Source organism: bacterium, from assembly GCA_035529855.1.
Taxonomy (GTDB): Bacteria; RBG-13-66-14; B26-G2; order WVWN01; family WVWN01; genus WVWN01.
In genome coordinates, this window is record DATKVX010000074.1 from 1 (window position 1) to 43,665 (window position 43,665).

The window sequence follows — 43,665 nt, forward strand, 5'->3', positions numbered from 1 at the left end:
AGGTAGTCCCCTTCGCCCGGGAGATAGGCATCGATTTGATAAGCCCCAACCGGCTGCGGTACGAGAAGTATTCCGGCCTGGCGCGCCTCGTGGACGAGAGCGACGATTACTACGTCGGCGAGGGCAACCGCGTATTTTCGACGTGGTACGGCCCGGACGATATTAACCGCATAGTGAAGCGGATAAGCTCCGGGTTTTTCGACCGCCGTCAGATGTGGGCCGTCGCCAGGAAGGGCCTGCGTATCGGCTTCCCGGGGTGGATATTTTACCTCCACCTTATCTTCGGCCTGCCGCGCATCATCTCGCGGGCCAAGAGGCGAAGGAAGCGCCTCCGCGCGGAGGCGCGCGCGAGTTCTGCGAGAGGTTGAGCGCCGAAGAAAGCCGCGGCGGTTCGTCAAGAATATGTGAGGAGAGGCCGATGGATAAGAGGTCGCTCAAGCGAGCTATAGGGGCGGAATTCTGGCGCGAGAGCTCGGGCCGGCTTCCGGACGAGGAGGCGGCGGAGGTCCTGCGCGAGCTCGTCGCGTACGTCGTCGACGGGTGGGCGCGGCGCGTCGACGAGGTGAAGACGGTAGGCGGCGAGGGCGTCATCTTTCTCTTGCGGGGCCGGCCGTTCCTGACGATAAACGTGGGCCGCAAGAACCTGCGCGTGTACGTGCACCCGGAGGCGGGGGCGCTCGTCGAGCCGGAGGCGACCTTCGACGTGGAGAAGTTCCGGTTCTGGGAGGGCTCGTTCCGAAAAACGTCGGGCAAGTATAACGCGATGAGCTTTTGGATTTCGAAACCCGAATTCCTTCCCGGCGCCCGGGAAATAATAGGCCTTATTCCCGAGACCTTGGGGGACGGCGTTTAAGTCCCGGCCCGGTCGGCGCCGCAAGGGCGCCGGGGGGCGGCCGCGGCCTGGTACCGGTACGTCAACGGCGTCGAGCTTCCCGGGAAGGCCGATGAGGACCTGGCCGGGATTACGTATGCCCTGCAGTTCAAGTTCGGCCATTTCTAAATCTACCGGTTAACGCGGACGAGAGTTACCGCGGCCTTCGGGCCGCGGTTTTTCGTCGGGAAAATATGTTTGGGTTGCGGCGCCGGGTTATGGTAAATTTCCCCGTGCACTTGCGGGACGTAATCGAACGCCGGGTTCCGCCGGAGCCCTGGGCCGAGGGCGAGAACATCCCCTGGAGCGACCCGGCGTTCAGCGCGCGGATGCTGGCCGAGCACTTGAGCCAGGAGCACGACGCCGCGAGCCGCCGGCTCGAGACGATCGACAAACAGGTCGAATGGGTCCACGATGAATTATTGTCGGGAAAGGCGACGACGGTCCTGGACCTCTGCTGCGGCCCGGGCCTGTACGCGAGCCGGCTCGCCCGGCTGGGCCACGAGTGCAGGGGGGTTGACTACTCCCCGGCGTCGATAGACTACGCCGAGGCCGAGGCCCGCAAAGAGGGCCCGGCCGCCACGTACCTGCGTCGGGACGTCCGCGCCGGGGATTACGGCGACGGCTTCGGCCTGGTTATGCTTATCTTCGGCGAGTTCAATACGTTCCGGCCGGCGGACGGCCGGGCCGTCCTCGAAAACGTTTACCGGGCGCTGGCGCCCGGCGGCATATTCTTCCTCGAGGCGCACCCCCGGGCGGCGATCAAGAACATCGGCGTCGGGCCCTCCACCTGGCGCACCGAGGAGGCCGGCCCGTTCTCGGACCGGCCGTACGTCCGTCTAACCGAGAACTTCTGGGACGAGGCCCGCGGGACCGCGACCACCCGGTATTACGTGATAGACGCGGCTACCGGCGACGTCAGCCGCTACGCCCAGACGTTCCAGGGATATACGGAGGAGGAGTACCGGGAGCTGTTGCGGGACGTGGGTTTCGACGACGTCGCAATACGCCCGGACTTCCCCGGGCCGCCGGTGGAGCTGATGGGCGAACTCGTCGCTTTCGCGGCCCGGAAGGCCGGGCCCTTATATTCTAACCGGGTTTAATTTCGGGTCATAACTCAAACCGGAGGCACGGGAAGTGAAAAAGGAGCTGGAAAACCTCAGGTGGACGCCGCGGTGGGTCTCGCACCTCGGCTGCGTAAAGGGTTGTCTCGATTATTTGGGTATCGACGTCTCCGACGCGTGGCTCTTCGGCGCGACGGGACACGCCTTCATAGTCAACGTCCACGACGTCGTCTGCCCCAGCGGCCCCACGGCCTGGAATACCGAGATGCTTCGTAAGCTGGGGAAGAACGTCGGCTACGAGAGCCGCGGCCTGAGCGCTACCCGGAAAGACGCCGACTTCGAACGGAAGCGCAAGCTCGTTTGGGAGAATACGAAGCTCGCGCTCGATAATGACCTTCCGACGTACGGCTGGGAGCTCGACGTCCCGGAGTACTACGTCATCTACGGCTACGACGACGTCGGCTATCACTACTCCGGGCCGGGGGCCGACGACGGCGCCGGCCCCAAGCCGTGGCGCGACCTCGGCGAGTCGGACATCGGCGTTCTGGAGATGTACTCGCTCGTAGAGGGCGAGGCCGCCGACGACCGCACGACGGTGAAGGAGGCGCTGGCCTTCGCGCTCGCGTTCGCACAGAGCCCCGCCGAATGGGTTTACGCCAAGTACAAAGCGGGCCTGGGCGGTTTCGATAACTGGGTCAAGGCCGTGGAGGAAAATATCGCCCACGGCCACGGCATGGCCTACAACGCCGCCGTCTGGCACGAGTGCCGCCACTTCGCCGTGGAATTTCTGAAAGAGGCGAAGGAGCGCCTCGGCGGCCCGGCGGCGGAGTTCGACGAGGCGATAGCTCATTACGAGGTCGTGGCCGGGAACTTGAAGAAGGTCGTCGAGCTGTTCCCGTTCCACGGCCTGAAGTCGGAACATATTCAGGACGAGGGCCGGCGGGCCGAGGCGGCCGAGGCGCTCCGCGCGGCGCGCGCCGCGGAGGAGGCCGGCCTAGCGGCGTTGGTTAAAATCCGCGACGGGTTGTAACGCTCTACGCAGGAGGACCGATGTTAGCTCGAGATTACAAAGAGGTCGTGCAAGACGACGTCGACGCGGAGGGCGCGGCCGGCGTCAAGATCCGCTGGATTATTACGAAAGAGGACGGCGCGCCCAACTTCGCGATGCGCGAGTTCGAGCTGGCGCCGGGAGGCCACACGCCCTACCACGCCCACGGCTGGGAGCACGAGGTATTCGTCCTGGCCGGCGAAGGCGTTGCGGTCGGCGACGCGGAGGAATTCCCGCTCGAGCCGGGTACCGTCGTCCTCGTCCCGCCCAATGAAAAACATAACTTCCAAAATACCGGCGCGGAGGTTTTACGGTTCCTCTGCGTCGTGCCGCACGGCGCCGCCTAGCGGCGTCTTTTGATTTACGAGCGGCGTAAGGAATTGGCGAGGATGGACGTCGGCGGGCGAGGCCGTGTTGCCGCCGGAAGTCTTGGACGTGCGGGAAGCGGAGGTTTAATTCCGTCGACCCCTTGGGAAGGGGTTGGATAGAGGCCGCCGGGCCGTTCGACTGGGCGAAAAACGGGAGGCAAGATAAGATGAAAGTCGACGTCGAGTATCTGGAGTTTATGTGGCCGATGAGGCATTTCCTGATAACGTGCGGCGATGTCCGGAAAGGGTCAAACATCATCGCCGTCAGCTTCTGCATGCCGGTATCCAAACGGCCGCCGCTGCTCGCCTGCGCCATAGGACGCGCGACCCATTCCTATGAGTTGATAACCGGTACGAAGGAGTTCGTCGTAAACGTACCGCCCGCGGCCTTGAAAGACAAGATATATTACTGCGGTTTCCATTCGGGTCGCGACGTGGATAAATTTAAGGAGACGGGCCTGACGCCGAAGCCGGCACGCGCGGTGACGGTCGCCGTTATTGACGAGTGCGTAGCTCATATGGAATGCAAAGTCGAACAGGAGATCGAGGCCGGGGATAAGAGCCTGATCGTAGGCGAGGTGGTGGAGGCGTACGCGGATGAAGCTGTTGTGAAACGTGAACGGGAGGTCGATTACGCGAAAGGCGATTTCCCGCGGAAAGTATATGGCACGAGATTTAAAACCACATAACCCATTTACGTTAAGGCCGTCTTCTAGTTTAGTTTGCGTAAATGTCCCCGGCACCGCGTAAACGGGCCGGGCGTCGCGGGCCGCGCCCGACGGCGCGAGCGGCGGCCGCGTCGGCGGTTCATAACGGATTGCGGAGAAAAATCATGGAACTTTACGACTTATTGATGAAGCGGCGGTCCGTCCGAAACTTCGAGGACCGCCCCGTTCCGGACGAAGTTATAGACAAGCTAGTCAACGCCGCCAACAACGCCCCCACCGGCTGCAACATCCAGCCGCTGTCGATCGTACTGGTTCGGGAGCCGGACCGGCGGGCAAAGCTCGCCCAAATGGTCAAACGCCAGCCTTGGGTCAAGAACGCGCCGCTTTCCATGGTCTTCTGCCTCGACTTCTGGCGGCTCAAGAAGTGGGCCGAACTATCGGGCGTGGGGTTCCGCGGCAACGAGGCGTTCAGCCATTTCCTCCTCGGCTACGCCGACGTGATGTGCGCGGCGCAGACCGTCGTGATACTTGCGGAGAGCTTCGGCTTGGGGTCGGTATACGTCGGCAGACTCCCGTACGTCGCCGACGAGGCCCGGGAGTATTTCGGGATGCCGGCGTACGTCTTTCCGCTAATGTTGTTGTGTCTAGGGTATCCCAAAACCGTCCCCCGCAACGTCCCCAAGTTGAGTCCGTCGGTGATACGTCATAAGGAACGGTACCGGCCTTTGAGCGACGACGAAATCCGAAACGCCTTCGACGAGAAATACGGCTCCTTCGACGAGAACGCCGAACGATACTTCGAACGGGTTTTAGTCGAGGCGGTAGAGGCGGACGAGCAGGGGGAGGGGGGTTGGCTCAAGAGGTCCCGCGAGCGGATAACTAAACTGGCTATTAAGAGTAACGCCGAGTTCGTATTTAAAATCCGGTATCGGGCCGATCTTATGGTCGAGCATAACGCCGAGGCGATCGATATTTTCAAAAACGCCGGCTTCGATTGCTTCGGCTCGTAGTTGCGCGGCGAAGGTTTATGTGGTATGAAGCGTAGAAGTTTACGCGGGCGAAGACGACGCAGCAAGGTCGAGTTTGGGCACGACGTAAGTTCTCTTGGCGGTGGGTGTTTTTTGGGCCGCTCCTGTTCCTGCCCTTGGCGTTTTCGGAAAAGTGGGCGCCGGCGGTGTTCGGCGAGGAGGCGTACGCGCGCTTCGTCAACGCCGGGGGCCTAACCATCGTCGGCGTCGTCACCATCAACGACCAGCCGTACCTCAACCTCACGCTGGAGGTGGACGACGGCTCCCGCGCGCCGTACGTCGTGAGCTTCGACGCCGTCATCCCGCGGGCCGCGGTACCCCAGTTTCAACCCGGCGCCCTAGTACGGCTGAAGGTGGACCCGAACGACCCGCAACAGGTCGTCATCGACTGGAGCGCGTCCAGGTTGGTGACGTAGGTTCGCGAAGCCGCCGGGCGGAGCGATTATGACGCCGCGACGTTGGATATTGCTTTCGATATCGGCCTGGGCTTTGACGGCCGCCGCTCCCGGCCCCGCCGGGGCTGTTTTTAAAAGCCTCGACGAGGAGGCCGCGGCCGGACCCGTCGCCGCCCGGGCCGAGGGCGCCTCGATCGAGATATCGGAGCTCGCGTTCGCCGTGGCGCAGCTCGAGTGTTTCAAGGAGAACGAGCTGGTCGCTCGAGCCACCGGCTTCTTCTACGCCTCGGGCGGCGCCGTATATTTGATTACCAACCGCCACGTCGTATTGGACGAGCGAGCCGGCCACGTCCCCGACAAGTTGAAGCTGTGGCTGCATACCGACGCCGCCGACATACGCAAGAACGGCGTGTACGTCGTTCTTCTTTACGACCACCGCGGCCGGCCGCGCTGGCTCGAGCACCCGGAGCGGGGAAAGGCGGTGGACGTCGTCGCGATACCGATGAACGCCTCGCGCTTGAAGCGCGAGTTCGTCGTAAAACCGTTCGGCCCGGACAATCGCCTCCCGGAAGAGGTCGCGGTCCAGGTGGGCGAAGACCTGATCGTAATCGGATACCCGCTGGGGCTGCACGACGCCGCGTACAATTTACCCATCGTGCGCCGCGGAACGTTGGCCTCGTTCTACCCCATACCCTTCGAGGGCGAACCGTATTTCCTGATAGAGTGCCGGGTCCACAGCGGCTGCAGCGGCAGCCCGGTGCTGACGCGGCCGGGCGGCATAATGCAGGCCAGGGGGGCGCGGCTCAGCCTGTATCTGAGCCGCGGAATCTACTTGCTGGGCGTCAATTCCGCCCGCGTGGGAAAAGAGCGCGCCGTAAAGGGCGAGGAACCGCTAGGCCTGAACGCTGTATGGTTCACGTACCTTATCCCCGAAATAATATCGCAGGAAGTAGGTGAGTAGGCGTCCCCCGCCGATTAGCGCGCAAAAGGCTGATATCGAAACGTTCTTCGTTTTTAAATATAGGAGTGAGTCGGGTATGTCGGCGTTAAAAAAATTACTCCGGGGCTTGTTATACGCCGTTCTTATTATAGTATGCGCAACCGGCGGCACCGTCGTCGCCTACGTGCTGGTGTTCAGGCCGTGGCAGCTGCGGTGGGGCGCGACCGACGAGGAGCTCGAGCGGGCCATGCCGGGCGACGACCTCGTCACGAACCCGGACCTCGACACCACGCGAGGCGTCACCGTCGAGGCCCGGCCGGAGGAAATTTGGCCCTGGCTCGTGCAGATAGGTTATCGCCGGGCCGGCTTCTACAGCTACGACCGGCTCGACAACGCCGGCGTCCCCAGCGCCGAGCGGATCTTACCCGAGTACCAGGATTTGAAGGTCGGGGATAAAATACCCCTCGATAGAGTCAATCGCATGGAGGTCGTGGTGCTCGAGCCTCCCCGTGTTATGTTGTGGAACCTGCCCGGCAGGGGGTTCTCGTGGGCGTGGGGATTATACCCCCTCGACGGCCGCCGCACGCGCCTCGTGACGCGGCTTCATTGGCGGTACAAGTGGAGGTGGCCCGTAATCCTCGGGTACTTCATGATCGACGTCGGCGACTTCATAATGATGCGGAAGTGCATGCTGGGGATCAAGCGGCGGGCGGAAACGGCGGCCGGTCCCGAAGCCGGCGCGGAAGAGTAAATTCGTTGTATATAAACCCGGCCGGAGCGCGAATATTTCGTCCGGTAAAGAGCCGGCGACGTTAAAAAGAATGTGGGAGTCGCATTATGCCGAAGGATAACTCGAAGGTAAACATCGACGCCGACGACCTCCACCAGCTCGCCCGCGCCTTCTTCCGCAGCCGCATCCTGTTGACGGCGTACGAGCTGGGTCTGTTCACGGCGCTCGGCGACGGCGGCAAGACCTCGGCCGAGGTGGCCTCCGCGCTGGAAACGGACCCCCGCGCCACGGACCGCCTGATGAACGCGCTCGCCGTGCTGGGCCTTCTTCACAAAGAAGAAGGCCGATTCGCGAACGCGGAGGCCGCCGCGCGATACCTGGTAAAGGGTAAGGCCGAGTACATGGCTGGGTTGATGCACACGGTCAACCTGTGGGATTCGTGGAGCACGCTCACGGGCGCCGTCCGCGCGGGGACGACGGCGTTCGAGCGGCCGGGAGGCGAGGCGGGCGAGCGCCGGACCGAGGCCTTCATCGCCGCCATGCACGCCGGCGCCTCCCTGCGGGCGGAGCGGCTCGTCGCGACGTTGGACCTCGACGGCGTCTCCCGCGTGCTGGACGTGGGCGGCGGCTCCGGCGCGTACGCCATGGCCTTCGCGCGCGCGTCGAAAAAAATAACGGCCACGGTCTTCGACCTCCCGCACGTAACGCCCCTTGCCCGGCGATACGTCGAGGCCGGGGGGCTGTCCGGTAAAGTAGACGTCGTCGAGGGGGACGCTACCGCGGACGAGCTGCCGCGCGGCTACGACCTGGTCTTCATGTCGCAGCTCCTGCACAGCAACTCGCCCGCCGAGAACGAAACCCTCATCGCGAACGGCGCCGCCTCGCTCAACCCCGGAGGCCGCCTCGTCATCCAGGACTTCGTCGTCGACGAGGGCCGCGCGGGGCCGCCGCAGGCCGTCATCTTCGCGCTCAATATGCTCGTCAACACCGAGGCCGGCGATACCTATACCGAGGCCGAGATTCGCCGCTGGTTGGAGGCCGCGGGCCTCGCCGACGTCGAGCGACGCGACACCGATTTCGAGACGACGCTGATGATAGGCCGAAAAACGTGACGGCGGCGATACAGGTTCGGGAGATACGCGCGAAGTCGATATTGACGAAGAGCAACATCCCGGGCGTGGACTTCTGCGTTAACCCGTACGTCGGCTGCGCGCACGCGTGCCGTTACTGCTACGCCCGTTTTATGAAGAGGTTCACCGGCCACGACGAACCGTGGGGCGAGTTCGTCGACGTCAAGGTGAACGCCGGGGCGCTGCTCCACAAGCGGCTAACGTCGATGCGGAGCCCGGAGGGCCACGTCCTCGTGGGCAGCGTAACGGACCCCTACCAACCGCTCGAGCGTAAATACGAGCTCACCCGGGGGCTCCTGCGCGAACTCGCGGCCTCGGCCTTCGACGTCACCGTCCTTACGAAGTCGGACCTGGTAGTGCGCGACGTCGACGTCCTCGCCGAATTCGAGCGGTGCACGGTGGAGTTTTCCGTAACCGGCGTCGACGAGGGGGTAGCGGCGGCGCTGGAGCCCGGCGCGGCCTCCCCGGCCCGGCGCCTGGCCGCGCTGAGGAAGCTGCACGAGAGCGGCGTCGCGACGCACGTCTTCGTCTCGCCGATACTGCCGGGGCTTACGGACTTGCGGGCGGTGTTCGAGGCCGTCCGCGGCTTTACCGGCGGCATAAGCGCCGAGACCTTGAACGTGCGCGCCGCGGATTGGCCGCGGCTGGCCGCGGCGTTTGAGAAGACCTTTCCGGACCGGTTCCCGGCGTTCCGCGGCAAGGCCCGTTCGCCGGAGTATTGGGACGACGTCGAGCGCGAGTTCCGGGAGCTGGCCCGCGAGTTCGGCGTACCGCTGGGCGGCTTCTACCGCCATTGAGTACGGCGCGGCCGTAACTTGTAGTGGACCGCTCATCCCGCAGATGGTTTAGATGGTTGCTAGTCGCCGCCGGGTTTTTCTTCTTCGGCCTCGGCGCCGCGGGGATCTTCATACCGCTACTGCCGACGACGCCGTTTCTTCTGCTGGCCGCGGCCTGTTTCGCGCGCAGCTCGGAACGGTTCTACCGGTGGCTGTTGGGCAACAGATGGTTCGGCGCTTACGTGCGAAACTACCGCGGGGGGAGGGGGATTCCGGCTAAGGTTAAAATATTTTCCGTCGCCCTTCTGTGGGTGGCTATATTATTATCGGCCGTTTTCGCGGTGTCGAATTTTATCGTCAGGATTATTTTGGTCGGCATCGCCGCGGCCGTTACCGTTCATATCGCTTGTATTCGGCCCAAGGGGCGGCGGTAACGCCCCGGCGGCCGCCGGCCGCAGTCGACGAGGGTGCGTCGCATTATGGGTAAAAGCGCGAACGGACGAGAGGGCACGTCGGTCGTCTTGTTGGGCACCGGCACGCCCAACGCCGAGCCGGCTCGAGCCGGGCCGGCGGCGGCGGTGGTCGTGGGCGAGCAGCCGTACGTCGTCGACTTCGGCCCGGGCGTCGTGCGGCGGGCCGTGGCCGCGGGCCTCGAGCCCAAGAGGCTCACGCGTGCGTTCCTTACGCATCTCCACTCGGACCACACGACCGGGTACCCGGATTTAATATTAACGCCCTGGACGCTCGAGCGCGAGGAGCCGCTGGAAGTGTACGGCCCGCCGGGCCTGGCGGCTATGACGGAGCGCGTCCTCGCCGCGTACGACGCGGATATCACGCAACGCCTTACAGGGCTCGAGCCGGCCAACGAAACCGGGTGGCGGGTGGAGGCGCACGACGTCGACCCGGGCGTCGTCTACGAAGACGAGAACGTCGCGGTCGAGGCGTTCGCCGTCGACCACGGCTCCTGGGACGCGTACGGCTACAAGTTCCGGACGGCGGACCGCACGGTCGTCATATCCAGCGACACCGCGCCGACGGAGATTATGGTGGAGAAGAGCCGCGGGTGTGATATCCTCGTCCACGAAGTTTACTCGGCGGCCGGGTTTGAAACGCTCCCGCCGGCGTGGCGGAAGTACCACGCCGCGGTCCACACCTCCTCCCGGGAGTTGGCCGCGCTCGCGGCTCGAGCCGAGCCGAAATTATTGGTCCTGTACCATCAACTCCTGTGGGGAGTTTCGTACGACGAGCTGGTGGCCGAGGTAAAGGAACATTACGCCGGCGAGGTCGTCTCGAGCCGGGACCTCGACGTCTTCTAATGGAAATGGAGCGGAAACCTACGAAATACGACGCCGTTATATTCGACGTATTCGGTACGCTGGTGGACATATTCTCGCTCGAGGAGTACCGCGTATTTTTAAACGATTTGTGCGCCGTCCTGGGCGTATCGCCGGCGGCCTTTATGAGCTTATGGGACGAGAAGGCCGACGACCGCGCGCTGGGCCGGGTCCCGGTGGCGGAGCAGCTGAGGGCGCTGTGCCGCGAGCTCGGCGTGGACGTTACGCCGGCGCAGCTCGAGCGGGCGGTCGAGATGCGCGTCGACTTCGTACGAGGGGTCCTCGTTCCCCGCGACGACGCCGCGTCGACGCTCGCGGCGCTGCGCGAGCGGGGGCTCAAAATAGGCGTCATCAGCGATTGCTCGGAGGAGGTCGTCGCGGCCTGGCCGGAGACGCCGCTCGCGCCGCTGGTGGACGAGGCGGTCCTGTCGGCCGCGGTGGGGATGAAGAAGCCGGACCCCCGCGTCTACGAGCTGGCGTGCCGGCGTTTGGGCGTGGAGGCGGCGGCGTGCCTCTTCGTGGGCGACGGCGGCAGCCGCGAGCTCACCGGCGCGTCGGCGGTGGGGATGGACGCGGTCCTCATCCGCGTACCGGACGACGCCGGCGACGACGCCTTCCGCCGCGACGCCGAGGAGTGGGACGGGGCCAGGGTGGCGGCGCTGCAAGAGGTCCTCGAGCTGGTTTAATAACTTCACGCCGGGAGATTCAGTATGAGATTGACCGAAGACGTACTGCACGAGCTCGCGCGCCTGGCCCGGACGGACCGAACGGTCCTGTCGGCGTACCTGGCGCTCGCCGACGGGTGGGACGCCGCGACGGATTTTATCGCCAAGGAAGCCGCCCGGCTGGCGCCGTTCCTGGACGCCGGCGAGCGGGATTATTTCGAGGGCTCGCTGTCGTTTTTATCCGATTACGTTAACGAGAAAAAGGCCAAGGGTTACGCCGGCCCGGGCCTGGCCTTCTTCGCCGACCTGGGCGCCGACTTCACCCGGGGCGTCGAGCTGGTTATGCCGCCGGCGCCGCTGCTCGCCGTCGACGACGAGGCGGTCATCGCGCCGCTGGCGCTCCAGCTGGACGAGTACCAACCGGTGGGCGTCATTACGGTGGACGCGGCCGGCGCGAAGATTTATATCGCCGCGGGCCGCGTCGCGGAGGAGGAGGACGCGCTGCGCGAAAATATCCACCACCTCTCCAAAGTGGGCGGTTGGTCGCAGATGCGGTACCAGCGGCGCCGCGACAAGGAGGTCAAACGTTTCGCCGGTGAAGTGGCGAAGCGGGCGGAGCAGGTTTTCGCGGAGGGCGACGTGAACCGCGTTTTGCTTGCAGGCCGCGACCGTATGGTCGCCGCGGTCGAAGAAGAGCTGTCGCCGGCGTGGCGGGGGAAAGTAGTAGGTACGGTCCGCTGGGACCTGGACGCGAGCGACGACGAGCTGCTCGCCAAGATAAAGCCCGTGCTCGAGGAGGCGGAGCGGAACGAGGAGGCGAGGGTGCTGGAGCGTTACGCCGGCGAGCTCCGGCGGGGCGGCCTGGCCGTTGCCGGCGCCGCGGCCGCGGAGCGCGCGCTGCAGATGGGGGCCGTCGACACGTTGCTCGTCGGCAAAGGTTTTTACGAGACGGCGACCGGCGCGCCCGAGGCCGTCGAGAAGCTGGCGGGCCTGGCCGAGGCGACGGGGGCCCACGTGAGCTTCGTCCCGGCGGAGGGCGGCGCGCTGGCCCAAGGCGGCCACGTCGGCGCGCTGCTCCGGTTTAAAGTTAGTCCCGGTGAGTGATGGCACTTAGGCCGTTTCGAGGTATTAGATAGTCGAGATTAGGATATACGAGGAAGAGGACGAGGGCGCCCCGGCGGGCGCGAAAGAGTTGTAACGGCGAAGGGGATACGGCTATGCTCAAAGGATTACATTTCCTCCTGACGTACGCGTGCAACTTCGAGTGCGACCATTGCTTCCTCTACTGCGGCCCGAAGTCGGAAGGGACGTTTACGCTCGAGCAACTTCGCGCGGTTCTCGACGAGGCCGCCGAGCTGGGCACGGTCGGGTTCATCTATTATGAGGGCGGCGAGCCGTTCCTCTACTACCCGGTGATGGTGGAGGGAATAAAGCTGGCGCGGGCGCGCGGCTTCAAGGCCGGGATCGTAACCAACTGCTACTGGGCGACGACCGCGGAAGATGCCGCGCTCTGGCTCGAGCCGCTTAAAGAAGCCGGCGCCGACGACCTCTCCCTCAGCGACGACGCCTACCATCACGGCGACGTCGAGGAGACGCCGGCCCGGGTTGCCGCGGCCGCCGCGGCGGAATTGGGAGTACCGTCCGGTTCCATCTGCATCGACGCGCCGACGCTCGAGGCGGACGTCGAAAAGGGCGAGCCGGTGATCGCCGGCGGTGCGGTGCTCCGCGGGCGTGCCGTAGAGAAGCTGGTGGAGGGGTTGCCGACGAGGCCGTGGGAGGAGTTCGACGAATGTACGCGCGAGGATTTGCGGGACCCCGGCCGCGTCCACCTCGACGCCTTCGGCCACGTCCACCTGTGCCAGGGCTTGAGTATGGGCAACATGTGGGAGACGCCGCTTTCGGAATTGGTTCGAGATTACGACGCGGCCGCGCACCCGATTTGCGGGCCGCTGTTGCGCGGCGGCCCGGGCGAGCTCGTCCGCGCGTACGACCTTGACCTCCGCGGCGAGTACGTCGACGAGTGCCACCTGTGCTTCCTTGCGCGCAAAGCCCTGACCGACAGATTTCCCGAGTACCTCGCGCCGCGGCAGGTGTACGGTTTGGAGTAGGGGCGCAAGGCCTTGCGCCCTTACCGGGGATTAACGACGACGTCGAGAGAGGAGAGGCGATGGACAAGATAATCTACCGTTCCGTAACGCTGCCGTGCGACGCCGCCCGGGCGTTCGAGATGTTTACCGTCAACGGGGAACTGGAGAAGTGGCTCGCGGTCAAGGCCGACGTCGAGGCGCGCGTGGGTGGCAAGTACGAGCTCTTCTGGAACCCCGACGAGCCGGCGTTCGACAGCACCATCGGCTGCCGGGTTACGGCGCTCGAGCCGGGCAAGCTGCTGGCCTTCGAGTGGAAGGGCCCGAAGCAATACGCCGATTTCATGAACGAGTGCGAGCCGCTGACGCACGTGACGGTGGCGTTCGTCCCGGGCGGCGACGCGTCGCAGCCGCGTACCGAGGTCCACCTCGTCCACACGGGTTGGCGCGCCACGCCGGAATGGGAGGAGGCGCGGCTTTGGCTCGAGCGCAACTGGGAGGGCGCGTTCGCGACGCTGGAGAAGCAGCTCGGCGGAGGATAATTTTAAACGAGGAATAACGGGTAAACATACCCCGAGTTTTGGAGGCCGGGGTTTGCTTCTGTTTCTATAGGAGAGATCGTTGTTATAAGTATGCAGTTATTCGATTTCTTTTTCGGTCAATAGGTTTCTGAATTTATCGTACGTAGCTATTTTCTTAAGGTTGCCGTCGACGTCGTACTCGGCGCGTATTGTTACGACGAAACCAAACGCGGGCGTCGGGTTCTCCTGTTCATCAAAGTACGAGATCTGTTCCATATTACCGCGGGCGTCGTAGTAATATCTGGTAACGGCTACCGGCGAATGCGCCGGCGTTTTATACCGGCCCTCCGGACTAAGATAAGCTTCCTCGCAAAGGTTACGGTCTTCGTCGTACTTAAAGCGTATTATTGCATATCCTCCATCCTCGATTTCTACCGGCCGGCCTTCGAGGTTAACGTAGCATTCCTCGGTTTTATAACCGTAAATATTGTATTTCTTCCGTACAGCGGCGAACCCGCGGACTTCGGTTGGTTTACCCGCAAGGTCGAAATACCTGATTTCCGTTACGTTCCCGACTTCGTCGTATTTAAGTTTTAAAACAGCTACGCCGTCAAGGTCTTCCCTACAACAACGTTCCCCTTCGCAATCGCAATAGGTTTCCTCTACGTTGTTCCCGGCTTCGTCGAAAACCCTACGTATAATCGCGGCCCCTAAACCTCTACGCTTTTTAGGTTTCCCCTTCTCGTCGTAGTAACATTGTTCGATAACGTTACAGCGCGAATCGTAAGTAGAACGTACAACAGAAATACCCAATCCTTTATTTTTAGTCGGCCTATCTTTTTTATCGAAGTACGATACTTCGACCACGTTGCCGCGGTCGTCGTAAGTAGTCCTTTTTACGGCAACCTTTTCGTCTTCTCTTTCAGCAAGGTTACCTTTTTTATCGTAATATGACACCTCGACGATATTACCGTATTCGCCGTATTTGAACCGCTCGATCGCGTACCCTAAATCCCGTTCCCTCCTTATGAAGTAATCGGCGAGGTCGGGTTCTAATTCCGTGCCCGGAAGGTGTTTTAATTCCTCGTTTTCGCCTAGATACCTTGTTTCGACTGTATTTCCGGCGGCGTCGAACTCGTATTCTCTGACCGCTATACCGCTTTTATCCTCCTTAAGGTTTCCCTCGCGGTCGTGGTTCGAAACCCGGACGACGTTATTTTGGTTGTCGTAGACTCGACGCGTTTCGAAATAGCCGGTCTTGTCGGTAACTTGTTGGCCTAACCTGTTTATTCGAATATCCGCAACGCGGCGGCCTTGGTCGTCGATAGTCCACCGGTATTCGGCGACACCGAATTTATCGTTTATCAAAGAGCCGTCGGCGCCGAGGTTTTTTAACGCTACGCGGTTGCCCTCGTCGTCAAGCTTTAACCCGAACCCGAACGCGTCGTTATAACTCGGGACGGGTTGGCCTGCCGCATTGTAGAAAGACCTCTTTTCGCTAGGTTTATAATACTCGAAAACGACGCACGCGGCGTTCGACTCTAAAAAGGAACCTTCCGCAGGTTTCCCGCCCATAAGGTAACCTACCTCGGTAACGCGTCCTTCCTCGTCATAAACGAAGCGATAGCAGTTGACCCACGTTGCTTCTTCTTCGGGCACCTCGTACTTCCCGACGATATCGTGTTTCCCGTCCAGCATTACGTGCCGGAAGTACTTGGCCTTTTCATCGTCCGCCGCCGTCTGCGCCGCTATCGTGCACGCGAGGGCCAACGCCGTTATTACCGTAACGCGGTTCATTTAGTTACCTCCCGTTTATATGGAGATTCCCTATTCCCAGTATTTTTTTATACTAAGTTTTTATCCGTAAAATCGCAATAAAAACCCCGGTCTCCCGGCCGGGTTTTTTTAGGGTTTCGTAGGGGCGCACAGCTGTGCGCCCCTACTACGTCGTGTCCCTTCTATTCGTAATCGTAGAAGCCCTTCTTCGTCTTGCGGCCCAGGTATTCGTAGGGGCGTACCTTTAGGTGCGCCCACCGCTTTTTCGTGATATGAAGAAGAGGCCGGACCTGAAGGTCCGGCCCTACGTACGTGTATAGGCCTCTGGCCGTTAGGGGCGCACAGCTGTGCGCCCCTACGCCGTATCCGTTCTACGTTCTATTCGTAATCGTAAAACCCCTTCTTCGTCTTGCGGCCCAGGTAGCCGGCCAGGACCATCTTGCGCAGCAGCGGGCAGGGCCGGTACTTCGAGTCCGCGAAGCCGTCGTGCAGGACCTCCATGATGTCGAGGCAGACGTCCAGGCCAATAAGGTCCGCCAGCTCCAGCGGCCCCATGGGGTGCGCCATGCCGAGCTTCATGACGCTGTCGATGGCCTCCTTGGTCGCGACGCCCTCGTAGAGCGCGAAGCACGCCTCGTTTATCATCGGCAGCAGCACGCGGTTGGATATGAAGCCGGGGAAGTCGTTGACCTCCACCGGCGTCTTGCCCACGGCCTTGGCCGCCTCCTCCGCCACGGCGTACGTCTCGTCCGACGTCGCGATGCCGCGGATGACCTCCACCAGTTTCATCATCGGCACCGGGTTCATGAAGTGCATGCCGATAACCTTATCCGGCCGCTTCGTGACGCCGGCGATCTCGGTTATCGGTATCGAGCTCGTGTTGGACGCCAGGATGGCTTCGGCCTTGCACTTCTCGTCCAGTTCCGTGAAAATCTTCTTCTTGAGGTCGCGGTCCTCGAAGACCGCTTCCACGACGAGGTCCGCGTCCTTGGCGTCGCCCAGGTCCGTCGATTTCTCGATGCGGGCCAACGCCGCGTCGGCGTCCTCCTGCGTTATCTTCTCCTTCTTGACCAGGCGCCCCAGGTTCTTGGTGATGACGCCGAGCGCCTTTTCGAGTAAATCCTTGGATTGGTCGATGAGCACGACGTCGAAACCGGCCTGCGCGAAGACGTGCGCGATGCCGTTGCCCATCGTCCCGCCGCCGATGACGGCGACTTTCTTTATAGTCATGGGAACCTCCCGTGCGGTATAGGGATCGTTGTTAAATCGTTATGCTCATCGCGACCGCGCCGCCGCCGCCCAGGCAAGCGGTGGCCAGGCCGCGCTTGCCGCCGCGGTCCTTGAGCGCGTATACCAGCGTCGCCAGGATGCGCGCGCCCGAGGCGCCGATGGGATGCCCCAGCGCTACCGCGCCGCCGTTCACGTTGACGCGGTCCCAGTCCCAGCCGAGCCCTTTACCGTCCGCCAGGACCTGCGCGCTGAAGGCCTCGTTTATCTCGATGAGGTCGTAGTCGCCGATGGACTCGCCCGTCTTGGCCATCAACTTCTTGACGGCGTCCACCGGCGCGTAGAACAGCATCTTAGGTTCGACGTGGGCCGAGGCGTAGCCGACGATGGTGGCGTCCGGCGTAACGCCCAATTCCTTGGCCTTGGCCGCCGTCATTACCACCATCGCCGCGGCGCCGTCGTTGAGGCCCGGTGCGTTGCCCGGCGTGATAGTGCCGTCTTTGCTGAACGCCGGTTTGAGCTTGGCGAGTTTCTCGGCCGTCGTCTCCCGCGGCCCCTCGTCGGTGTCGAAGACGATGGGGTCGCCCTTACGCTGGGGAACCTCGACCGGGACGATCTCGGCCTTGAACTTTCCTTCCTTTATCGCGGCCAGCGCCTTGGCCTGGCTGTTTGCGGCCCACTCGTCTTGCTCCTCGCGGCTGATGCCGGAGTTCTGCGCGGTAAAGTCGCCCAGGCAGCCCATGTGCTTATCCTCGAAGGCGCACCACAGGCCGTCACGGATCATGCCGTCGACGAGCTCCATGTTACCCATCTTCTGGCCGGTTCGTCCTTTGTAAAAGTAGAACGGTACGTTGGACATCGACTCCAGGCCGCCGGCGACGACTATCTCCTCGTCGGCCGCCTTGATGGCCTGCGCCGCCATCGATACGGCCTTCGCGCCCGAGCCGCACACCTTGTTAATAGTTACGCAGTTCACGGATGCGGGCAGGCCCGCGGCGATGGCCGCCTGGCGCGCCGGCGCCTGGCCCATCCCGGCCGAGACGACGTTGCCCATTATTACCTCGTCCACTTGCTCCGGTTTTATCCCGGCGCGCTCGACCGCGCCCCGAATCGCGACGCCGCCCAGCTGCCACGCCTGGAGCGGCGCGAGGGTCCCGAGGAATTTGCCGACCGCGGTACGGCAAACGCCCGCGATTACGATATCTTCCGCCATTACGACCTCCTTTAAGATTTAGAACCGTCGCGCCCGCCTACCACTTCGGCGCGCGTTTTTCCAGGAATGCCTTCATACCTTCGTTGCCCTCGCCGCCCTCGAAGCACTTGCCGAAGAGCTCCGCCTCCAGCTTGCAGCCTTCTTCGACGGTGAGGGTCAATCCGTCGTGCGCGGCCTTCTTCACCATCGCGAGCGACGTGGGGCCCTTCTTGGCGATAGCTTCGGCGAGCTCCATCACCTTCGGCAAAAGCTCCTCCGGCTCGAAGACGGCGTTGGCTAAGCCGAGCTCCAGCGCCCGGGCGCCGTCGATTTGCTCGCCCGTCGTCAGGAGGTACATCGCCTTACCCGGGCCGACGAGCTTCGGCAGCCGCTGCGTCCCGCCGAAGCCGGGCGTCACGCCCAGGCCGACCTCCGGCTGGCCCATCTTGGCCTTGGTGGAGGCGAACCGCATATCGCACGCCAGCGCGAGCTCCATGCCGCCGCCCAGCGCGAAACCGTTGACCGCGGCCACGCTTACGAAGTGGGCGCGCTCGAGCGCGCCGAAGACGCGTTGGCCGTTCTCGGCGAACGCCTTCGCCTGCGCGCCGTTCATTTCCGCCATGGCGGCGATATCCGCGCCGGCGACGAACGCCTTCCCCTCGCCGGTCACGACGACGACCAGGACCTCTTTGTCGGCGTCGAGCTCCGTGATAATTTTCTCAAGCTCGGCTAAAACTCCGTCGTTGAGAGCGTTAAGCGCGTCGGGCCGGTTGATGGTGACGGTCGCGACGGCGCCCTCTTTGGTAACGTTGACCAGTGCCATAACGTCTCCCTTTTTCGTTAGGGTTAAAGGACCGCCTTGGTTAACCTTCCTGTAGCAACTCGATAAGCGCGCCGAACGTACTCGACGGCTTCATAAAGGTGACGCGCGCGCCGGGTGCGCCCTCGTACGGCGCGTCCGTAACGAACTCGTAGCCGTCGGCGCGGAGCGAGGCCGCCGCTTCGTCCACGTCGTCGACCTTGAAGCAGAGATGATGAACGCCGGGGCCGCGGTTTTCGATGAATTTGGATATCGGGTCTCCGCCCAGGCCCTCGAGCAGTTCTATTTTTACGCCGCCGGCATCGAAGAAGGCGAGCTTAAGGCCGCGTTCCGCCAGGACCTCCTCGCCGCCGAGCGTTAGGCCGAGCGCCTCCCCGTAAAACCGCCTCGCCTCCTCTATGCTCTTGACGGCGACGCCGACGTGCTCGAGCTTCGCGCCCTTTACCGTCACGGCCGCCCCTTCGTCTTGTCGTACTCGCCCCACGCCTCGCGCAGCGCGTCGGATGTTTCGCCCACCGTCGCCGCGGCCTCGACGCAGGCGATAGTAGGTTCCATCAGCGGCGCGCCGTCGGCCGCCGCGGCTTCCCGCAGCGCCGCCAGCGCCTCCTCGCGCCGGGCGTCGTCGCGGCGTTTGCGGTAGGCGGCGAGCTCTTTCGCACGGGCGCGCTCGAGCGCCGGCTCGAGGCGAAGCGTCTCGAACGGCGGCGCGCCCCCGGTTACGTATTCGTTCACGCCGACGACGACGCGCTTTTTCTCTTCGACGTCCTTTTGGTATCGGTACGCGCTCGCGGCTATTTCGTCGGCGAAGTAGCCGCTCTCCACCGCCCGCAGCGCGCCCCCCATAGCGTCGATTTCTCGGAGATACTCTTCGACGCGCGCCTCGAGTTCGCGCGTCAGCGCCTCCACGTAGTACGAGCCGCCCAGGGGGTCCGCGGTGTCGGCGACGCCGCTCTCGTGGGCGATTATCTGCTGCGTGCGGAGGGCGATGAGCGCCGACTCCTCGGAGGGGAGCGCCAGCGCCTCGTCGCGCGAGTTGGTGTGAAGCGACTGCGTCCCGCCGAGGACCGCGGCCAGCGCCTGCAGGGCGACGCGCACGACGTTGTTCGCCGGTTCCTGGGCCGTGAGGGTGCAGCCGGCGGTCTGCGTGTGGAAGCGCAGCTTCATCGACGCCGGGTCCCGGGCGCCGAAGCGCTCCGCCATAAGCCGGCACCATATCCGCCGCGCCGCGCGGAACTTCGCGACCTCTTCCAACAGGTTGTTGTGCGCGCCGAAGAAGAAGCTGAGCCGCGGCGCGAAGTCGTCCACGGCCAGGCCCGCGGCCAGCGCCGCCTCGACGTACGCGACGGCGTCCGCGAACGTGAACGCTACCTCCTGGGCCGCGGTGGCGCCGGCCTCGCGGATGTGATACCCCGATATGGAGATGCTGTTCCAGGAGGGCATCTCGGCCGCGCAGTAGCGGATGAGGTCCGTCGCCAGCCGCAGCGACGGCGCCGGCGGGTAGATGTAGTTGCCCCGGGCGAAGAACTCCTTGAGGATGTCGTTCTGGACCGTTCCGCGCAGCTTCGCCGGGTCCGCGCCCTGCCGCTTCGCGAGGGCGACGTACATCGCCAGCAGCGCGGCCGCGGTGGCGTTTATGGTCATCGACGTCGAGACGTCGGCCAGCGGGATGCCGTCGAAGAGCGCGGCCAGGTCGTCGAGCGTGGATACGGCGACGCCCGTCCGGCCCACCTCTCCCCGGGCGAGCGCCGCGTCCGAGTCGTAGCCGCACTGCGTCGGCAGGTCGAACGCCACCGAGAGGCCGGTCTGGCCCTGCGACAACAGGTAGCGGTAGCGCTTGTTGGTCTCCGCCGCCGTGGCGTAGCCGGCGTACTGGCGCATGGTCCACAGCCGGCCGCGGTACATGTCGGCGTAGACGCCCCGGGTGAAGGGCGGCGCGCCCGGCTCGCCCAGCTCAAGGCCGTAGTCGACCGGCGCGTCCTCCGGCTTGTATACCGCCTTGACCTCTATCCCGGAAGTCGCCGCGACGTCGCGTTCGGCGCTCTCTTTATTTTTTCGCGTCATTCAATAACGACCAGCACGTCGCCCAGGGCGACGCCGCGGCCTTTTTCTATTTTAACTTCTTTCACGACGCCGCCGCGGGGTGCGCGCATCAGGTTCTCCATCTTCATGGCCTCTATGACGCACAGGCCCTGGCCCTCGGCGACCTCGTCGCCCGGCGCGACCATCACGTCCAGCACGACCGCCGGCATGGGCGCCTTCACTTCGGCCGCGGCCTGTTCGTCCGCGCCCGCCGCCCCCTTCAGCTCGCGGATGCGCCGCTGGCGCTCGTCCTCCACCGACACGGCGAGGGTGTGGCCGGCGACGAAGACGACGTAGCCGCCGCGCTCGTCGCGCCGCACCCACAGCTCCGCGGAGTTACCGTCGAGTATCAGCGAGTAGATGGCGTCGCGCGCCACTTCGTGGTAGTCGACGTCGCAACGCTTGCCGTCGACGCTTACGGCCGGCGACGCCCCTTCGCCCTCAACCGTGAGTTCGTACGTGCGGCTGCCTATGGTGGTCCGGTAGCGCATCAATCGCCCACGCCCTCGCGGCGGGCGGCCAACCGCCAGGCGTCGGTCGCGGGGCCGGCGCCGTCCGGGCTAACGGGGGCCGCCGGGCCGCGGAGGTGGTTGAGAATGGTGCACAGCACCGCCGCCGCCTTCTCCTGGCGTTCGGCGTGAGAGGCCTCGGGCCGGAAATATTTTTCCACGAAAGAGGTGTCGAATTCGCCCTTGCGGAACGCTTCGGACGCCATAACCCAGCGGTGGAACGGAATCGTCGTCGCGACGCCGTCGAGGACGAACTCGTTGAGCGCGCGGGTCATCCGCTCGATGGCGAGCGGCCGGTCCTCCGCCCACACCACGAGTTTGGCGATGAGCGGGTCGTAGTATATGGGCACCTCGTACCCCTGGGCAACGCCGCCGTCGAAGCGGACGCCCGGGCCGGCCGGGATGCGGAGCCGCGATATCGTCCCCGTCGCCGGGTAGAAGTTGTTGTCGGGGTCCTCGGCGGAGATGCGGCACTCGATGGCGGCGCCGCGGGGCCGGACGTCTTCCTGGGCGAACCGAAGCCGCTCGCCGGCGGCGACGCGTAGCTGTTCCTTTACGAGGTCTACGCCCGTCACGAGCTCCGTCACCGGGTGCTCCACCTGCAGCCGCGCGTTCACCTCCAGGAAGTAGAAGTCGCGGCCTGCGTCGAGCAGGAACTCGATCGTGCCGGCGTTGGTATAGTTTGCGGCGCGGGCCGCCTTGAGTGCGGCCTCCGCCATCCGCGCGCGCAACTCATCGTCCAGGACGGGCGACGGCGACTCCTCCACCAGCTTCTGGTGGCGGCGCTGGATGGAGCACTCGCGCTCGTGGAGGTGGACGACGTTGCCGTGGGCGTCGGCGAGGATTTGAAACTCGACGTGGCGCGGCCCCGCGAGGCACTTCTCGACGTATACCGCGTCGTCGCCGAAGGCGGAGCGCGCTTCGCTCCGGGCGTGTTTGAGGAGTTCGGCGAAGTCGTCGGCGCGGGCGCATACGCGCATGCCCTTGCCGCCGCCGCCGGCCGCGGCCTTTATCATCACCGGCCAGCCTATTTCCGCCGCCGCGTTCGCTATATCCTCGTCCCCGCGCAGCGCGGGGTCGGAGCCCGGTATCACCGGGATGCCGGCCGCGGCCATCGTCGCCCGGGCGCCCTGCTTATCGCCGGCGGCCCGCAGCGTCGCGGGCGACGGCCCCACGAATACGAGGCCCGCGTCTTCGCACGCCGCGGCGAAGGCCGCGTTCTCCGCCAGGAAGCCGTACCCGGGGTGCACCGCTTCCGCGCCGGCGCGCCGCGCGACGTCGATTATCTTATCTATATTTAAATAAGATTCGCTCGCCGGCGCCGGGCCGACGTTGTAGACCTCGTCGGCGTAGCGGACGTGCGGCGCGGGCCGGTCCGCGTCGGAATATATTCCCACGCTCCGGATGCCGAGCTCGCGGCACGCGCGCATCACGCGTACGGCTATTTCGCCGCGGTTGGCTACGAGGACTTTTTTAAACATTTGACGTCTTGGGTTTGGCGAGGCGCAGGTAGAACCAGCCGCCGCGGTCGTCCTCCACCTCGACTTGCAGGCCGGCGGCCGCGGCGAAGTCGCGGACCATCGCGAGGTCCTGCTCGCGGCCTTCGCCCCGCACGCCGTAGCCCGTCCGCACGGCCTCGCCCCCCGGCAGCGTCACCGTGACGGCGACGCCGAAGACGTCGTCGCCCGGGGGGACCGGCGTTCCCCAGAGGTGCAGACTGCCGCCGGGTTTTAATACGCGCGCGGCCTCGGCGAAGAGCGCCCGCTTGGCGTCGGCGCCCTTCACGTACATCAGGCCGAAGAAGACGGTGACGTGCTCGAAGGTGTTGTCGACGAAGTTCGTGCGCGTGGCGTCGCCCACCAGGAAGATGGTGCGGGGCGGGCACTTGCGCCGGGCCTCGGTGATCTCCGATATCTGCGAGTCGACGCCGATGACGCGGCCCGGGTACGCCCGGGCGATTATGCCCTCGCCGCCCGCGCACAGGTCGAGGATGACGGGCATGGGCTCGAGCGGCCCGAGGCTGATTTCGACGCCGTCGCTCATTCCCCGGGCGCTTCCTTCTCGGCGGGAGGCTCGCCCGCCAGCCGGCGCAGCGTTTCGGTTTGGCGCTGCAGCTCGGCGAGGACCTTCTTCATTTGCACGGCGCAGTAGAGGGCCGCGCCGGCCGCGGCGAACAGCGCCACCAGGCCGAAGAACTGGAAGACGTACGCTACCAAGGTGAAAATAAGTAAATCGTTCACAGTTTCCACCATTATTACAACGGTATATTCCCGTGCTTCTTGGGCGGGTTATGGTCGCGCTTGTTGCGGAGCATCTCGAGCGCCTGGATGATGCGAGGCCGCGTCTCCCGGGGCATGATGACCTCGTCCACGTAGCCCAGCTCCGCGGCGATGTAGGGGTTCGCGAATTTCTCGCGGAACTCGGCGACGAGCTTATCGCGCAGCTTAGCCGGGTCCTCCGCCGCCGCCAGCTCGCGCCGGTGCAAAATGTTCACCGCGCCCTCGGGGCCCATCACCGCGATTTGCGCGGTGGGCCAGGCGTAGACCGTGTCGCCGCGCATGTGCTTGGTGGAGGTGACGGCGTACGCGCCGCCGTACGACTTGCGGACGATGACGTGGACCTTGGGGGCCGTGGCCTCGCCGTACGCGTACAACAGCATCGCGCCGTGCTTGATGACGCCGCCGTACTCTTGCGCCGTCCCGGGGAGGAAGCCCGGCACGTCGGAGAAGGTGAGGATGGGGATGTTGAAGGCGTCGCAGAAGCGGATGAAGCGCGCGGACTTGCAGGCCGAGTCGATGTCCAGGCAGCCGGCCAGGACCAGCGGCTGGTGGGCGTTGATGCCGACGGTCCGGCCCGCCATACGCGCGAAACCGCATATCATGTTGGGCGCGAAGTCGCGGTGAATTTCGAAGAAGTCGCCGTTGTCGACGACGCGCCGGATGACGTCCTTCATATCGTAGGGCTTGTTGGGCGAGTCGGGGAGGAGGGCGTCGAGCTCGGCGTCGGCTCGAGCCGGGTCGTCGCCGGTCTCGACGTACGGCGGCTCGTCGAGGTTGTTCTGCGGCAGGAACGAGAGGAGGCGGCGAATTCCCTGCAGGCACGCCACCTCGTCGGCGGCGACGACGTGACAGCAGCCGGACTTGGTGGCGTGGACGCGGGCGCCGCCCAGCTCCTCGAAGGTTACCTCCTCGTTCATCACGGTCTTGATGACGTCGGGCCCGGTGAGGAACATGTACGACGTGCCTTCGACCATGAAGGTGAAGTCCATTACGGCGGGGGAATAGACGGCGCCGCCGGCGCACGGGCCCATAATGGCGGCTATTTGCGGCACGACGCCGGAGGCGAGGGTATTGCGCAAAAAGAAGTCGGAGTAGCCGGCCAGCGAGTCGACGCCGTCCTGGATGCGCGCGCCGCCGGAGTCGTTGAGGCCCACGATGGGCGCGCCGACGCGCAGGGCGTGGTCGCATACCTTGCAGATCTTCTCGCCGTGAGCTTTGGAGAGGGTGCCGCCGAAGGAGGTGAAATCCTGGGCGAAGACGAACGTGAGGCGGCCGTTGACGCGGCCGTAGCCGGTTACCACCGCGTCGCCCGGGACGCGCCGCTCCGCCATGCCGAAGTCGTGACAGCGGTGGACGACGGTGGCGTCGAGCTCGCGGAAGGTGCCCTCGTCCAGCAGGATGTCGAGGCGCTCGCGCGCGGTGAGCTTGCCGGCGTCGTGCTGCTTGGCGACGCGCTCCGGGCCGCCGCCCTCCAGGGCCAGGGCGCGTACGCGGGCTAAACGTTCGTAGAGGTCCTCGTTGGCCATCGACCCCCTTCGCCCCTGCGACTCAGTTCTCGGAGGGGACGGCTTCTTTTATGTACGCTACGATGTCGTCGGTGGTGGTGCCGGGCGTGAAGAGGCGGCCTATGCCGACCTTCTGCAGCTCGGCAATATCGTCCTCGGGGAGGATGCCGCCGCCGGTGATGAGGACGTGCTCGGCGCCCTTCTCGCGCAAAAGCTCCCGGACGCGGGGGAACATCGTCATGTGCGCGCCGGATAGGATGGACAGGCCGACGACGTCGACGTCCTCCTGCAGCGCCGCCTCGACGATGGCCTCCGGCGTCTGGTGCAGGCCCGTGTAGATGACCTCCATGCCGGCGTCCCGCAGCGCCCGCGCCACGACTTTGGCGCCGCGGTCGTGGCCGTCGAGGCCCGGCTTCGCCACCAACACGCGTATTCGTTTATGCGTCATAAGCCACCTCGCTGTGCACCGGGCCGGCTCGAGCCGGCCTAGTATATCGGCGTCTCCTTGTACTCGTCGAACTCCTCGCGCAATACGTCCAGCGTCTCGCCCAGCGTGGCGTACGCCCGGGCGCAGGCCAGGAAGTGGGGCATGAGGTTGGTCCCGTCGCGCGCGGCCTGTCGCATACCCCCGAGCGCCTTCTTCCACTCGGCCTCCGAGCGCTCCGCGCGTACCTTCGCCAGCCGCTTATTCTGGTGCTCCTCGACCGCCGGGTCGACCTTGAGGAGGTCGATCTCGATTTTTTCGTCGTCGAGTTTGAACTCGTTCACGCCCACCTGGACGCGCTTGCCCTGCTCGATCTTCTTCTGGTAATCGTACGCGGCGTCGGCTATTTCCTTCTGGAAGAAACCTTTCTCGATGGCCTTGAGCACGCCGCCCAGCGCCTCTATCTTGTCGAAGTACTCCTCGGCCTCCTCCTCCATTTTATTAGTCAGATACTCGACGTAGTAGGAACCGGCGAGGGGGTCGATGACGTTGGCGACGCCGGACTCGTAGGCGATTACCTGCTGCGTGCGGAGGGCGATGAGGACCGCCTTCTCGGAGGGCAGCGCCATCGTCTCGTCCATGGAGTTGGTGTGGAGCGACTGCGTACCGCCCAGTACGCCGGCCAGCGCCTCGATGGCGGTCCGGACGATATTGTTCTCCGGCTGCTGCGCCGTGAGGCTGCATCCCGCCGTCTGCGTGTGGAAGCGCATGAGCCAGGACCGCGGGTCGCGGGCCTTATACTTGTTCTTCATCCGCTTGGCCCAGATCCGGCGGGCGGCGCGGTACTTCGCTATCTCCTCGAAGAAGTCGAGGTGGGCGTTGAAGAAGTGGGAGAGGCGCGGCGCGAAAGTGTCCACGTCCATGCCGGCGGCGATGCCGGCCTCGACGTACGCGAAGCCGTCGGCCAGCGTGAAGGCGAGCTCCTGGGCCGCGGTCGAGCCGGCCTCGCGGATGTGGTATCCCGAGATGGAGATGGTGTTCCACTTCGGGACTTCGGCGGCGCAGTAGGCCATGATGTCGGTGATGATGCGCATCGACGGCTCGGGGGGATATATCCACGTTTTCTGGGCGATGTATTCCTTGAGGATGTCGTTCTGGATGGTACCGCGTAATATTCTCGAGTCGACGCCCTGCTTCTCGCCCACGGCGACGTAGTACGCCAGGAGGAGCGCCGCGGGGGCGTTGATCGTCATCGACGTCGAGACCTCGGCCAGCGGGATGCCGTCGAAGAGGACCTCCATATCGGCCAGCGACGATATCGCGACGCCGCACTTGCCCACCTCGCCGCGCGCGTATGGGTGGTCGGAGTCGCGGCCCATAATCGTGGGGAGGTCGAACGCGACGGAGAGGCCCGTCTGGCCGTGGCCCAGGAGGTATTTGTAGCGGCCGTTGGTATCCTCCGCCGAGCCGAAGCCGGAGAACTGGCGCATGGTCCACAGCCGGCCGCGGTACATATTGGCCTGGACGCCGCGGGTGTAGGGGTACTCGCCCGGGACGCCGAGGTCTCGCTCGTAGTCGAGGCCGGCGACGTCGGCGGGGGTATAGAGCGGCGCCACCGGCAGGCCGCTCACGGTTTCGAACAGGGCGTCCCGCTCCCGGCATTCGCCGGCCTTCTTATCCCAGGCCGCCTTGGCCCGGGCGATTTTCTCGAGTTCTTTTTTATCGAACATAGCGTCACTACCTGTAGATCGTCGCTAAACGGTTTAGTGTTTACCGGGTAACCGGGAGGAATAATTTGTGTATAAGCCCTTTCAGCGGGTGCGACCGCGGGATACCCAGGTACCGGTCTTGCTTGCGCAACGCCTCACGCCAAGTGGCGGCTTTTTTCGGGCCGCGTGTGCCGCCAGGGAAAACGTCGCCCACGAAGTAGACCAGTATCAACCTCGACGGCACGCCGTGGACGTTCAGGAAATACAGGGTCGCTAACCTGTTGGCATATTGAAAAAATTTCTCGGTCCACACGGCTTTTTCTCGCGCTCCTAGGTATTCCTTGGTGTCGTCCAGGGCCCGGTTTATTTGGCGCCGACTCGCCTCCGATTTCGCTTGGCACGTGGATTCCAACTCATTCACGTGCGCTTTCGCTTCCACCAGCAAAAGGTCCTTACCGCCGCTTCGGTATAACCACCCTACGGCATCCCAATTAGGTTTCCCCCCGGGCGGCCAGAACTCCCGCCACTTGGAGCGCACCTTTCGGTACTTCGGCCCCGCGAGGAAATCTAATCCTTTGAGTTCGGCGTCCGGTTGTTTCCGAATCCCGGTATAGTCGAAGTCCAACCATTCGACGCGGGTACCAGCGCCGGCCGCTTTGATTATTCCTCGATTCAGTTCTTCGCGGTGGCGGCCCAAATATCGCAACAGGTGCCACTCGCTGCCGTACCCGTAACCGATTTTGCCCATTTCGGCCTCCCTTGGGATTCAATCATTACCGCAGCAGATGGCCCGCTATCACTAACCGCTGCACCTCGGAGGTGCCCTCGTAAATTTCGGTGATGCGCTGGTCGCGGTAGAGCTGCTCGACGCGCGAGAAGTCGCCGACGTAGCCGTAGCCGGCGTGAATCTGCATGCAGCGGTCGACGCAGAAGTTCGCGGCCTCGGAGGCGAAGAGCTTGGCCTGTGCGGCCTCCAGGCCCATCGGCTCGCCCGCGGCTTCCTTCATAGCCGCTTTGTAGGTGAGGAGCCGCGCCGCCTCGAGGCGGACCGACATATCGGCGATCATCCACTGGATGGCCTGCAGCTTGGCGATGGGCGCGCCGAATTGCTCGCGCTCTTTGGCGTAGGCCGAGGCGAGGTCGAAGGCGCGCTGGCAGATGCCGACGGATTGGGCGGCGACGCCGATGCGGGCGCCGTCGAGCGTGTTCATCGTGACGCGGAAACCCTTACCGTGCTCACCCAGGAGGTTTTCCTTCGGGATTTTTACGTCTTTGAAATAGAGGCGCGCCGTGGTCGAGGCGCGTATCCCCATCTTGTATTTTAAAATTTCGGTGGAATAGCCCGGGTCGTCGGGGTTGTCGAAGATGAGGGCCGAGACCTTGAACTTGTCCGGTTCCTCGGCGGTGTTGGCCTTGCAGATGACGACGACGACGTCGGCCACGTTGCCGGAGGTGATGAAGATCTTCTCGCCGTTGAGGACGTAGTGGTCGCCGTCGAGGACGGCGGTGGCCTGCTGCGCCGCGGCGTCGGAGCCGGCGCCGGGCTCGGTGAGCGCGAAGGCGCCGTGGATTTCGCCCTTGTTCATCTTCGGCAGGTACTTCTTCTTCTGCTCGTCGGTGCCGAACTTCTCGAGGGGATACGAGGCCAGCACCTGCACGGCCATGACGATGCCGAGCGCCGCGTCGGCGTACGATATCTCTTCGATAAGCGTGGCGTAGAGCAGCTTGTTTTTACCCTGGCCGCCGTACGCCGGGTCCGACGGGTAGCCCAGGTAGCCGGCCTTGGCCATGGCTTTGAAAATATCCTCCGGGAACTCGGGTGGCCTCCGGTCGAGTTCCTGGCTCACGGCGTTAATGTGTTTCTCGGCGAAAGCGCGAGCCTTTTCGCGTACTTCTTCCTGCGCGGGGTCCCAGTTCCAGGCCATATTCTCTCCTCCTCGACGTTACATTGCGCGAGAGACTTCTTTAAAGAGCCGGCTCGAAGCTTCGTAGGGTGTGAGTCGCCCCTGCTGTACCTCGGCCGTTAACAGCTCGAGTAAACTTTCGTAGGCCGGCGTGGCGGCGCACACGCACTTGAATTCGTACGCGAGCAGCTCCTCGAGCTGGCGTTGCGCGCGGCCGCGGCGGCGCAACGTTAAACCGCCCGACTCCTCGAGGTGCGAGCGATGCGTCGCCACCGCCTCCAGTATATCGTCGACGCCGCGGCCCTCGGTCGCGACCGCCATGACGACCGGCGGCCGCCAGCCGTCCTCCGGCTTCAGCCCGAGCGTCACTTGCAGCTCGCGCGCCATCTGCTCGGCGCCCTCGCGGTCCGCCTTGTTGACCACCAGCACGTCGGCTATTTCCATAAGGCCGGCCTTCATCGCCTGGACCGCGTCCCCCGACTCCGGGACGACGACCACCACCGTCGTGTCGGCGGAGTTGGCGACGTCGAGCTCGCTCTGGCCCACGCCCACCGTCTCGATGAGCACGAGGTCGAGGCCGAAGGCGTCCATCGTCAGCGCGACTTCGCCGGTCGCTTTGGCCAGGCCTCCCAGGCTGCCCCGCGTCGCCATACTCCGGATAAAGACGCGCTCGTTGCCGGCGAGGTCGTGCATGCGGATGCGGTCGCCCAACAGCGCGCCGCCGGTGAAGGGGCTGGTCGGGTCCACCGCGACGATGCCCACGTCGCGCCCGGCGGCGGCGTAACGCTCCGCCAGGTGCGACACCAACGTCGACTTGCCGGCCCCCGGCGGCCCGGTGATGCCTACCAGGTACGCATTACCGGCGCGGCCGTATATTTCGCGCAGGAAGTCGCGGTAGCCGTCGGCCTCGTCCTCGACCGCGGATATCGCCCGCGCCAGCGCCAGCCGGTCGCCGGCTACGAAGCGCTCCAGGAAGTCGGCCGCCGTGACTACGCCGGCGCCCCTCAAAACTCTATCCCTTTCCGCGCCGGTACGCCGATGCGATAATGGTGCTTTATCTCCTTCACTTCGCTTACCAGGTCCGCGGCCTCGGCGAATTCGGCCGGCGCGCCCCGGCCCGTCAGGACGAGCTCCATCTCGGCCGGCCTGGCCGCGACGATGTCCAGTATCTCTTTCGCTTCTACCAGGCCGTAGTCGGCGGCGACGTTCACCTCGTCGAGGACGACGAGGTCGTACGCGTTCTCGGCGACTACCTGCCGCGCCCGGGCCAGCGCCTCCCGCGCCAGCGCGACGTCCTCCGCCGCCGGCTCGTCGCGGTCGACGAAGGTCTCGCGGCCGTACTGTTCAACGTCGAACCCCTCGAGTTTCGCCGCGGCCTCCAGCTCGCCGTAGTTTATCCGGCCCTTCATGAACTGGATGACGAGCACGCGCGCGCCGTGGCCCCAGGCGCGCAGCGCCAGGCCGAGGGCGGCGGTGGTCTTGCCCTTGCCGTCGCCGGTGTAAACTTGAACCGTTCCTTGCGAGCCGAGCATCGTATTGGGGGTAGGCGGCGGGTAAAGACTCCCGCGAAGCGCCCGCCCTTGGGGTTGGCACCTCTCGTTCCAAACTGGTGAACGGCGAAGGACTTTTTATAACATCGGCCCCGTGATGTGTCAATAAATCTTTTGAAATTGGGCCTTTCGGCGGCAAGAACGGCCGGGGACGTTGGCCGGCCTTCTCGCGGGCGCGCCGGGGCGCAAGGCCCGCCGCGAATTGCCTTGTTTTGAAAGGGCGAATATGGTAGCCTTATCCGGGATAAGTTGCGAAAATACCGGCCGTATGGTCCGCGTTCCGGCGTTCGGAGGTCTCGATGAAGCGCGCGTTACGGGGATTGCTCCCGTGGTTGATAATAATATTGGCCGTCGCCTCGGTTTACCAGTTCTTCGTTATGAAATCCGAGCACGTCGCCAAGATCCCCTATTGGAAGTTTACGGACCTGCTCGCGAAGGGCGTCGTTGCCACCGTAACGCTGCAGGAGAATAAGATAACGGGCGAGCTGAGCCGCGAGGCCCGCACCGAGGGCGACGCCCAGCCGTTCACCAAGTTCAAGACGCAGGTGCCGGTGGTGGATTCCGACTTCGTTAAAAAACTGGAGGCCGCCGGCGTCAAGGTCGATACCCAGGATTCGAGGTCGGCTTGGTTCACGATCCTGGTCTCGGTGGGCCCGTACGTATTGCTGTTCGTGTTTTTCATCTGGCTCTTCCGCCGGATGCAAAGCCCCAACAATAAAGCGTTGTCCTTCGGCAAGAGCCGCGCCCGCCTGTTCGAAGAGGGCAAGCAGAAGGTCACGTTCGAGGACGTGGCCGGCGCGGAGGAGGCTAAAGAGGAGCTCCAGGAGATAATCGAGTTCCTGCAGGACCCGCGCAAGTTCCAGCGGCTGGGAGGCAAGATCCCCAAGGGCGTCCTGCTGGTGGGGCCGCCGGGCTCGGGCAAGACGCTGATGGGCCGCGCGGTCGCGGGCGAGGCCGGCGTACCGTTCCTTTCCATCTCCGGCTCCGACTTCGTCGAGATGTTCGTGGGGGTGGGCGCGGCGCGCGTCCGCGACCTGTTCGACGAGGCCAAGAAGCGCGCGCCGTGCATCGTCTTCATAGACGAGCTGGACGCGGTGGGGCGGCTGCGCGGCGCCGGCCTGGGCGGCGGCCACGATGAGCGCGAGCAAACCCTCAACCAGCTGCTGGTCGAGATGGACGGCTTCGAGAGCAACGAGGGCGTCATCCTGCTGGCCGCGACCAACCGTCCCGACGTGCTCGACCCGGCGCTGCTTCGCCCCGGCCGCTTCGACCGCACCGTCGTCGTCGACCGGCCGGACCTGAAAGGTCGCCTGGGCATCCTGCAGGTGCACACCCGCGAGATCCCGCTCGCCGACGCCGTCGACCTCGAGACCATCGCCCGGGGGACGCCGTACTTCTCCGGCGCCGACCTGGCCAACCTCGTCAACGAGGCGGCGCTGCTGGCGGCGCGCCGGGACCGTAAGGCGGTGGCGCAGGCGGACCTGGAGGAGGCGCGCGACAAGGTGATGATGGGGCCCGAGCGCAAGAGCCGCGTCATCCGCGAGAAGGACAAGAAGATCGCCGCCTACCACGAGGCGGGCCACTCGCTGGTGGCCAAGCTCACGCCGGGCTCGGACCCGGTGCACAAGGTCACCATCATACCGCGGGGGATGGCGCTGGGCTTGACACAGTCGCTGCCCGAAGAAGAGAAGCACATGTATTCCAAGGAATACTGCGGCATATTGTTGGACCATATGTTGGGCGGCCGGGCCGCGGAGATGCTGGTCTTCAACGAGGAGACGTCCGGCGCCGGCAACGACATCGAGCGCGCCACCGAGCTCGCCCGCAAGATGGTATGCGATTGGGGGATGAGCGAGACGCTGGGGCCGGTGGCGTTCGGCAAGCGGGAGGAGGCCATCTTCCTAGGCCGCGAGATAGCGCAGCACCGCGACTACTCGGAAGAGACCGCGCAGGTCATAGACGGCGAGATAAGGCGGCTGGTGGACGAGGCGTACGACCGCGCGTACAAATTGTTGAAGAAGAACAAGAAGCAGCTGGAGCTCATCGCGGGGGAGCTCCTGGAGCGGGAAACGCTCACCGGGGAGGAGATAGATACCTTGCTGGCCGGCGAAAAGTTGCCGCCGTTCGCGAAGCAGCCGGCTGCGAAGAAGAAGCGGCCGGGCGAGGGCCGAGCGAAAAAGGCCGCTAAGAGAGCGCGGGAGGTGCCCGACGCCGAGCCGGCCCTCGAGACGTAATGACCGACGATAACGACGACCCTCTTTCCATCCGGAGCGTGAATTTCGACTCGCCGGCCCAGGCGAGGGAGCTGATGGCCGCCGTCGGCGTCGCGCCGCGCGGCGTGGAGATAATGGCGGCGAAGTTCACCTCCCGGGCCCTGTATATAAGGAACCTTCATCCGGCCGCGGCCAATATCCTCAAACAGGTGGCGTTGTCGTCCGGCGCCGAAGCCGCCGTTCACCGGGAGGCGGTTACGTGTCGCGTCGCCCGCAGCGACGCCGTTTTGTTCGGTACCGCGAAGGAACTCTCCCTCATAGGTCAAAAATTAACGGGACAGGATTTCGGCCTGGACGCTTTGGGCCGAGGGGTGTTACGGGCGCTCGCCTCGTGGGACGCGGTCCCCGAGCTAACGTTAAAGGGAGAGCGCCGGCGGCTCGATAGGCCGCTGGTGATGGGGATAGTGAACGTCACGCCGGACTCGTTCTCGGACGGCGGCGAATTCGAAACACCCGTTGCGGCGACGGCGCGCGCGCGCCGGTTGCTCGAGCACGGCGCGGACCTGGTCGACGTCGGCGGCGAGTCGACGCGCCCGGGCGCGGCGTACGTATCGGCCGAGGAGGAGCTGCGCCGGGTGCTGCCGGTGGTGGAGGCGATAGCGCCGGATTACCCGGTATCGGTGGATACGCGGAAGGCCGCGGTGGCGAGGAAGTGCGCCCAGGCCGGCGCCGCGATTATAAACGACGTCTCCGCCGGCCGCGACGACCCCGCGATAGCGGACGTATGCGGCGAGTTCGGCCTCCCGTACGTCGTCATGCACATGCAGGGCACGCCGGGCGATATGCAAAAAGACCCGCGCTACGACGACGTCGTCGGCGAAGTGCGGGATTTCCTGGCCGCTCGAGCCGAGTGGGCGAAGGCGCAGGGCGTCGCCGAGATAGTCGTCGACCCGGGCATCGGCTTCGGCAAGACGCTCGACCATAACCTGGCGCTGCTCAATAACGTACCGGCGCTGGCGGACCTGGGTTACCCGGTAATGGTCGGGCACTCGCGCAAGTCGTTCATCGGCGACTTGACGGGCGCGGAGGTGAACGGCCGGCTGGCCGGCTCGCTGGCGGCGGCGCTGATAGCGGCCCGCCGCGGCGCGCATATACTCAGGGTGCACGACGTCGCGGCGACGGCGCAGGCTTTGGCCGTCGCGTCGGCGGTAACCGGTTCATAATATGTTCGGCCTATCTTTCAGAGTTCAAGACGCGGTAGACATCCTGGTGATGGCGTTCGTCATCTACCGGTTGATGCTGCTGGTGCGGGGAACGCCGGCGGCCCCTATGGCCGCGGGCGCGGTCATCGTGGCCGTCGTCGCCGGCGCGGCCTCGTTGTTCAGCCTGCACTCGATCAACTGGTTCTTCGAGCACCTGCGCGGCGTATGGTTCATAGCGGCCATCATCGTCTTCCAACCCGAGCTACGAAAGGCGCTGGGCTTAATCGGCAAGAACCGATTGGTGCGGGCGGTCCTGGGCCGAAAGGAGACGACGATAGACATCGTCGTGAACGCGGCCTTCGAGTTCGCCGCCACCCGCGTAGGGGCGCTCCTCGTCTTCGAGCGGACCGTCCCGTTGGGCAGCTACGTCGAGCGGGGCGTCCGCCTAAACAGCGAGATATCGCGCGAGCTCTTGGGTGCCATATTCGACGCTCACTCGCCGCTGCACGACGGCGCGGCCATAATCGAGGGTGACCGGGTCGCGGCCGCGGCCGTGATGTTGCCCCTTACCGAAAACCCGGAGGTCGCGAAGAGCCGCGGCGCCCGCCACCGCGCCGCCCTCGGCATAACGGAGGTCACGGACGCCGTGGTCGTCGTTATATCGGAGGAGACGGGCCGGGTGGCCATCGCGGCCGACGGCCGGTTGAACCCGGTGACGGGCGTGGAAGATTTGAAAGCGTCGCTGCAGGATTATTTGAAAGGCAGGTTGTAGGCCGGGGTATGCCTCGCCGCGTCGAGATGGAATTACGCGGGCGCTTGCGGCGCCTTTTCGGCAACTTGGGCTTTAAGGTTCTGGCCCTCCTACTCGCCGTCCTGTTCTGGTTCTTCATCGCCAGCGGCCGGGAGGGCTATCGCGAAATCGAGGCGCCGCTCGAGCTAGAGGGCGTGCCGGACGGTATCACGGTAAACAGCCCCCAGCCCGAGAAGGTGTCTTTCCGCGTGGCCGGGAAAGGGCGGGACCTGTTCGGCCTCCGCGCCGCCGATTTCAAAGTGGTAATAAACCTGGCCGACAAGGACGCCGGCGTGTATCCCGTAGGCCTTACCACCGCGGACGTTATCTACGCCGGCGACGAGGACGTGAAGGTCGAGGAGATATTGAGCGAGAGGACCGTAATCGTGGAGCTCGAGCGCCGCGTTACGAAGGCCGTCCCCGTAGAGGTGGATTTCTCCGGTTCGCCTCGAGCCGGGTTCTATTTAGGAGTGCCGGAGGTCCAGCCGCCCAAGGCCACCCTCTACGGCTCGGTTAGGGTACTGGATAAGGTGCGGGCGGTATCGGTGGTGGTGGACGCCGAGGGGCGCGACGCGCCGTTCGCGGCCCAGGTACCCATTAAAGCCCCCGCCGGCATCACGCTCGTGGGGGCCGACGAGGTGCTGGTATCGGTACCGGTAGGCCCGGGCGAGCGTCTGTCTTTCGGCGGCGTGCGGGTAACGGCGCGAGGCGCCGAGCGCGGCGCGTACGAGCTGAGGCCGGCCGAGGTTTCGGTTACGCTGGAGGGCGAGGCCGGCCGGCTGGCGGCGTTGGGGCCGCTTTCGGCCGAGGTCTATCCGCGGGGTCCGGGCAAGTATCCGGTGCGCGTAAACGTACCGGACCACGTAACCCTTATCGCCGTAACCCCGGGCGAGGTCGAAGCGGCGCTGGTCGCCGCGACGAGGTAATATGAAGGTTAAGGACCACAAGAAGGGCGAAACGTCGGGCTCGTTTACGGCGCGGCTCTATATTCCGGACAACGACCAGGCGGCCGCGTTCTACGGCCCGGGCGACCGGAACCTGAAGCAGGCCGAGGAGATGTTCGGCGTGCATATCGTCGCCCGGGGCAACGAACTCGTCATCCGCGGCGAGGAAGCGGCGGTGGACCGCGTCGCCGAGCTCTTCGAGCAGGTGCTCGAGTCCAGCGAGGGGGCGCCCGGGGCCGCGGGCTCGCAGATCGGTTACGCCCTGGAGGCGCTGCGGAGCGACCCCGCGACGGAGCTGGGTGAGCTGTTGTCCGAGGCCATCCCGGTGCCGTCGCGGCGCCGCTTCATCAGGCCCCGGACGGCGGGCCAGCGCACGTACGCCCGCAGCATCCGCGACCACACCATAATTTTCGCCATCGGCCCGGCGGGCACGGGGAAGACCTACATCGCGATGGCCATGGCGGTCGATATGCTGATGAGGGAAGAGGTGCGGCGCGTGGTATTGGTCCGGCCCGCGGTGGAGGCGGGCGAGAAGCTGGGGTACCTCCCCGGCGACTTCACCGAGAAGGTCGCGCCTTATTTAAGACCGCTCTACGACGCGCTCCACGACATGATGGATTTCGACCGGGCGATGCGGCTCATCGAGCGGGGCGTGGTAGAGGTGGTGCCCCTGGCCTATATGCGAGGGCGGACGCTCAACGAGTCTTTCGTCGTACTGGACGAGGCGCAGAATACCACCTACGAGCAGATGAAGATGTTCCTCACCCGGCTGGGTTTCGGCTCCAAAGCGGTGGTGACGGGCGACATCACGCAGATAGACCTGGAAGAGAACGTCCGCTCCGGCCTGGTCGAAGTCCAGGATATATTGAAAGGTTTGGACGGCACCGACTTCGTCTACCTCACGCGGCGCGACGTCGTGCGCCATCCCATAATACAACGCGTGGTGGACGCGTACGACGGGTACGAGGCGAAGCATCGCGTAGACCGGCGCGCCTCCGCGGCCCGGGCCGGCAAGCGGCGGCCCGGCGGCCGGCCCCCTTCGGAAGAGTAAGGGATTACCGTGGCGTTCGGTAAAAGATCTCGGGTAAGGTTGCGGCGGCTTTTCGCCGGCCGGCCGCGCGGCGTCGGCCGGAAGAGGGCCGAGAAGCCGTGGCGTCGCCTCAATACCAAGCGCGCCGCGATAGGCCTGGCCACTTTCGTCGCGCTCTCGGTCCTCGTTACGCCCAGCCAATTTTTCCGCCGTCCGCAGCTCACGGAGGGGGAGATAGCGAAGACGGACATTACGGCGCCCTACAAATTCGCGGTGTATAAAGACCGCTCGACGCTGCGGCACGAAGAGGACGAGGCCGCGGCGCGGGTGCTGCCCGTCTTCCGCCAAAACCCCCATATCGCCGGCATCGCCGACGACGAGCTTTCCGAGTTTTTCGTCATATTGCGGCAGCTGGGGGACACGTACGCGGCCAAGAGCGGCCACGAACGGGAGGCGTTCGTGGACGAGCTGAGCATCGCCCTCAGCCGCGATACGCTCGTCTTCCTGTTGGAAGCCGAATCCGAAACTTTGGACGCCGTTCGCCGCCGTTCCTCGGAGTTGCTGGCGTCGCTGTTCGCCGACGGCATACTGGATACCGCCGAAATCGAGCGCCGGGGGTTGGGGAAGACGGCGACGTTGCTCGAGCGCGAGGGCGAGGCCGAAGCCATCGTGAGCACCGAGGAACTTTTGAGCCCGGCGACGGCCGCGGGGCGGGCGCGCGCGCTGGCCGTTAAAGACGCGTCGCTGTCGCCCGAGGAAGGCCGGGCCGTATCCGAAGTCGTAGCCTTGAACGTACGACCCAACCTCTTGTACGACGAAACCGAGACCGAACGCCGGCGCCGCGAGGCGCGAACCGCGGTAGAACCCGTCGAGCGATGGGTGGAAGAGAACGAGAAGATAGTACAACGTAATAACGTCGTAACGCGCGCCCAGATCCGCGCGGTGGCCGCCCTTTATTCCGGCAGGACGGTACGAAACCTCGCCGTGTCCTTAGGCGGCCGGTCTTTGCTCGTCGCGCTCGTGCTCGGCGTTTTGGGCATATTTTTCTTCCGCTACAGGCCGTCGCTGCGCGCCCAGCTTCGTTACTGGTGGATGTTGGCGGTCGTCCTGGCGGCGTCGTGTTTCGTTTCGCGGGCGCTGGCCTTGCTCCTTATCAATTATTCGCCGTTGTCGCTGTATATCTTCGCGGCCTGTCTGGGCGCGATGCTCATAACGCTGTTGGTGGACGTGGGCTTCGGCTTCGTCACCGCGATGACGCTGGCGGTACTGTCCGGCGTGATGGCCGGCGTGGCGTTCCGACCCATGGTTATATCGTTGTCGGCCGCCACGGTAGGGGTATTCCTGGTGGCGCACATCCGGCGGAGGACCGACTTCTATCGCGTTTTCGCCGGCATCGCTCTCGCCTCGGCGGCGGCGGCGGTGGGCATAGGGCTAGTCGATATGTCGCCCTGGCGGGAAATCGGCGAGGAGATTGCGTGGGGTACGGTACTCGCCGCGGCCAGCGTCGCCATATTGGCCATACTGCTGCCGCTGTTCGAGATGACGTTCGACGTCGTTACGGACCTCAAGTTGCTGGAGCTCGCGGACTTGAACCAACCGCTGCTCCGCCAACTATTGTTGGAGGCGCCGGGGACGTACCACCACAGCATCGTGGTGGGCAGCCTGGCGGAGGTGGCGGCGGGCGCGGTGGGCGCGAACCCGCTTTTGGCGCGCGTCGCCTCCTACTACCACGACATCGGGAAGTTGCGGGCGCCGTCCTATTTCGCCGAGAACACCGGTTCCGAAAGCGCGCGCCACGAGCACCTGTCGCCCCAGATGAGCAGCTTGGTCGTCGCTTCCCACACCAAGCAGGGCGCCAAAGTCGCGGAGGAGGCCGGCCTGCCGCCCCCCATCATAGAAGCCGTAATCGAGCATCACGGCACGGGCCTGATATCCTTCTTCTACCAGGAGGCCCTGAAGTTGGACGAGCATCGGGTCCTGGCCGAGGACGACTTCCGCTACCCGGGGCCCAAACCCCACAGCAAGGTCTCCGCTATAATCATGTTGGCCGACGCCGTGGAGTCCGCGTCGCGCTCCCTCGAGGGCCCGACGCCCACCAGCATTCGGTCGATGGTCGAGAAGATCGTGGGCGCGCGGCTGGCCGACGGCCAGCTCGACGAGTGTGAGCTTACCCTCGCCGAAATACAGCTCGTTAAAGAGAGTTTAATAAAAGCCCTGAACAGCATATTCCATATCCGGCCCACTTATCCCGAAGATGGGGAACAATACGTCGTCCCGTATCTGTCTACGCATTCTGCCGAAACTAAGTCGAACTAGCCGGCGGCGGCTGGAGGCGTTGATCGCCCGCTACCGTGAACGGTGCGGCGTCCCGCGTCGGGCGGTGGTCGAGGTAACGGTAGCGGACGACGCGCTGCTGGCGGAATTGAACCGGAAGTACCGCCGGCGAGAGGGCCCTACGGACGTACTGGCGTTTCCCATAGGACGGGACCCGGTGGAACCGGAGGAGATGTGGTTGTGGGGCGAGGTTTACGTTTCGGTAGACCGGGCCCGCGAGCAGGCCGAGCGCCGGGGCGTAGCGTTGGACGAAGAGCTCGCCGCCCTCGTGGCCCACGGCCTGCTCCACCTGGCCGGATACGACGACGATGGCGACGAGGCCCGCGCCGAGATGGAGCGGGCCGCAAACGACCTCACGGCCGAGGCCGGATAAGGGTATAACGTGACCGCGGCTAAGAACAAGCGACCGTCGAAGAGGGGTCTCTTTTTAAGGGAAGGGGGCCTCGCCCGCTCCTTCAACAGCGCGTTGGAGGGTATCGTCTACGCCCTCCGCACCCAGCGCAACGTTAAGATCCATTTCGTCATCACGGCCCTGGTTTTATTCGCCAGCGTTTGGTTGTCCATCACCAAGACCGAGCTCATATTATTACTTGTAACGATCGCGCTGGTCCTTATCACCGAAATGATAAACTCCTCGCTCGAGGTCTTGCTAGACCTGGCGGTGGAGAGGTACCATCCGATGGCGCGCATCGCCAAGGACGTCGCCGCGGGCGCGGTCCTGTTCGCGACGCTGAACGCGGTTGTAGTCGGTTATCTCATATTCTTCGAGGCCCTCAAGGGCCCCATCGTAACGACGATCGTGAGCGTGCGGCGGGCGCCCGAGCACGTGGCGGTGGTCGCGTTGGGTCTGACCATCCTGTTGGTTCTAACGTTGAAGGCGTTCACGGGGAAAGGGACTTTCCTGCGCGGCGGCCTCCCCAGCGGCCACGCCGCGGCCGCTTTCGGCTTGTGGACCGCGGCGTCGCTTTTGAGCCGCAATCCGTTGGTCGCTACCATAACGTTTATCTTGGCGCTGATTATCGGCGTTTCGCGCGTCCGTTTGGGCATACATTCCTTGCTCGAGATTGCCGCGGGCGCTTTTCTGGGTATCGGCGTTACGGCGCTCTGCTTTTGGGTATTCACGTAGAGCCGTGGCGTAAGAAGCGAGGTGCATGTAGTTGGACGAGCCCCCATCACTTATTACGGTCGTCGCGTTAGTCGCGGCGTACGGCGTTTTCGTCGTCGCACGCTGGGCCGTAGTGGCGAACGCGACGCGCGACCGCAACCCGGCAGGGGAGGGCGCGGGTAAACCGGCAGTCCCGTTAGCCGTACTGAACGCGCTCTTCTTCGTCGAGGTATTCTTACTGATCGCCGCTTCGTACTCGGCCGCGACGCTTTTGGCGTTCGAGGCGCCGGCGCTGCCTTTGGCCGCGGCGTGGCTCATTTGCGCCGCGGGGCTCTTCGTGGTGCGGGCGGCGGCGCGCGCGGTGCTACCGGCTGCCGCGGCGAGGTCGCTCGGCCGCTTCATAAGGCCGGTGGCCAAGTTCCTTTACCTGTTGCTGTTTCCGCTGATTTGGACCGCCAAAACGATCGCGCTGGTGCTCGCCAAGGTTACGCGCGCCGGCATCGACCCCGCGGCTGTTTCGCCCGCCGCCGAGTTGGAGGCCTTATGCGGCGTGGGTGGCGCGCGGCTGGCCGAGGAAGAGCGGGAGATGATAAACGGCATCTTCAGCATCCGCGAGACGGTGGCGCGGGAGGTCATGGTGCCGCGCGTCGAAATGGTGACGGTGGACATCCGCGACCCGCTGGACGAGATAAAACGAATCGTCATAGCCAAGGGCTTTTCGCGGATTCCGGTGGTGGATGAATCCCCCGACGCTGTCTTGGGCATCCTCCACGCCAAGGACATCTTCAAGCTCGAGGACACGGGCGAGGGTTTGAGGTCCGTTTTGCGGGAACCTTTTTACGTCCCCGAGTCCAAGAGGGTCAACGAGCTCCTGCGGGAGTTCCGCTCGGCCAAGGTACAGTTCGCCATCGTCGTCGACGAATACGGCGGCACCGCGGGCCTTATAACGCTCGAGGACACGCTGGAAGAGATCGTGGGCGAGATCCACGACGAGTACGACGCCGAGGTGAAGCTGCTGGAGAAGGTCGGCGACGACGTTTGGCTTATAGCGGGCCGCGCCGACATAGGCGAGTTGAACGAGCAGCTCGGCATCGCCATACCGGAGGAAGAATTCGAGACCGTGGGCGGTTTCATCTCGGCTTTGTCCGGGAAAGTCCCCGAGACGGGCGAGCGGCTGTCGTACGAGAATCTGGATTTTTACGTTACCGCGGCCGACGCGCGGAGGGTCAAACAGGTCCGCCTTACCGTCGCGCCCGAAGGCCGGGGCGATGGTAAGGATTAGACTTGACTCCGCGCCGGCGGTAGGTTATTACTCTAAAAACTTTTCCCGGGAGCCTCGATTATGCTGAAAAAGTCTTTGACGCGCGATTTGGGCCGCGGGGCGCGGGGCGCGTTCGCGCTCTTGGCGGCGGCCGTGGCCGCGGCGGCGCCGGCCGCGTACCCCCAGGAGGACTTCGTCCCCGAGGGCGAGACCTGGGTTATAGAGGACCCCACGGCCTGGACCCGGCTGCGGGGCGAATACGACGCCAGCATCGGCGTGGAGCCGTTCGTGGTGCGCGGCGAAATAGGCATTCTGGACTATTTGACCGTCGGCATGTCGTACGGCGGCGTCGACGTCCTGGGCAACGCCACGCCCACGATGAACCCCCGCCCCGGGTTCCAGGTAAAATTCCGCATCACCAACGGCGGTCCTATAATGCCCGCGTTGGCCCTCGGCTACGACGACCAGGGCCACGGCAAGTACTACGACTTCGACCCCTACATCGAACTCACCGAGGGCAACCAGGTCAACTACGACCGCTACCAGTTCAAGGCCAAGGGTTTCTACCTCGCGCTCTCGCAGGAGGTCGAACTCCTGGGCGCCCTGGGCATGCACGCCGGCGTGTCCTACAACGTCGTCGAGGACGTGGACGACAACGGCCCGGACGTCTACGCCGCGGTGGAGAAGACCGTGGGCCCGCACTTGATGTTGCTAACCTCGTACGATATGGGCTTGAACGATAACGCGCCGGAGTCGCTCGGCATGGGCCGCGGGTACCTGGACGCCGGCGTCCGGTGGCGCGTAACCGAAAACTTCAACCTCGAGTTCTGGGCCACCAACCTCCTCGAGAATCAGATCGCGAAGCTCGGCAACGAGGGCCGCTACTCGCGCGTGCTCTATTTAACGTATATCGGCTCGTTCTGAAGCGTTGCGGGATAACGATGGCGGTAGAGGCGAAGAAGGTAGTCCTGGAGTTCGAGAAGCCGCTCGCGGCGCTGGAGGAACAACTCGAGGCGCTGCGGCCTAAGGCCGAGGCGGGCGACGCCGACGCCGCGGCCGAGGTGGCCGCCCGCGAACGGGAGCTCGAGGGGCGCCGCGCCGAGGTCTACGCCGGCCTGACGGCGTGGGACCGCGTCCTGCTCGCGCGCCACCCGGACCGCCCCTACACCATGGACTACGTCCGCCGGCTCATCGAGCGGCCGTTGGAGTTCCACGGCGACCGCCTCTTCCGCGACGACCAGGCCATCTTGTGCGGCGTGGGATGGTTCCGCGGCCGCAAGGTCGTTTGGATGGGCCACGAGAAAGGCCGCAAGACCGCCGACAAGATCCGCCACAATTTCGGCTCGCCCCACCCGGAGGGCTATCGCAAGGCGCTGCGCGTGATGAGGTTGGCCGAGAAATTCGGCCTCCCCGTATTGTCTTTCCTGGATACCGCCGGCGCGTACCCCGGCATCGGCGCCGAGGAACGCGGCCAGGCGGAGGCCATCGCGCGTAATGTCCTCGAGATGTTCAACCTCCACGTTCCGTTCGTCGTGGCGGTCATCGGCGAGGGCGGCTCCGGGGGCGCCTTCGGCATCGGCGTCGGCAACCGCGTTCTGATGCAGGAGTACGCCTACTATTCGGTCATCTCCCCCGAGGGGTGCGCCGCCATCCTGTGGCGGGACCGGGCGTACGCGCCCCAGGCCGCGGCGGCGCTCAAGATAACGGCGCGAGATTTACTGGGCCTCGGCGTCGTCGACGAAATAGTCGAGGAGCCGGCGTACGGCGCCCACCGCGACCACGACCGGGCCGCGGAGCTTTTGGCCGAGGCGCTCGAGCGCCACCTGGCCGAATTGGAAAAGATGTCCGGCGACGAACTCCGCGAGGACCGCCGCCGGAAGTTCCTGGCGATGGGGTTCTTCGAGGAAGGGGAAAAAAGTGGGGGCGACTAGCGGGAACGCCGGCCGCGCGCGCGTAGTAACCTCCCTCCGCGTCCGCTACGCCGAGACCGACGCCATGGGCGTCGTCTACTACGGCCACTACCTGGCGTACTTCGAGGACGGCCGCGTGGCCTACCTTCAACATAAGGGCATACCGTATTCGGAGATGGAGGCGGCGGGCGTATATATGCCGGTAGCGGAGGCCCATTGCAAGTACCGGGCGCCGGCGCGCTTCGAGGACGAGCTGACGGTCGAGACCTCTATCGGCGCC

General features: G+C 64.6%; 47 protein-coding genes. 30 read left to right on the plus strand and 17 right to left on the minus strand.

Features of this window, described 5'->3' with window-relative positions:
• The 18 genes from VMX79_07745 to VMX79_07830 all read left to right on the plus strand — a co-directional run.
• Window positions 1-368 (plus strand): hypothetical protein (locus VMX79_07745; GenBank protein ID HUV86991.1); only part of this gene is annotated, 368 nt, incomplete at its 5' end.
• Window positions 369-418: 50 nt separating this feature from the next.
• Entirely contained in the window at window positions 419-853 is a 435-nt protein-coding gene (locus VMX79_07750; GenBank protein ID HUV86992.1) for a hypothetical protein, read from the plus strand.
• 236 nt (window positions 854-1,089) lie between these two features.
• Entirely contained in the window at window positions 1,090-1,974 is an 885-nt protein-coding gene (locus VMX79_07755; protein HUV86993.1) for a class I SAM-dependent methyltransferase, read from the plus strand.
• Window positions 1,975-2,008: 34 nt separating this feature from the next.
• Window positions 2,009-2,965, plus strand: coding sequence for a hypothetical protein (locus VMX79_07760; GenBank protein ID HUV86994.1), 957 nt, complete (start codon window positions 2,009-2,011; stop codon window positions 2,963-2,965).
• A gap of 20 nt (window positions 2,966-2,985) precedes the next feature.
• Window positions 2,986-3,330 (plus strand): cupin domain-containing protein, encoded by a 345-nt coding sequence (locus VMX79_07765; protein ID HUV86995.1) that lies wholly within the window; start codon window positions 2,986-2,988, stop codon window positions 3,328-3,330.
• 188 nt (window positions 3,331-3,518) lie between these two features.
• Window positions 3,519-4,040 carry a flavin reductase family protein gene (locus VMX79_07770; protein ID HUV86996.1) on the plus strand — a complete coding sequence of 174 codons (522 nt, stop codon included), beginning with the start codon at window positions 3,519-3,521 and terminating at the stop codon, window positions 4,038-4,040.
• A 143-nt stretch (window positions 4,041-4,183) separates the two neighbouring features.
• Complete coding sequence (locus tag VMX79_07775) at window positions 4,184-5,029, plus strand: nitroreductase family protein (GenBank protein ID HUV86997.1); 846 nt, start codon at window positions 4,184-4,186, stop codon at window positions 5,027-5,029.
• A gap of 104 nt (window positions 5,030-5,133) precedes the next feature.
• On the plus strand, window positions 5,134-5,463 hold the full coding sequence (locus VMX79_07780) for a hypothetical protein (GenBank protein ID HUV86998.1): 330 nt from the start codon (window positions 5,134-5,136) through the stop codon (window positions 5,461-5,463).
• Window positions 5,464-5,491: 28 nt separating this feature from the next.
• On the plus strand, window positions 5,492-6,403 hold the full coding sequence (locus tag VMX79_07785; protein HUV86999.1) for a serine protease: 912 nt from the start codon (window positions 5,492-5,494) through the stop codon (window positions 6,401-6,403).
• Window positions 6,404-6,479: 76 nt separating this feature from the next.
• Entirely contained in the window at window positions 6,480-7,133 is a 654-nt protein-coding gene (locus tag VMX79_07790; GenBank protein ID HUV87000.1) for a hypothetical protein, read from the plus strand.
• 86 nt (window positions 7,134-7,219) lie between these two features.
• The gene (locus VMX79_07795) at window positions 7,220-8,224 is read left to right on the plus strand and encodes a methyltransferase (GenBank protein ID HUV87001.1); all 1,005 of its coding nucleotides are present in this window, start codon (window positions 7,220-7,222) and stop codon (window positions 8,222-8,224) included.
• Window positions 8,221-9,039: a radical SAM protein gene (locus VMX79_07800; protein ID HUV87002.1), complete on the plus strand. Its 819-nt coding sequence runs from the start codon at window positions 8,221-8,223 to the stop codon at window positions 9,037-9,039. Before VMX79_07795 ends, VMX79_07800 begins: the two co-directional genes overlap by 4 nt.
• 23 nt (window positions 9,040-9,062) lie before the next feature.
• Window positions 9,063-9,452: a YbaN family protein gene (locus VMX79_07805; GenBank protein HUV87003.1), complete on the plus strand. Its 390-nt coding sequence runs from the start codon at window positions 9,063-9,065 to the stop codon at window positions 9,450-9,452.
• Window positions 9,453-9,497: 45 nt separating this feature from the next.
• Window positions 9,498-10,334, plus strand: a complete 837-nt coding sequence (locus VMX79_07810) for an MBL fold metallo-hydrolase (GenBank protein HUV87004.1) — start codon at window positions 9,498-9,500, stop codon at window positions 10,332-10,334.
• Window positions 10,334-11,038, plus strand: coding sequence for an HAD-IA family hydrolase (locus VMX79_07815; GenBank protein HUV87005.1), 705 nt, complete (start codon window positions 10,334-10,336; stop codon window positions 11,036-11,038). Before VMX79_07810 ends, VMX79_07815 begins: the two co-directional genes overlap by 1 nt.
• A 24-nt stretch (window positions 11,039-11,062) precedes the next feature.
• Window positions 11,063-12,121, plus strand: coding sequence for a Vms1/Ankzf1 family peptidyl-tRNA hydrolase (locus VMX79_07820; protein HUV87006.1), 1,059 nt, complete (start codon window positions 11,063-11,065; stop codon window positions 12,119-12,121).
• A gap of 113 nt (window positions 12,122-12,234) precedes the next feature.
• The gene (locus VMX79_07825; GenBank protein ID HUV87007.1) at window positions 12,235-13,125 is read left to right on the plus strand and encodes a radical SAM protein; all 891 of its coding nucleotides are present in this window, start codon (window positions 12,235-12,237) and stop codon (window positions 13,123-13,125) included.
• A 59-nt stretch (window positions 13,126-13,184) separates the two neighbouring features.
• Complete coding sequence (locus tag VMX79_07830; GenBank protein HUV87008.1) at window positions 13,185-13,643, plus strand: SRPBCC domain-containing protein; 459 nt, start codon at window positions 13,185-13,187, stop codon at window positions 13,641-13,643.
• Between the two features lie 96 nt (window positions 13,644-13,739).
• Here the strand turns inward: VMX79_07830 and VMX79_07835 are convergent, their stop codons facing one another.
• The 17 genes from VMX79_07835 to cobO all read right to left on the minus strand — a co-directional run bounded on the left by VMX79_07835 (window position 13,740) and on the right by cobO (window position 30,578).
• Window positions 13,740-15,419 (minus strand): hypothetical protein, encoded by a 1,680-nt coding sequence (locus VMX79_07835; protein HUV87009.1) that lies wholly within the window; start codon window positions 15,417-15,419, stop codon window positions 13,740-13,742.
• Window positions 15,420-15,776: 357 nt separating this feature from the next.
• Complete coding sequence (locus VMX79_07840; protein HUV87010.1) at window positions 15,777-16,628, minus strand: 3-hydroxybutyryl-CoA dehydrogenase; 852 nt, start codon at window positions 16,626-16,628, stop codon at window positions 15,777-15,779.
• Window positions 16,629-16,659: 31 nt separating this feature from the next.
• Window positions 16,660-17,838 (minus strand): acetyl-CoA C-acyltransferase, encoded by a 1,179-nt coding sequence (locus VMX79_07845; protein HUV87011.1) that lies wholly within the window; start codon window positions 17,836-17,838, stop codon window positions 16,660-16,662.
• 37 nt (window positions 17,839-17,875) lie between these two features.
• Window positions 17,876-18,640 carry an enoyl-CoA hydratase-related protein gene (locus VMX79_07850; protein HUV87012.1) on the minus strand — a complete coding sequence of 255 codons (765 nt, stop codon included), beginning with the start codon at window positions 18,638-18,640 and terminating at the stop codon, window positions 17,876-17,878.
• Window positions 18,641-18,680: 40 nt separating this feature from the next.
• On the minus strand, window positions 18,681-19,088 hold the full coding sequence (mce, locus tag VMX79_07855; protein ID HUV87013.1) for a methylmalonyl-CoA epimerase: 408 nt from the start codon (window positions 19,086-19,088) through the stop codon (window positions 18,681-18,683).
• Complete coding sequence (locus VMX79_07860; GenBank protein ID HUV87014.1) at window positions 19,085-20,698, minus strand: methylmalonyl-CoA mutase family protein; 1,614 nt, start codon at window positions 20,696-20,698, stop codon at window positions 19,085-19,087. The genes mce and VMX79_07860 overlap by 4 nt, the downstream gene beginning before the upstream one ends.
• Window positions 20,695-21,207 carry a biotin/lipoyl-containing protein gene (locus VMX79_07865; protein ID HUV87015.1) on the minus strand — a complete coding sequence of 171 codons (513 nt, stop codon included), beginning with the start codon at window positions 21,205-21,207 and terminating at the stop codon, window positions 20,695-20,697. The genes VMX79_07860 and VMX79_07865 overlap by 4 nt, the downstream gene beginning before the upstream one ends.
• A complete protein-coding gene (gene accC, locus VMX79_07870; protein ID HUV87016.1) occupies window positions 21,207-22,706 on the minus strand; it encodes an acetyl-CoA carboxylase biotin carboxylase subunit in 1,500 nt (499 codons plus the stop codon). Before accC ends, VMX79_07865 begins: the two co-directional genes overlap by 1 nt.
• Window positions 22,699-23,268 carry a class I SAM-dependent methyltransferase gene (locus VMX79_07875; protein HUV87017.1) on the minus strand — a complete coding sequence of 190 codons (570 nt, stop codon included), beginning with the start codon at window positions 23,266-23,268 and terminating at the stop codon, window positions 22,699-22,701. The genes accC and VMX79_07875 overlap by 8 nt, the downstream gene beginning before the upstream one ends.
• Window positions 23,265-23,465 (minus strand): hypothetical protein, encoded by a 201-nt coding sequence (locus VMX79_07880; protein ID HUV87018.1) that lies wholly within the window; start codon window positions 23,463-23,465, stop codon window positions 23,265-23,267. Before VMX79_07880 ends, VMX79_07875 begins: the two co-directional genes overlap by 4 nt.
• Before the next feature lie 14 nt (window positions 23,466-23,479).
• Complete coding sequence (locus VMX79_07885; GenBank protein HUV87019.1) at window positions 23,480-25,030, minus strand: carboxyl transferase domain-containing protein; 1,551 nt, start codon at window positions 25,028-25,030, stop codon at window positions 23,480-23,482.
• Window positions 25,031-25,052: 22 nt separating this feature from the next.
• Window positions 25,053-25,457, minus strand: a complete 405-nt coding sequence (locus VMX79_07890) for a cobalamin B12-binding domain-containing protein (GenBank protein ID HUV87020.1) — start codon at window positions 25,455-25,457, stop codon at window positions 25,053-25,055.
• Window positions 25,458-25,495: 38 nt separating this feature from the next.
• Window positions 25,496-27,163: a methylmalonyl-CoA mutase family protein gene (locus VMX79_07895; GenBank protein ID HUV87021.1), complete on the minus strand. Its 1,668-nt coding sequence runs from the start codon at window positions 27,161-27,163 to the stop codon at window positions 25,496-25,498.
• A gap of 40 nt (window positions 27,164-27,203) precedes the next feature.
• Window positions 27,204-27,890: a hypothetical protein gene (locus VMX79_07900; GenBank protein ID HUV87022.1), complete on the minus strand. Its 687-nt coding sequence runs from the start codon at window positions 27,888-27,890 to the stop codon at window positions 27,204-27,206.
• Window positions 27,891-27,915: 25 nt separating this feature from the next.
• On the minus strand, window positions 27,916-29,067 hold the full coding sequence (locus tag VMX79_07905; protein ID HUV87023.1) for an acyl-CoA dehydrogenase family protein: 1,152 nt from the start codon (window positions 29,065-29,067) through the stop codon (window positions 27,916-27,918).
• An 18-nt stretch (window positions 29,068-29,085) separates the two neighbouring features.
• Window positions 29,086-30,054, minus strand: coding sequence for a methylmalonyl Co-A mutase-associated GTPase MeaB (meaB, locus tag VMX79_07910; protein ID HUV87024.1), 969 nt, complete (start codon window positions 30,052-30,054; stop codon window positions 29,086-29,088).
• Complete coding sequence (cobO, locus tag VMX79_07915) at window positions 30,051-30,578, minus strand: cob(I)yrinic acid a,c-diamide adenosyltransferase (GenBank protein HUV87025.1); 528 nt, start codon at window positions 30,576-30,578, stop codon at window positions 30,051-30,053. Before cobO ends, meaB begins: the two co-directional genes overlap by 4 nt.
• A 317-nt stretch (window positions 30,579-30,895) precedes the next feature.
• Here cobO and ftsH point away from each other — a divergent pair, with 317 nt between their 5' ends.
• From ftsH to VMX79_07975, 12 genes are all read left to right on the plus strand, one after another.
• A complete protein-coding gene (gene ftsH / locus VMX79_07920; protein ID HUV87026.1) occupies window positions 30,896-32,830 on the plus strand; it encodes an ATP-dependent zinc metalloprotease FtsH in 1,935 nt (644 codons plus the stop codon).
• The gene (gene folP / locus VMX79_07925) at window positions 32,830-34,032 is read left to right on the plus strand and encodes a dihydropteroate synthase (protein ID HUV87027.1); all 1,203 of its coding nucleotides are present in this window, start codon (window positions 32,830-32,832) and stop codon (window positions 34,030-34,032) included. The genes ftsH and folP overlap by 1 nt, the downstream gene beginning before the upstream one ends.
• 1 nt (window position 34,033) lies before the next feature.
• Complete coding sequence (cdaA, locus tag VMX79_07930) at window positions 34,034-34,783, plus strand: diadenylate cyclase CdaA (protein ID HUV87028.1); 750 nt, start codon at window positions 34,034-34,036, stop codon at window positions 34,781-34,783.
• 8 nt (window positions 34,784-34,791) lie between these two features.
• Window positions 34,792-35,727, plus strand: a complete 936-nt coding sequence (locus VMX79_07935; GenBank protein HUV87029.1) for a CdaR family protein — start codon at window positions 34,792-34,794, stop codon at window positions 35,725-35,727.
• Between the two features lies 1 nt (window position 35,728).
• Window positions 35,729-36,796, plus strand: coding sequence for a PhoH family protein (locus tag VMX79_07940; protein ID HUV87030.1), 1,068 nt, complete (start codon window positions 35,729-35,731; stop codon window positions 36,794-36,796).
• A gap of 9 nt (window positions 36,797-36,805) precedes the next feature.
• Window positions 36,806-39,091 (plus strand): HDIG domain-containing protein, encoded by a 2,286-nt coding sequence (locus VMX79_07945; protein HUV87031.1) that lies wholly within the window; start codon window positions 36,806-36,808, stop codon window positions 39,089-39,091.
• Window positions 39,030-39,482: an rRNA maturation RNase YbeY gene (ybeY, locus tag VMX79_07950; GenBank protein ID HUV87032.1), complete on the plus strand. Its 453-nt coding sequence runs from the start codon at window positions 39,030-39,032 to the stop codon at window positions 39,480-39,482. The genes VMX79_07945 and ybeY overlap by 62 nt, the downstream gene beginning before the upstream one ends.
• 9 nt (window positions 39,483-39,491) lie before the next feature.
• Window positions 39,492-40,235, plus strand: a complete 744-nt coding sequence (locus tag VMX79_07955; GenBank protein HUV87033.1) for a diacylglycerol kinase — start codon at window positions 39,492-39,494, stop codon at window positions 40,233-40,235.
• A 31-nt stretch (window positions 40,236-40,266) separates the two neighbouring features.
• Window positions 40,267-41,496, plus strand: coding sequence for a hemolysin family protein (locus VMX79_07960; GenBank protein HUV87034.1), 1,230 nt, complete (start codon window positions 40,267-40,269; stop codon window positions 41,494-41,496).
• 60 nt (window positions 41,497-41,556) lie between these two features.
• Window positions 41,557-42,399, plus strand: coding sequence for a hypothetical protein (locus VMX79_07965; protein ID HUV87035.1), 843 nt, complete (start codon window positions 41,557-41,559; stop codon window positions 42,397-42,399).
• Window positions 42,400-42,416: 17 nt separating this feature from the next.
• A complete protein-coding gene (locus VMX79_07970; GenBank protein HUV87036.1) occupies window positions 42,417-43,406 on the plus strand; it encodes an acetyl-CoA carboxylase carboxyltransferase subunit alpha in 990 nt (329 codons plus the stop codon).
• Window positions 43,393-43,665: thioesterase family protein (locus VMX79_07975; GenBank protein HUV87037.1), on the plus strand; the 273-nt coding region annotated here is incomplete at its 3' end. The genes VMX79_07970 and VMX79_07975, both read left to right, overlap by 14 nt.

Coding starts and splice junctions, on each gene's coding strand:
- VMX79_07835 (HUV87009.1), bottom strand. CDS start 15,419: ATGAACCGCGTTACGGTAATAACGGCGTTGGCCCTCGCGTGCACGATA.
- VMX79_07785 (HUV86999.1), top strand. CDS start 5,492: ATGACGCCGCGACGTTGGATATTGCTTTCGATATCGGCCTGGGCTTTG.
- VMX79_07830 (HUV87008.1), top strand. CDS start 13,185: ATGGACAAGATAATCTACCGTTCCGTAACGCTGCCGTGCGACGCCGCC.
- VMX79_07905 (HUV87023.1), bottom strand. CDS start 29,067: ATGGCCTGGAACTGGGACCCCGCGCAGGAAGAAGTACGCGAAAAGGCT.
- accC (HUV87016.1), bottom strand. CDS start 22,706: ATGTTTAAAAAAGTCCTCGTAGCCAACCGCGGCGAAATAGCCGTACGC.
- cobO (HUV87025.1), bottom strand. CDS start 30,578: ATGCTCGGCTCGCAAGGAACGGTTCAAGTTTACACCGGCGACGGCAAG.
- VMX79_07890 (HUV87020.1), bottom strand. CDS start 25,457: ATGACGCATAAACGAATACGCGTGTTGGTGGCGAAGCCGGGCCTCGAC.
- VMX79_07865 (HUV87015.1), bottom strand. CDS start 21,207: ATGCGCTACCGGACCACCATAGGCAGCCGCACGTACGAACTCACGGTT.
- VMX79_07840 (HUV87010.1), bottom strand. CDS start 16,628: ATGACTATAAAGAAAGTCGCCGTCATCGGCGGCGGGACGATGGGCAAC.
- cdaA (HUV87028.1), top strand. CDS start 34,034: ATGTTCGGCCTATCTTTCAGAGTTCAAGACGCGGTAGACATCCTGGTG.
- VMX79_07790 (HUV87000.1), top strand. CDS start 6,480: ATGTCGGCGTTAAAAAAATTACTCCGGGGCTTGTTATACGCCGTTCTT.
- VMX79_07935 (HUV87029.1), top strand. CDS start 34,792: ATGCCTCGCCGCGTCGAGATGGAATTACGCGGGCGCTTGCGGCGCCTT.
- VMX79_07825 (HUV87007.1), top strand. CDS start 12,235: ATGCTCAAAGGATTACATTTCCTCCTGACGTACGCGTGCAACTTCGAG.
- VMX79_07775 (HUV86997.1), top strand. CDS start 4,184: ATGGAACTTTACGACTTATTGATGAAGCGGCGGTCCGTCCGAAACTTC.
- ftsH (HUV87026.1), top strand. CDS start 30,896: ATGAAGCGCGCGTTACGGGGATTGCTCCCGTGGTTGATAATAATATTG.
- ybeY (HUV87032.1), top strand. CDS start 39,030: ATGGGGAACAATACGTCGTCCCGTATCTGTCTACGCATTCTGCCGAAA.
- VMX79_07900 (HUV87022.1), bottom strand. CDS start 27,890: ATGGGCAAAATCGGTTACGGGTACGGCAGCGAGTGGCACCTGTTGCGA.
- VMX79_07845 (HUV87011.1), bottom strand. CDS start 17,838: ATGGCGGAAGATATCGTAATCGCGGGCGTTTGCCGTACCGCGGTCGGC.
- VMX79_07815 (HUV87005.1), top strand. CDS start 10,334: ATGGAAATGGAGCGGAAACCTACGAAATACGACGCCGTTATATTCGAC.
- VMX79_07810 (HUV87004.1), top strand. CDS start 9,498: ATGGGTAAAAGCGCGAACGGACGAGAGGGCACGTCGGTCGTCTTGTTG.
- VMX79_07970 (HUV87036.1), top strand. CDS start 42,417: ATGGCGGTAGAGGCGAAGAAGGTAGTCCTGGAGTTCGAGAAGCCGCTC.
- VMX79_07795 (HUV87001.1), top strand. CDS start 7,220: ATGCCGAAGGATAACTCGAAGGTAAACATCGACGCCGACGACCTCCAC.
- VMX79_07940 (HUV87030.1), top strand. CDS start 35,729: ATGAAGGTTAAGGACCACAAGAAGGGCGAAACGTCGGGCTCGTTTACG.
- folP (HUV87027.1), top strand. CDS start 32,830: ATGACCGACGATAACGACGACCCTCTTTCCATCCGGAGCGTGAATTTC.
- VMX79_07875 (HUV87017.1), bottom strand. CDS start 23,268: ATGAGCGACGGCGTCGAAATCAGCCTCGGGCCGCTCGAGCCCATGCCC.
- VMX79_07885 (HUV87019.1), bottom strand. CDS start 25,030: ATGGCCAACGAGGACCTCTACGAACGTTTAGCCCGCGTACGCGCCCTG.
- VMX79_07765 (HUV86995.1), top strand. CDS start 2,986: ATGTTAGCTCGAGATTACAAAGAGGTCGTGCAAGACGACGTCGACGCG.
- VMX79_07965 (HUV87035.1), top strand. CDS start 41,557: ATGCTGAAAAAGTCTTTGACGCGCGATTTGGGCCGCGGGGCGCGGGGC.
- VMX79_07820 (HUV87006.1), top strand. CDS start 11,063: ATGAGATTGACCGAAGACGTACTGCACGAGCTCGCGCGCCTGGCCCGG.
- VMX79_07755 (HUV86993.1), top strand. CDS start 1,090: ATGGTAAATTTCCCCGTGCACTTGCGGGACGTAATCGAACGCCGGGTT.
- VMX79_07860 (HUV87014.1), bottom strand. CDS start 20,698: ATGACGCGAAAAAATAAAGAGAGCGCCGAACGCGACGTCGCGGCGACT.
- VMX79_07750 (HUV86992.1), top strand. CDS start 419: ATGGATAAGAGGTCGCTCAAGCGAGCTATAGGGGCGGAATTCTGGCGC.
- VMX79_07770 (HUV86996.1), top strand. CDS start 3,519: ATGAAAGTCGACGTCGAGTATCTGGAGTTTATGTGGCCGATGAGGCAT.
- VMX79_07850 (HUV87012.1), bottom strand. CDS start 18,640: ATGGCACTGGTCAACGTTACCAAAGAGGGCGCCGTCGCGACCGTCACC.
- VMX79_07895 (HUV87021.1), bottom strand. CDS start 27,163: ATGTTCGATAAAAAAGAACTCGAGAAAATCGCCCGGGCCAAGGCGGCC.